56 protein-coding genes (2 of these 56 only partly in view) are annotated in these 56,060 nt (G+C 68.3%); 22 read left to right on the forward strand and 34 right to left on the reverse strand.

The features are described 5' to 3' along the window. Positions 1-71: the 5' end (the start) of a TetR/AcrR family transcriptional regulator gene (locus AC5Y6X_RS04105; RefSeq protein WP_499984737.1), read on the reverse strand. Its footprint begins 562 nt before the window's first position; 71 of the gene's 633 nt are visible here — the first part of the coding sequence; its start codon is at positions 69-71; its stop codon lies beyond the left edge, outside the window. A 140-nt stretch (positions 72-211) separates the two neighbouring features. On the opposite strand from AC5Y6X_RS04105, the gene AC5Y6X_RS04110 reads away from it, so the two are divergent. Then, positions 212-445, forward strand: a complete 234-nt coding sequence (locus AC5Y6X_RS04110; protein WP_499985228.1) for a hypothetical protein — start codon at positions 212-214, stop codon at positions 443-445. Positions 446-740: 295 nt separating this feature from the next. After that, positions 741-2,297: an LCP family protein gene (locus tag AC5Y6X_RS04115; RefSeq protein WP_499984738.1), complete on the forward strand. Its 1,557-nt coding sequence runs from the start codon at positions 741-743 to the stop codon at positions 2,295-2,297. A 113-nt stretch (positions 2,298-2,410) separates the two neighbouring features. On the opposite strand, the gene AC5Y6X_RS04120 is transcribed toward AC5Y6X_RS04115, so the two are convergent. Further along, positions 2,411-3,202: an SDR family NAD(P)-dependent oxidoreductase gene (locus AC5Y6X_RS04120; protein ID WP_499984740.1), complete on the reverse strand. Its 792-nt coding sequence runs from the start codon at positions 3,200-3,202 to the stop codon at positions 2,411-2,413. Between the two features lie 19 nt (positions 3,203-3,221). Between AC5Y6X_RS04120 and AC5Y6X_RS04125 the strand changes: the two genes are divergently transcribed. Continuing rightward, a complete protein-coding gene (locus tag AC5Y6X_RS04125) occupies positions 3,222-4,100 on the forward strand; it encodes an NAD(P)-dependent oxidoreductase (RefSeq protein ID WP_499984741.1) in 879 nt (292 codons plus the stop codon). Between the two features lie 30 nt (positions 4,101-4,130). Here the strand turns inward: AC5Y6X_RS04125 and AC5Y6X_RS04130 are convergent, their stop codons facing one another. The 6 genes from AC5Y6X_RS04130 to AC5Y6X_RS04155 are packed head-to-tail and all read right to left on the reverse strand — an operon-like array spanning position 4,131 to position 9,932. Continuing rightward, a complete protein-coding gene (locus AC5Y6X_RS04130) occupies positions 4,131-4,940 on the reverse strand; it encodes an SDR family NAD(P)-dependent oxidoreductase (protein WP_499985232.1) in 810 nt (269 codons plus the stop codon). 2 nt (positions 4,941-4,942) lie between these two features. Beyond that, entirely contained in the window at positions 4,943-5,722 is a 780-nt protein-coding gene (locus tag AC5Y6X_RS04135; RefSeq protein WP_499984743.1) for a glucose 1-dehydrogenase, read from the reverse strand. Positions 5,723-5,751: 29 nt separating this feature from the next. After that, positions 5,752-6,531 carry a glucose 1-dehydrogenase gene (locus AC5Y6X_RS04140; RefSeq protein WP_499984745.1) on the reverse strand — a complete coding sequence of 260 codons (780 nt, stop codon included), beginning with the start codon at positions 6,529-6,531 and terminating at the stop codon, positions 5,752-5,754. A 2-nt stretch (positions 6,532-6,533) separates the two neighbouring features. Then, positions 6,534-7,334, reverse strand: a complete 801-nt coding sequence (locus AC5Y6X_RS04145; RefSeq protein WP_499984746.1) for an SDR family NAD(P)-dependent oxidoreductase — start codon at positions 7,332-7,334, stop codon at positions 6,534-6,536. Next, the gene (lipP1, locus tag AC5Y6X_RS04150; RefSeq protein WP_499984748.1) at positions 7,331-8,311 is read right to left on the reverse strand and encodes a LipP1 family hormone-sensitive lipase; all 981 of its coding nucleotides are present in this window, start codon (positions 8,309-8,311) and stop codon (positions 7,331-7,333) included. The genes AC5Y6X_RS04145 and lipP1 overlap by 4 nt, the downstream gene beginning before the upstream one ends. After that, a complete protein-coding gene (locus tag AC5Y6X_RS04155) occupies positions 8,304-9,932 on the reverse strand; it encodes an acyl-CoA synthetase (RefSeq protein WP_499985234.1) in 1,629 nt (542 codons plus the stop codon). The genes lipP1 and AC5Y6X_RS04155 overlap by 8 nt, the downstream gene beginning before the upstream one ends. A gap of 145 nt (positions 9,933-10,077) precedes the next feature. Here AC5Y6X_RS04155 and AC5Y6X_RS04160 point away from each other — a divergent pair, with 145 nt between their 5' ends. Next, complete coding sequence (locus tag AC5Y6X_RS04160; RefSeq protein ID WP_499984750.1) at positions 10,078-11,541, forward strand: wax ester/triacylglycerol synthase family O-acyltransferase; 1,464 nt, start codon at positions 10,078-10,080, stop codon at positions 11,539-11,541. Here the strand turns inward: AC5Y6X_RS04160 and AC5Y6X_RS04165 are convergent. After that, on the reverse strand, positions 11,471-12,295 hold the full coding sequence (locus tag AC5Y6X_RS04165; RefSeq protein WP_499984751.1) for an LmeA family phospholipid-binding protein: 825 nt from the start codon (positions 12,293-12,295) through the stop codon (positions 11,471-11,473). The two genes, AC5Y6X_RS04160 and AC5Y6X_RS04165, sit on opposite strands and share 71 nt — an antisense overlap. A gap of 25 nt (positions 12,296-12,320) precedes the next feature. Next, positions 12,321-13,745 (reverse strand): WS/DGAT/MGAT family O-acyltransferase, encoded by a 1,425-nt coding sequence (locus AC5Y6X_RS04170; RefSeq protein ID WP_499984752.1) that lies wholly within the window; start codon positions 13,743-13,745, stop codon positions 12,321-12,323. Positions 13,746-13,897: 152 nt separating this feature from the next. Between AC5Y6X_RS04170 and AC5Y6X_RS04175 the strand changes: the two genes are divergently transcribed. The 3 genes from AC5Y6X_RS04175 to AC5Y6X_RS04185 all read left to right on the forward strand — a co-directional run bounded on the left by AC5Y6X_RS04175 (position 13,898) and on the right by AC5Y6X_RS04185 (position 18,311). Continuing rightward, a complete protein-coding gene (locus tag AC5Y6X_RS04175) occupies positions 13,898-14,962 on the forward strand; it encodes an alpha/beta hydrolase (RefSeq protein WP_499984754.1) in 1,065 nt (354 codons plus the stop codon). An 88-nt stretch (positions 14,963-15,050) separates the two neighbouring features. After that, positions 15,051-16,691, forward strand: coding sequence for a flavin-containing monooxygenase (locus tag AC5Y6X_RS04180; RefSeq protein WP_499984755.1), 1,641 nt, complete (start codon positions 15,051-15,053; stop codon positions 16,689-16,691). Between the two features lie 42 nt (positions 16,692-16,733). Then, positions 16,734-18,311, forward strand: coding sequence for an FAD-binding protein (locus AC5Y6X_RS04185; RefSeq protein WP_499984756.1), 1,578 nt, complete (start codon positions 16,734-16,736; stop codon positions 18,309-18,311). Here the strand turns inward: AC5Y6X_RS04185 and AC5Y6X_RS04190 are convergent. Both AC5Y6X_RS04190 and AC5Y6X_RS04195 read right to left on the reverse strand, forming a co-directional pair. Continuing rightward, a complete protein-coding gene (locus AC5Y6X_RS04190; protein ID WP_499984757.1) occupies positions 18,294-19,124 on the reverse strand; it encodes an SDR family oxidoreductase in 831 nt (276 codons plus the stop codon). The genes AC5Y6X_RS04185 and AC5Y6X_RS04190 overlap by 18 nt on opposite strands. 113 nt (positions 19,125-19,237) lie before the next feature. Continuing rightward, positions 19,238-20,158, reverse strand: coding sequence for an enoyl-CoA hydratase (locus AC5Y6X_RS04195; RefSeq protein WP_499984759.1), 921 nt, complete (start codon positions 20,156-20,158; stop codon positions 19,238-19,240). Positions 20,159-20,335: 177 nt separating this feature from the next. Here AC5Y6X_RS04195 and AC5Y6X_RS04200 point away from each other — a divergent pair, with 177 nt between their 5' ends. From AC5Y6X_RS04200 to AC5Y6X_RS04210, 3 genes are all read left to right on the forward strand, one after another. Beyond that, positions 20,336-20,500, forward strand: coding sequence for a hypothetical protein (locus AC5Y6X_RS04200; protein WP_324673525.1), 165 nt, complete (start codon positions 20,336-20,338; stop codon positions 20,498-20,500). After that, positions 20,501-21,994 carry an alpha,alpha-trehalose-phosphate synthase (UDP-forming) gene (locus AC5Y6X_RS04205; RefSeq protein ID WP_499984761.1) on the forward strand — a complete coding sequence of 498 codons (1,494 nt, stop codon included), beginning with the start codon at positions 20,501-20,503 and terminating at the stop codon, positions 21,992-21,994. An 81-nt stretch (positions 21,995-22,075) separates the two neighbouring features. Next, the gene (locus tag AC5Y6X_RS04210) at positions 22,076-22,654 is read left to right on the forward strand and encodes a hypothetical protein (protein WP_499984763.1); all 579 of its coding nucleotides are present in this window, start codon (positions 22,076-22,078) and stop codon (positions 22,652-22,654) included. Positions 22,655-22,667: 13 nt separating this feature from the next. Here AC5Y6X_RS04210 and AC5Y6X_RS04215 read toward each other — a convergent pair whose 3' ends face one another. The 12 genes from AC5Y6X_RS04215 to AC5Y6X_RS04270 all read right to left on the reverse strand — a co-directional run bounded on the left by AC5Y6X_RS04215 (position 22,668) and on the right by AC5Y6X_RS04270 (position 34,488). Further along, positions 22,668-23,177, reverse strand: coding sequence for an Rv1363c family protein (locus tag AC5Y6X_RS04215; protein WP_499984765.1), 510 nt, complete (start codon positions 23,175-23,177; stop codon positions 22,668-22,670). Then, positions 23,178-23,858 (reverse strand): Rv1363c family protein, encoded by a 681-nt coding sequence (locus AC5Y6X_RS04220; RefSeq protein WP_499984767.1) that lies wholly within the window; start codon positions 23,856-23,858, stop codon positions 23,178-23,180. Positions 23,859-23,870: 12 nt separating this feature from the next. After that, the gene (locus tag AC5Y6X_RS04225; RefSeq protein ID WP_499984769.1) at positions 23,871-25,595 is read right to left on the reverse strand and encodes a virulence factor Mce family protein; all 1,725 of its coding nucleotides are present in this window, start codon (positions 25,593-25,595) and stop codon (positions 23,871-23,873) included. A gap of 10 nt (positions 25,596-25,605) precedes the next feature. Further along, complete coding sequence (locus AC5Y6X_RS04230; protein ID WP_499984771.1) at positions 25,606-26,760, reverse strand: virulence factor Mce family protein; 1,155 nt, start codon at positions 26,758-26,760, stop codon at positions 25,606-25,608. Further along, positions 26,757-28,148: a virulence factor Mce family protein gene (locus AC5Y6X_RS04235; protein WP_499984772.1), complete on the reverse strand. Its 1,392-nt coding sequence runs from the start codon at positions 28,146-28,148 to the stop codon at positions 26,757-26,759. The genes AC5Y6X_RS04230 and AC5Y6X_RS04235 overlap by 4 nt, the downstream gene beginning before the upstream one ends. Continuing rightward, positions 28,145-29,209: a virulence factor Mce family protein gene (locus AC5Y6X_RS04240; RefSeq protein ID WP_499984774.1), complete on the reverse strand. Its 1,065-nt coding sequence runs from the start codon at positions 29,207-29,209 to the stop codon at positions 28,145-28,147. The genes AC5Y6X_RS04235 and AC5Y6X_RS04240 overlap by 4 nt, the downstream gene beginning before the upstream one ends. Then, positions 29,199-30,251 carry an MCE family protein gene (locus AC5Y6X_RS04245; protein WP_499984776.1) on the reverse strand — a complete coding sequence of 351 codons (1,053 nt, stop codon included), beginning with the start codon at positions 30,249-30,251 and terminating at the stop codon, positions 29,199-29,201. Before AC5Y6X_RS04245 ends, AC5Y6X_RS04240 begins: the two co-directional genes overlap by 11 nt. After that, entirely contained in the window at positions 30,251-31,453 is a 1,203-nt protein-coding gene (locus AC5Y6X_RS04250) for an MCE family protein (protein ID WP_499984778.1), read from the reverse strand. The genes AC5Y6X_RS04245 and AC5Y6X_RS04250 overlap by 1 nt, the downstream gene beginning before the upstream one ends. 17 nt (positions 31,454-31,470) lie before the next feature. Beyond that, positions 31,471-32,316 (reverse strand): MlaE family ABC transporter permease, encoded by an 846-nt coding sequence (locus AC5Y6X_RS04255; protein WP_324673504.1) that lies wholly within the window; start codon positions 32,314-32,316, stop codon positions 31,471-31,473. Positions 32,317-32,335: 19 nt separating this feature from the next. Beyond that, positions 32,336-33,100: an MlaE family ABC transporter permease gene (locus tag AC5Y6X_RS04260; RefSeq protein WP_324673502.1), complete on the reverse strand. Its 765-nt coding sequence runs from the start codon at positions 33,098-33,100 to the stop codon at positions 32,336-32,338. 236 nt (positions 33,101-33,336) lie between these two features. Then, entirely contained in the window at positions 33,337-34,263 is a 927-nt protein-coding gene (locus AC5Y6X_RS04265; protein WP_499984779.1) for a 3-oxoacyl-ACP reductase, read from the reverse strand. 33 nt (positions 34,264-34,296) lie between these two features. Further along, positions 34,297-34,488, reverse strand: a complete 192-nt coding sequence (locus AC5Y6X_RS04270; protein ID WP_083137824.1) for a ferredoxin — start codon at positions 34,486-34,488, stop codon at positions 34,297-34,299. A 180-nt stretch (positions 34,489-34,668) separates the two neighbouring features. Between AC5Y6X_RS04270 and AC5Y6X_RS04275 the strand changes: the two genes are divergently transcribed. The 4 genes from AC5Y6X_RS04275 to AC5Y6X_RS04290 are packed head-to-tail and all read left to right on the forward strand — an operon-like array spanning position 34,669 to position 39,189. Then, entirely contained in the window at positions 34,669-35,850 is a 1,182-nt protein-coding gene (locus AC5Y6X_RS04275; protein WP_324673497.1) for an acyl-CoA dehydrogenase, read from the forward strand. A gap of 16 nt (positions 35,851-35,866) precedes the next feature. Beyond that, positions 35,867-36,964, forward strand: coding sequence for an acyl-CoA dehydrogenase family protein (locus AC5Y6X_RS04280; protein WP_499984781.1), 1,098 nt, complete (start codon positions 35,867-35,869; stop codon positions 36,962-36,964). Beyond that, complete coding sequence (gene fadD17 / locus AC5Y6X_RS04285; RefSeq protein WP_499985237.1) at positions 36,957-38,471, forward strand: long-chain-fatty-acid--CoA ligase FadD17; 1,515 nt, start codon at positions 36,957-36,959, stop codon at positions 38,469-38,471. The genes AC5Y6X_RS04280 and fadD17 overlap by 8 nt, the downstream gene beginning before the upstream one ends. 4 nt (positions 38,472-38,475) lie before the next feature. Next, positions 38,476-39,189, forward strand: a complete 714-nt coding sequence (locus AC5Y6X_RS04290; protein WP_499984783.1) for a hypothetical protein — start codon at positions 38,476-38,478, stop codon at positions 39,187-39,189. Here the strand turns inward: AC5Y6X_RS04290 and AC5Y6X_RS04295 are convergent. From AC5Y6X_RS04295 to AC5Y6X_RS04310, 4 genes are read right to left on the reverse strand one after another with little or no spacing between them, the layout of a single operon-like run. After that, positions 39,175-40,725, reverse strand: a complete 1,551-nt coding sequence (locus AC5Y6X_RS04295) for an acetolactate synthase large subunit (RefSeq protein ID WP_499984786.1) — start codon at positions 40,723-40,725, stop codon at positions 39,175-39,177. The two genes, AC5Y6X_RS04290 and AC5Y6X_RS04295, sit on opposite strands and share 15 nt — an antisense overlap. Beyond that, the gene (locus AC5Y6X_RS04300; protein WP_499984788.1) at positions 40,722-41,549 is read right to left on the reverse strand and encodes an amidohydrolase family protein; all 828 of its coding nucleotides are present in this window, start codon (positions 41,547-41,549) and stop codon (positions 40,722-40,724) included. The genes AC5Y6X_RS04295 and AC5Y6X_RS04300 overlap by 4 nt, the downstream gene beginning before the upstream one ends. Before the next feature lie 23 nt (positions 41,550-41,572). After that, a complete protein-coding gene (locus tag AC5Y6X_RS04305; protein ID WP_499984790.1) occupies positions 41,573-42,340 on the reverse strand; it encodes a fructosamine kinase family protein in 768 nt (255 codons plus the stop codon). Between the two features lie 13 nt (positions 42,341-42,353). After that, a complete protein-coding gene (locus AC5Y6X_RS04310; protein ID WP_499984791.1) occupies positions 42,354-43,991 on the reverse strand; it encodes an acyl-CoA synthetase in 1,638 nt (545 codons plus the stop codon). A gap of 58 nt (positions 43,992-44,049) precedes the next feature. Between AC5Y6X_RS04310 and AC5Y6X_RS04315 the strand changes: the two genes are divergently transcribed. Next, on the forward strand, positions 44,050-44,850 hold the full coding sequence (locus AC5Y6X_RS04315) for a crotonase/enoyl-CoA hydratase family protein (RefSeq protein WP_499984793.1): 801 nt from the start codon (positions 44,050-44,052) through the stop codon (positions 44,848-44,850). A 132-nt stretch (positions 44,851-44,982) separates the two neighbouring features. Continuing rightward, positions 44,983-45,822, forward strand: a complete 840-nt coding sequence (locus tag AC5Y6X_RS04320; RefSeq protein WP_499984795.1) for a type IV toxin-antitoxin system AbiEi family antitoxin — start codon at positions 44,983-44,985, stop codon at positions 45,820-45,822. 62 nt (positions 45,823-45,884) lie between these two features. Here the strand turns inward: AC5Y6X_RS04320 and AC5Y6X_RS04325 are convergent, their stop codons facing one another. The 3 genes from AC5Y6X_RS04325 to AC5Y6X_RS04335 are packed head-to-tail and all read right to left on the reverse strand — an operon-like array spanning position 45,885 to position 48,869. Further along, a complete protein-coding gene (locus AC5Y6X_RS04325; protein ID WP_499985238.1) occupies positions 45,885-47,072 on the reverse strand; it encodes a cytochrome P450 in 1,188 nt (395 codons plus the stop codon). Positions 47,073-47,077: 5 nt separating this feature from the next. Beyond that, positions 47,078-47,794 carry an acetoacetate decarboxylase family protein gene (locus AC5Y6X_RS04330; protein ID WP_499984797.1) on the reverse strand — a complete coding sequence of 239 codons (717 nt, stop codon included), beginning with the start codon at positions 47,792-47,794 and terminating at the stop codon, positions 47,078-47,080. Positions 47,795-47,837: 43 nt separating this feature from the next. After that, the gene (locus AC5Y6X_RS04335) at positions 47,838-48,869 is read right to left on the reverse strand and encodes an LLM class F420-dependent oxidoreductase (RefSeq protein WP_499984799.1); all 1,032 of its coding nucleotides are present in this window, start codon (positions 48,867-48,869) and stop codon (positions 47,838-47,840) included. 65 nt (positions 48,870-48,934) lie between these two features. Here AC5Y6X_RS04335 and AC5Y6X_RS04340 point away from each other — a divergent pair, with 65 nt between their 5' ends. From AC5Y6X_RS04340 to AC5Y6X_RS04355, 4 genes are read left to right on the forward strand one after another with little or no spacing between them, the layout of a single operon-like run. After that, positions 48,935-49,930, forward strand: a complete 996-nt coding sequence (locus AC5Y6X_RS04340) for a Zn-ribbon domain-containing OB-fold protein (RefSeq protein WP_499984800.1) — start codon at positions 48,935-48,937, stop codon at positions 49,928-49,930. Between the two features lie 14 nt (positions 49,931-49,944). Next, complete coding sequence (locus AC5Y6X_RS04345) at positions 49,945-51,009, forward strand: thiolase family protein (RefSeq protein ID WP_499984801.1); 1,065 nt, start codon at positions 49,945-49,947, stop codon at positions 51,007-51,009. Continuing rightward, a complete protein-coding gene (locus tag AC5Y6X_RS04350; protein WP_499984802.1) occupies positions 51,009-52,214 on the forward strand; it encodes a thiolase family protein in 1,206 nt (401 codons plus the stop codon). Before AC5Y6X_RS04345 ends, AC5Y6X_RS04350 begins: the two co-directional genes overlap by 1 nt. Before the next feature lies 1 nt (position 52,215). After that, positions 52,216-52,623 (forward strand): nuclear transport factor 2 family protein, encoded by a 408-nt coding sequence (locus tag AC5Y6X_RS04355; protein WP_499984804.1) that lies wholly within the window; start codon positions 52,216-52,218, stop codon positions 52,621-52,623. A gap of 5 nt (positions 52,624-52,628) precedes the next feature. On the opposite strand, the gene AC5Y6X_RS04360 is transcribed toward AC5Y6X_RS04355, so the two are convergent. Beyond that, positions 52,629-53,153, reverse strand: coding sequence for a gamma carbonic anhydrase family protein (locus tag AC5Y6X_RS04360; protein WP_499984805.1), 525 nt, complete (start codon positions 53,151-53,153; stop codon positions 52,629-52,631). 115 nt (positions 53,154-53,268) lie between these two features. Here AC5Y6X_RS04360 and AC5Y6X_RS04365 point away from each other — a divergent pair, with 115 nt between their 5' ends. Continuing rightward, a complete protein-coding gene (locus AC5Y6X_RS04365) occupies positions 53,269-54,426 on the forward strand; it encodes a 3-ketosteroid-9-alpha-monooxygenase, oxygenase component (protein WP_324673465.1) in 1,158 nt (385 codons plus the stop codon). Positions 54,427-54,431: 5 nt separating this feature from the next. Further along, entirely contained in the window at positions 54,432-54,884 is a 453-nt protein-coding gene (locus AC5Y6X_RS04370; protein WP_499984806.1) for a hypothetical protein, read from the forward strand. A 10-nt stretch (positions 54,885-54,894) separates the two neighbouring features. On the opposite strand, the gene AC5Y6X_RS04375 is transcribed toward AC5Y6X_RS04370, so the two are convergent. Beyond that, entirely contained in the window at positions 54,895-56,040 is a 1,146-nt protein-coding gene (locus AC5Y6X_RS04375; protein ID WP_499984808.1) for a sulfotransferase family protein, read from the reverse strand. Then, positions 56,040-56,060, reverse strand: partial view of an SDR family oxidoreductase gene (locus AC5Y6X_RS04380; RefSeq protein ID WP_499985240.1) — the 3' end only. It continues 762 nt past the right edge of the window; the window shows 21 of its 783 coding nt (coding positions 763-783); its start codon lies beyond the right edge, outside the window; it ends in the stop codon at positions 56,040-56,042. The genes AC5Y6X_RS04375 and AC5Y6X_RS04380 overlap by 1 nt, the downstream gene beginning before the upstream one ends.

Genomic DNA, 56,060 nt, shown 5'->3' on the forward strand with positions numbered 1-56,060 from the left:
AGCCGCTGGGCCTCCCGCACCCCCACGGCCTGCGCACCATCCTGCGTGCTCGGGGTCGTCGTCAGGGGCATGCCCCGTACTCTACAAATTTCACTGGCACCCGTCAATGACGACCGTCAACGAGTTTGCTGAACCCCGGCGGGGAACCACTGAGCGGGGCGCTTGCACTCCCGTGGTGCATCCTGTGCGGGTGGCGCATGGACTCAACAAAATCCCGGTTGTGGTGGGGATTGTCGTCGCGCTGCTGATCGCCGTGCTGGCGTTTCCGGTCAAGCAACGATGCGGTGCGCCCGGCTACTCATGCGCCACGGCGTTGGATCCGCAGGGCTACGTTCACTACTACTACGAGGTCGAACCGCTCGGCGTATACCTCGCCGAGATCGTCACGGGCTCGGATATTCGGCTCTCCTACACGTCCGGCGAGGACCTGGTGAAGGTCCGATAGCGGGGCCGAGATATCGGCTCGGTGACGAGTTGGTGCCAATCCAGGCTCCTTGCCGAGACGCATCGCCGCCCAAGCCCGCCGCATCTTAGCCAAACGCGCTGGTAGCGGGAAGATCGCGGCCGCCGATTTCACCCGGCACGGCGCGTGAGCCTGCCCACAGTGGCCATTTCGGGGCCTTCTCGATTGGGGGCTACACAGCAAGCTAACGCATACTTGACCTCATGCTTTTGGCGACATCACGGCAAACCGCAGCAGCGGTGCCGCGTGGTGCGCCGGTAAAGGGTCGAGGTTTGTGATGGCACGCTCGGGCGGCGCCCATCACCGCCACCGAGCCGTCCGTCAGCCGTCACCGATTCGCAAGGGGCTGACGCGCAGCTTCATGGCGCTTGTCTCGGTGGCGGCCATCCTGATGACCGGGGCGGGTTACTACGTGGCTCACGGGGCGCTGGGCGGCATCACCGTCTCGGACGCCCTGAGCCCCGACGACCCGCGATCCAGCGGCGACAACATGAACATCCTGCTGATCGGCCTGGACTCCCGAAAGGACCAGGACGGCAACGACCTGCCGTCGTCGATCTTGAGGCAGCTGCACGCGGGCGATTCCGACGACGGCGGCTACAACACCAACACGCTGATACTCGTGCACGTCGGGGCCGACAACAAGGTGGTCGCCTTCTCGATCCCCCGCGACGACTGGGTGCCCTTCAACGGTGTTCCCGGCTACAACCACATCAAGATCAAAGAGGCTTACGGGCTGACCAAGCAGTACGTGGCGCAGAAGCTCGCGAATCAGGGTGCGAGCAGCCAGCGTGAGCTCGAGACCAAGGGCCGCGAGGCAGGGCGGGCGGCGACCTTGCGCGCGGTGCGCAACCTGACCGGGGTTCCGATCGACTATTTCGCCGAGGTCAACCTGGCCGGTTTCTACGACCTGGCGCAGACCCTCGGCGGCGTCGACGTGTGCCTCAACCACGCCGTGTACGACTCGTATTCCGGCGCCGACTTCCCGGCCGGGCCCCAGCGGCTGGATGCCTCACAGGCGCTGGCCTTCGTCCGGCAGCGGCACGGCCTGGAGAACGGAGACCTGGACCGCACCCACCGCCAGCAGGCGTTCATCTCGTCGGTCATGCGGGAGCTGCAGGATTCGGGCACCTTCACCAACCTCGACAAGCTCAAGGGCCTGATGGCGGTGGCGCGCAAGGACGTCGTGCTGTCGACGGGTTGGGACGAGGATCTGTTCCGCCGCATGGGTGAGCTCGCGGGCGGCGGAAACGTCGAGTTCCGGACGCTGCCCGTGGTGCGCTACGACAACATCGACGGCCAGGACGTCAACATCATCGACCCGGCCGCGATCAAGGCCGAGATTGCGGCGGCCATCGGCGCCGCTCCCGAGACGACGACGCCCGCCACGACGGCCTCCAAGCCCAGTCCGTCCACGGTCGTCGACGTCGTCAACGCCGGCAGCATGAGCGGTCTCGCCAGCGAGGTGTCGCACGCGCTGAAGAAGCGCGGCTACACCGCGGGCCAGGTCCGCGACCGCCAATCCGGCGACCCGACGGCCAGCGCGATCCAGTACGGCGCGGGCGCAGAAACCGACGCGCACAACCTGGCCACGCTGCTGGGCCTCGACGCACCCAAGCAACCGGATCCCAGCGTGCAGCCCGGGCACATCCAGGTGACCGTGGACACCAGTTTCTCGGTGCCGTCGGCCGACGACACCAGCACCACCGACGAGACCACCACCACGACGACGACCACGAAGACCAGTCGCTACGGCTACGGCACCACCAGCACCTACCCCACGCCCGATCAGGGCAAGCCCATCGGCGGCGGCGGGGTGCCCTGCGTCAATTAGCGGTCAGGCGTGGGTGCCGCATTTGCCGAGCGTCCTCAAAATGCCGGCTTGCACGGTGTGTCGGCGTACATATGAGCGCGCTCGCGCGTCTGGAAAGCGGCCGTTCAGGCCAGCTAGGCGTGGGTGCCGCCGTCGATGCGGATCTCGGTGCCGGTGATCCAGGCGCCGTCCTCGGACACCAGCATGGCGATGACGCCGGCGATCGCGCTGGGCTCGGCCATCCCGGCGCCGCTGGATTCGACGGTCGTGGGCAGGATCGGCATCAGCCGGGGGAACAGCGACCAGTCGGCGTCTTGGGGAATGTAGCCCCCGGTCGCGTCGGTGATTCCGGACTTGATGCTGCCGGGCGCCACGCACGCCGCGCGCAGGCCCTGCTTGGCGTATTCGAGCGCCAGCGAATGGGTGAAGGCCTGGATTCCGCCCTTGCTGGCCGCGTAGGCCGCCATGTAGGGATGCGCGAAGGAGGCCGACGTGGAGCTGAAGTTCACGATCGCGCTGCGCGAGTTCGCCAGCAGCGCCGGAAGCGCCTCGCGGACCACCAGGAATGTTCCGGTCAGGTTGACGCCGACGATCCGATTCCACAGCTCGAGGCTGGTCTCGTGCGTGTGCGCCGCGCGCAGGATGCCGGCCGCGTTGACGAGCGAATCCAGCCCGCCGAGGGTCTCGACGGCCCGGCGCACCCCGTCGATCACCGAGTCCTCGCTGCCGACGTCCATCGGCATCGTGGTGAGGCGCTCGGCGGTCGCGGCCTCGTCGGCCCGCGCCCGGGTCTGGCCCAGGCCGTCGGCCGCGATATCGGCGGCCACCACGGCGGCACCCTCGTCCAGCAACCGCAGCGTGGCGGCCTGGCCGATCCCCGACGCCGCGCCCGTCACCAGAATCCGCTTGCCCTCGAGTCGCTTCATAGAAGGCAGAGTGTATGGGATGGACATCGGATTCATCGGCCTGGGAAACATGGGCCGCGGCATGGCCGCCAACCTGCTCGGAGCGGGCCACCCGATCACCGTCTACAACCGTTCGCCCGGCAAGGCGGACGCGCTGGTCCGCCAGGGCGCGACCGCGGCGCGCGACGTGGCCGAAGCCTGCACCGGCGAGGTGGTATTCACCATGCTGTCCGACGACGATGCCGTCGAGCAGGTCGCGTTCGGTGCGCATGGCGTGCTGGCCTCGCTGCCCCGCGGAGCCACCCACGTCTCGTCGAGCACCATCAGCGTCGCGCTGTCGGAGCGGCTGGCGGCCGCGCACGCCGAAGCCGGTCAACGATTCGCCGCGGCGCCGGTGTTCGGTAGGCCCGAAGCCGCCTCTGCCGCAAAGCTTTTCGTGATCGCCGCGGGCGCCCCGCAGGTCCTCGAGCCGTTGGTTCCGCTGTTCGACGCGATCGGGCAACGGACCTTCGTGGTGTCCGACCAGCCGCACGCCGCCAACCTGGTCAAGCTGAGCGGCAACTTCCTGCTCGCGTCGGCCATCGAGACCGTCAGCGAGGCCGTCGCGCTGGTAGCCAAGTCCGGCGTGGACCGGCAGCAGTACGTCGACATCCTCACCTCGACGCTGTTCACCGCGCCGGCCTATCAGACGTACGGCGGGCTGATCGCGCGTAGGGAATTCGAGCCGGCCGGGTTCGCGGCGACCCTCGGCCTCAAGGACGTGCGGCTGGTGCTCGCAGCCGCCGAGCGGCTGCGGGTGCCGCTGCCGGTGGCCAGCGTGCTGCGCGACCGGTTGCTCACGCTGGTGGCAACCGGCGGCGGGCAGTTGGACTGGTCGGCGCTGGCCACGCTCGCCGACCGGGATGCCGGATTGACCTGAGCCGCACCGTAATCCAGGTCATGTTGCCCGTTACGCGTGGGCGCCTCCGTCGATGCGAATCTCGGTTCCGGTGACGAATGCCCCATCCTCGGAGACCAGCATGGCGACCACGCCCGCCACTGCGGACACGTCTCCCAGCGGCGATCCGGTGGTGGACTCGTGGACCGTCGGAAGCACCGGCGAAAGCTTTGCGAACAGCGACCAATCGGCATCGGCGGGAACGTATCCCGCTGTGGCGTCGGTGATGCCGGTCTTGATGCCGCCGGGCGCCACACAGACCGCGCGCAGGCCCTGGCGGCCGTACTCGAGGGCCAGCGCGTGCGTGAACGATTGGATCGCACCCTTACTCGCCGCGTAGGCGGACATGTATGGGTGCGCGAACGCGGCCGAGGTGGAACTGAAGTTCACGATCGCGCTCCCCGAGTTCGTCAGGAGGGCCGGCAGCGCCTCACGCACCACCAGGAAAGTGCCGGTGAGGTTGACCTGCACGACCTGATTCCACAACTCGAGGCTGGTCTGATGGGTGTGCGACGCGCGCAGGATGCCGGCCGCGTTGACGACGGAGTCGAGCCCGCCCAGGGCGGCAACGGCGGATCGAACGCCGTCGACCACCGACCGCTCCTCGCCGATGTCCATCTCGACCGTGGTCAGCCGCGTACCCGCCCCGGCCTCCTCGGCCTGGGCACGCGTCTTCTCCAACCCCTCCGCGGAAACGTCGGCGGCCACCACCGACGCACCCTCCCGCAGCAGCCTCAGCGCGCTGGCCTGTCCGATCCCCGATCCGGCGCCGGTCACCAGGATCTTGCGACCGTCGAACCGCGCGTGGTCTATGTTGCCCATTGTCATTGGCCCGTCACGTATTTCACGGTGGGGCCGGTGGTCCAGCCGCCGTCGACGGCCAGCTCGGCGCCGGTGACGTAGGCGGCCTCGTCGGACAACAGGAAGCCGACCGCGCCGGCGATCTCCTCGGGGACGCCGACGCGTCCCATCGGTGTGTTGGGATAGTTACCCTCGCCGGTCTGGATGCCCACCTGCGCCGTCATGGGCGTGTAGACCATGCCCGGGTGCACCGAATTGACCCGGATGCGATCGGTTCCGAGTTCCACCGCCGCAACCTTGGACAGGCCGCGCACCCCCCACTTGGAGGCCCCGTAGCTGCCGGTCAGCGCCAGCCCCATCAGCCCGGCCGCCGACGAGATGTTGACGATCGAGCCGCCGCCCGCCGCCCGCATGGCGGGGATGACGGCCTGCATGCCGTTGAACACCCCGACCAGATTCACCTCGAGGACGGCCCGGAAATGATCGACGGGCTCGTGCTCGACAAACGTTGCGCCCGCGGATATTCCGGCGTTGTTGACCAGGCCGGTCAGCGTCCCGAATTCGGCCAGGGCGAATTCCACCGCCGACGCCCATTGCGCAGGATCCGTGACGTCGAGGTGCGTGTACCTCGCGGCGTCGCCGAGTTCGGCGGCCAACTGCTTGCCTTCGTCGTCGAGCAGATCGGCGACGACGACCTTGCCGCCGCGCTCGACGATGAGGCGTGCCATGGCCGCCCCGAGCCCCCGGGAGCCGCCCGTGACGATGGCGACCTTTCCCGCCAGCTGGTCCGAGTTCGCTGTCATGCCAACAACCTTCCTTGAGTACGTGCCCCTCAGTTCCGTGGGGGCACAATCGGGATGCGCCCTGCACTCGCGCCGCCATCGACGGCGATGTCAGCGCCGGTGACGTACGAGGACGCATCGGATGCGAGGAAGGCGGCGACGGAGGCGACCTCCTCGGGTATGCCGACGCGGTTGAGCGGCGCCCCGGGATGTCCACCCGGTCCGCGTCGGACGTCGAGGTGCCCGATCATCGGGGTGTCGATCATCCCGGGATACACCGTGTTCACCCGAATCCCGAACGGGCCGAGCTCGATTGAGGCCACCTTGGTCAGGCCGCGCAGCCCCCACTTGGACGACCCGTAGGCCGCGTAGCCGGCCAGTCCCTGCAGCCCCGACTGCGACGAGACGTTGACGATCGAACCGCCGCCGGCCGCCTTCATCGGCTCGACGACGGCCTTGATCCCCAGGAAGGGGCCGACCAGGTTGACCCGCAGCTGGCGCTCGAAATCGTCGAGGTGCTGATCCATGATCGGTTTCGGGATGCAGATGGCGGCGTTGTTCACCAGCGCGTCGAGGCGCCCGAATTCGTTGCAGGCCAACGCAACCACGTCCGCCCAGCCGTCGGGGCTGGCCACGTCGTGGCGGACGAACCGGGCCGCGGCGCCGATGGACGCCGCGACCTCGCTCCCCTCGCGCTCGAGGACGTCGGTGACGACGACCCGAGCGCCCAGCGACGCGAACAACCGGGCCTCGGCCGCTCCTTGGCCGCGGGCGCCCCCGGTGATGATCGCGACCTTGCCGGACAGATCCGCCAGTCGGTTTTCGGTCATGCTCAGTCAACCGTCTTCACGTCGAGACCGGCGATCAGGATCTCGCTCAATCGCCGCGGCAGCTCGGTCATCGCCGCCGTCGCCGCCAGCTGCCGGGGCAGGGTGACGTATTTGCGTTCGTGCTCGACCGCGTCGGCGATCGCGTCGGCGACCACGCCGCGGTCCAGCGCTTCGCGTGGCGCCATGTGCCAGCGTTCGAAACGTTCGATGACGCGCCGGGTCGGCCCGAAACCGCGAATGTTGTCGATCATGTCGGTCTTCACCGCCCCGATCTGAACCAGGGTCGTCCCGACCGGCGTGCCGCGCAACTCCTGGCGCAGTCCATGGGTGAACTGGCTCAAGCCGGCCTTCGAGGTGCCGTACAGGGTGACGCCGGGGGTGACGCTCAGCGCCCCTTGCGACGACACGTTGACGATGTGCCCGCGACCCCGCGCCACCATCCGCGGCATCAACTGACGGCAGAGCTCCATCGGCGCGGCGAGGTTGACCTGCAACAGGTCCCGCACCTGCTGTGCGGTGGCGTCCGGGAACAGGCCGACGTGGTCCAGCCCGGCGTTGTTGACCAGGCCGTCGACCGGGCCGTCGGCCTCGACCCGATCGATCAGCGCCTCGACGGCGGCGGGATCGGTGAGGTCGGTCGGGTAGGCCTTGCCGTCGAGCTCCTTGGCGAGCAGCTCGAGTGCCTCCCCGTTGCGCGCGACCAGCGCGACCTCGGCTCCGCGTGCGGTCAGCACCTCGGCGATGCTGCGGCCCAGCCCGCGGCTGGCGCCGGTGACCAGCACCCGAGTGTTGTTCAGCTTCACGGTAATTCCCTCTCTTTGTCGGTGTTCAACGCCTCGCGCAACACCGCGCACACGTCGGCGTTGGCCTGTTCGGCCAGGGGGATGTCGTCGGGCAGGTTGAAGAACCCGTGAAACATGCCGGGGTAGCGCCGCACCGTGGCCGGAACCCCGGCCGCGCGCAGCCGCTCGGCGAACTCCTCGCCGTCGTCGCACAGCGGGTCGAATTCGCCCGTGACCACATGTGCCGGCGGCAATCCGGTGAGGTCTCCGAGAATCGGCGATGCGTACGGGTTGTGCGGATCGCCGTCGGGGCCGAGATATTGCTGGGTGAACCACCGCTGGTGGTCCAGGGTCAGCACCCCGCGCGACGCCGGATCGCGCACCGGCTTGGGTTTGCGGCGCTGATCGACCACGGGATAGATGAGCAATTGGAACGCGATCGAGGGGTCGCCGCGATCGCGGGCGATCATGCAGACCACGGTCGCGAGGTTGCCGCCGGCGCTGTCCCCGGCGAGCACGAGTCGACCGGTGTCGCCGCCGAGTTCACCGCCGTGCTTTGCGACCCACCGCGTCGCGGCCCAGGCGTCCTCCACCGCCGCCGGGAAACGGTGCTCCGGAGCCAGGCGGTAGTCCACCGAGACGACTATCGCGCCGGCGCCGTTGGCCAGCCGCCGGCAGCAGGCATCGTGAGAGTCGAGGTCGCACAATACGAATCCGCCGCCGTGCAGGTACACGAGGAGCGGCGCCCCGGCGCAAGAGACGTCCGGCGCGTTCGGATGATAGATGCGGACCGGAATGTCGCCGGCGTCGCCCACCCCGGGTATGGCGCGGTCCTCCACCCGCGCGACGGGGACGTGCCGCCGCGGTTTGCGGCTGGCCTTCAGGCTGGCGCGCACCTCGGCCGCATCGGCGGTGCCGTCGCGCATCGATGCGAACGCCGCCGACATGCGCTCTGCGACTTCACGTTTCGCAACGTCCGTCTCGTCGAGCTCAGCCATCGGAACTCACCTGTTGGAGCCGGCTGCGCACCACCTTGCCGGTGGCGTTGCGCGGCAGGGCGTCGATGAACTCGACCTCGCGCGGCACCTTGTACCGGGCCAGGTTGGCGCGCACGTAGTTCTTGACCGCCTCGGCATCCGGCACGGCGCCATCGGCGAGCACCACGAACGCCTTGAGGCGCTGCCCGAACTCGGCATCGGCCACCCCGATCACCGCGACCTCGTCCACGTCGGGATGTCCACAGATCAGGTTCTCGACCTCGAGCGGGTAGACGTTCTCGCCGCCGCTGATGATCATGTCGTCGTCCCTGCCGTCGACATACAGCCGGCCCGTCTCGTCCAGGTGGCCGACGTCGCCGCTGCTGAGCAACCCGTCGATCACTTCCTTCTTCCGGCCGTCGGTGTAACCGCCGAAGCTCACCGTGCTGCCGGCGAAGATCCGGCCGATCGTTCCGGGCGTCGTGATCGGCGTGCCGTTGTCGTCATAAAGCGCGATCCGGCACCCGATCGGGGCCTTGCCCACCGTGGCGGGGTTGTGCGCGAGGTCGTCGGGCATCGCGACGCTGATGACGGCCAATTCGGTTGAGCCGTATTGGTTGTAGAGCACGGGACCGAACCGCTCCAGGGTGCGGGTCACCAGGTCCGGTGCCATCGCCGAGCCGGAGACGTAGACGATGCGCAGCGATGAGGTGTCGTAGGCGTCCAGCACCTCGGCCGGCAGCGCGAGGATCCGTTGCAGCATCGTCGGAACCAGCACGACAACGTCGCACCGGTACTCGGCGATCGCTTTCAGGGTCGCCTCCGGATCGAAGCGCCGTCGCAGCACCAGCCGGTTGCCCAGAGCCAGCGACAGCACCGCCTGCCCCAGGCCGGTGCCGTGGAAGACCGGCGCCCCCAGAAGGCACACCTGGCCGCGCCGGCGCGGCACTCGGTCCAGCAGTTGCGCGGAGAACAACGGGGATGTCTTCCCGCGCGGTGCGCCCTTCGGGGTGCCGGAGGTTCCGCTGGTGAGCAGGGTCAGGCCGCCCGGCTTCGCCGGCGCCCGCACCGGCGCGCCCGACGTCGTCCGGATCAGTTGCTCGATCGCGTCCGTCGCGGGGGTCGGTCCCGGATCGGAGACAAACCTGCGCACGGACGGATCCACCGCGTCGAGCAACTCGCTGAACTCGTGATCGTGCACGAGGACCGAAACGCCTTCGCGGCGGGCGACATCGGCCAGCTGCGGCTTGGCGAACCCGGTGTTCAGCAGCAACAGCTGGGCCCCCACCTTGTTGGCCGCGGCGAGCACCGTGATGATGCCGCGGTGGTCGCGGCACAGCGCGGCGACCACCGTCCCCGGGCCGATACCGAGCTCCGACCAGGCTCGCGACAACGCGTTCACCCGTTGGTTCAGCTCGTCGAAAGTCACGTCGCCCGCGTCGTCCGTGATGGCCACGGCCGTGCCGCACCGCCGCGCGGCGCTCTCGACCAGGCCGGCAAACGGACCGTACTTCTTGGCGGCACGAAATGCTCGCGCGCCCTCCACGGGGCCACCGGACAGGCCGGCCTCGCGCAGCACCCGAAGGCTGTGCATGGTTTCGGCCATGCCGTCGATCTTGTGGCGCAGTTTCGCGCGGCGCATGGCCAGATTCGTCACGAGCGGTACGGTATTCGGCCGCCCGTGTCCCGCCGACGCCAAATCCCATTGATCGGGAGACGGCGCCGTTTACCTGCGCGGCGAGGCGTTCAATATCTCCGACAGCACATGGATTTGGTGAGGTGGCCCGATGCGACGTCTCAACAGTGTCGACAACATGTTTCTCAAGCAGGAGAACGACACTCAACCGCAGCACACGATCAAGGCCGTGGTGCTCGATCCCGCCGCGGCGCCCCAGCCGCTCACCTTCGACGCCGTCCGCGCGGTGGTGCCCGCCCTGGTGGCCAAGGTCGAGCCGTTGCGCTGGCAACTGCTGCGGCCGCGGCTGGGCGGTCGGCCGTGGTGGATCGAGCGTCCCCGCGTCGACCTCGACTACCACGTTAGGTACGCCAAAGCCGAGGCGCCCGGCGGTGACCGTGAGCTGGCCGCGCGGATCAGCGAGATCGTCTCGGTCGGGCTCGACCGCGGCCGCCCCGCCTGGCAGTTGTGGTATGTCGACGGGCTGGCGGACGGCCGCATCGCCCTGGTCTTGAAGCTTCACCACGCGCTGGCCGACGGCCTCGCGTCGGTGCGGCTGCTCGAGACCATCTTCAGTGCCGACCCCGGCGAACCGCTGCCCACGGCCGAACGGGCATTGGTCGACGAGCAACCGCCCGGCACCGCAACCTGGCTCCGGCTGGTCGCCGTCAACGAGGGCGCGGCGCTGCTTCGATTTCCCCGGGTGTTGATGCGCTCGGCCCGCACGATCGAAACCGGCCGCCGGCGCCGCAAGGCCGGCCGGCCCGGATTCGCCGAGGCGTTCGCAGCGCCCGGCACCCGCTTCAACGAGCCCTTCACCGCCCAGCGTCAATTCACCTATGTCTCATGCGATTTGGACACGATCAAGGAGATCAAGACCGCATTCGACGTGACCCTCAACGACGTCTTCCTCGCTGCGTGCAGCGGCGCTATCCGCTCCTATCTGGACCGCCACGGCGAGCTGCCCGCCGAATCGCTGACGACCGTTGTCCCGGTGGCGATTCGCCCGCCCGGCGAGGAGGTGGACTGGGGCAATCAGGTAACGATCTGGAGCGTCTCGCTGGCCACCGACGTTGCCGATCCCGTCGAACGGCTCGAGCGCATGGCCGCCAACACCCGCGCGGCCCGGGACGTGCACGCCGAGCGCGATCTCTGGCTGTTCGCGGACTGGATGGACTACTGGCCGTTGTTCTGGTTCTACGGCCGCGGGCTGCCGCTGCTGGGTGCCCGGACGCGCCGACGACCCACCTACAGCATGACGGTCTCGAACGTCCCGGGGCCGAAGCAGCAGCTGTACTTCGGCGGCGCGCCGATCGAGAAGATCATCTCCGTTGGTCCGATCATCTACCCGTACGGACTGAACGTGACGGGCTGGAGCTATCGCGACGCGATGGTCATCGGGATGCAGGCCTCGAAGGATCGGGTGCCCGATATCGGTGAGCTCGCCGAGGCCATCCCCGAGGCCCTCGCCGAGCTCGCCGCCCTGGCTGCCGATAGGCGCGCGCTCACTCGGAGCTCCTCCGCAACGACGGCCACGCCAGATCCAGCGCTCCCGTCCGCTGGCTCAAGTAGCTGATGATTTCCTCTAAATTCCTCAGCGGCAACTCAATTCGCCACTCCGGCAGCAGCCCGGACAGCCGCACCGAATCGGCGTCGAAGTCGACGCCGGTGACCAGGAGCCCGCGCGGCAGGTCGGGCAGCCGAACCGGGTAGCCGGGAACGCGTCGCGACAACGCCCAGCGCTTGCGCCGGGCGACCAGCGCGCGCGGCCTCAACCACAACGTCGATCCGACGGGTTGAACGTCGACCTCGAGGCTGCCCAGGGTGGGGCGGCGCGCCCAGTGCAGGGCGGCCGTGCCGTCGGCGCGCAGCTCACCGCGCAGCTGCGGCGCGACGCTGCGCAGGACGGCGTCGACGGCGTCCGGCGGCAGCGCCAACGACAACTCGACCGGCGCGGCCACCAGCCGGGGCGGCACGCCCGGACGGATGTGCACGTTGCGCAGGACGGCGGTGGCGCGCTCGAACCGGTGGTCGCCAAACCGCATGTCGCGCGCCGCCAACCGGATCTCGCCGAGCTGACCGACGGCCAACCCGCGCGGGTCCAGCGGCGAGTCGAAGTCGGTGATGACCAGTGTGACGTCTTGGTCGCCGACCCGGGCCCGGATCTCCCTGCCGACCAGGAGCCGCTGCAGCGTCGTGAACACCGAACGGTAGGGCACCACGGCGCCGACACCGACCGAGGGCAACCCGGTCGACGACCACATGGACGTCAGCATGTCGAGCGCGCGGAAGGGATCCTCCCAGCCCAATCGGGGCACCCTGGGCGACATCGGAGCCCGCCGACCCCCTTCCCTGCTACTCACCGGTGGAGCGCGCGCGTGCCCGCCTTCGGGTGGGGCGCGCGGCGGCCACCATTTCATCCAACTCCGCCGCGGCCCCGGACATCAATTCCCACGCGTCGTCGACCAGTGCCGGATCCACCTGGACGCCGACGTCGACGAACTCCCCGTAGCTGAAGACGGTGACGTTCATCCCCATGCCCATGGTCAACGGGCCGACCGTGAAGATGTGCTCGATCCGCGCGCCGGCCAGATAGAGGTGCGACGGCGGGCCCGGCACATTGGACACAATCAGGTTGGTGCTCAACGGCAAACGCTGCTCGAGCTTCCCGGCCCGATACGAGTGGAACAGCAGGCTCAACAGGAACGGCGGGGCAATGTCGGTGATGCCGACCGTTTGCTTCTTCACCATCGCCTCGGCCAGCTCCTTCGCGCTGTTCATGCTCGCGTGAATAGCGGCCAACCGGGCGACCGGATCCTCGATGTCGGTGGCCAGCGACGCAACCATCGGATGAACCAGGTTGCCGAGTTCGATGTCTTCCGGCATGCGCGTCGACATCGGGACGCTGGCGAGGATGGGCTGCTCGGGTAGCTCGCCCCGCTTGATCAGGTAGCGGCGCAGCGCCCCGGCGACGACATCGAGGATCACGTCGTTGACCTTGACGCCGAAATGATTCTTGACCCGCTTGACATCCGCTAATGGCAGTGAGCGGTAAGCGAATTCGCGGTGCGTGCCGATGACTCCGTTGAGAATCGTTCGGGGCGCGCTCATCGGCCGCGGCGGGGGGTCGCTGCGTCGCTGGTGGCCGATCGTCGTCACCGCTCCGCTCACCGTCTGGCCCGCGAACTGCGCCAGCCTGGGTCCGGTCGTCAGGGTCGACACCGCGCCGCGGGCGAGCAGTTCGATGCCCCGCCGCGCGCGCTGAGGCTGCTCTTCGGGCGCCTCGGCCCGCGGCCCGGCCGGCACGGCTTGCGTGTCACACAGAACGTCGGACAGGCCGGCGCCCGAAACCCCGTCGACCATTGCGTGATGAGTCTTGGCGACGAACGCGACGTGACCGGACTCGAGGCCCTCGATGTACCAGCTCTCCCACAGTGGCTGATGCCGGTTGAGCGGACGCGCCAGTATCTCGCCGACGACGGCTGCCAGCTCTCGTTCGCCGCCGGGCGCCGGAAGCGCGATGTGATGGACGTGTGCGTCCAGGCTGAACCGGGGGTCGTCCACCCACACCGGCCGGTCCAGCCGCAACGGCACCTCCTGGATCCGGCGCCGGAACTGCGGCAGGTACGGCAACCGGCTTTTCAGGTGGTTTCGCACGGTGTGGTAGTCGAAACCCGTTGCGTCACTGGGGTCCAGGATCATCAGGCCAAGGGTGTGCTGGGGCCACGCCGTGCCTTCCATCGACAGGAAGAAGGCGTCCATGCCCGACAGTCGCTTCACGAACCTGCGCTCCGTTCACTTGGTGTCGCGCAAACATACAGCCGTTCCCGGGCGGGTTGCCGGCGCTATCCCGATCAATGAGACGGTGCTTCGCCGGTGCCGGCACGACGCTTTAACGTGCGTCGGGAATCGGGCAAGCGAAGGAGGCTCGCGTGCAGACGGTGTCGAGCTACGCCAGAAGGGTGGCGGTGCGGGCCAGGGGGCTGCCCGATCGGGCGATCCTGGCCGTCGTCCGCACTCGTCGGCCGAAGGCGTCGCTGCCGCCCGCCGAACGCACGGCTTCCGAAATCGCAAGGGCATCAGCACTGTTCGACGAACGTGCATGGTCGTCGGATCCCGCGTCCTACCATCGCACACCGCCGCCGCTGAGCGACGGCGAGCTGACCGTGCGGGGCGGGTATTTGTGGCCCCGGCATCAGGCGGTGACTTTCACGTCCGGATTCCGGCCGCGCAGCGACGAACCGGGGGCGGACCGATGGCCCGCCGACACGCCCAACGACACCGTCGTGGTGCGGCTGCTTCGCCACCCGGCGCCGGGCCGCCCGTGGGTGGTGTGCCTGCACGGCTTCGGCCAGGGCGCGTCGCGCTTCGACCTGACGACGTTGTGGGACAACCACTTTCACGCAGTGCTCGGTTTCAACGTGGCTGTCCCGGTGTTGCCGTTTCATGGACCGCGAAAGTCCCCCGGCTGCGACCAGTTGCTGTCGATGGATCTGCCGATGACGCTGCACGGCATCAGCCAGGCGATCTGGGATGTCCGACGGCTGCTCGGCTGGATCAGGCACCGCACCGGGGCGCCGGTCGGCGTGTATGGCCTGTCGTTCGGCGGCTATCTGGCGACCCTGCTGGCCGGGCTGGAGCCTGTCGACACTGTGGTGGCCGGCATCCCGTTCACCGACGTGCTCGGGTTGATGGCACACCACCGCGCACCGCCGGACTACCTGCCGATCCTGCGCGGTGGCGCCGCCGAGAACGCGTTCCGCGTGGTGTCCCCGCTCGCGCTCACGCCTCTGGTGGTGCCGAATCGCCGGGCCCTGTTCGCCGCCCGCAGCGACCGGTTCATCCCGGCGGGCCAATCCCTCGCGCTGGCGCAGGCGTGGGACGGATCGCCGGTGCGCTGGTACAGCGGCGGACACACCGGCTACCTGTTGTCACGAGAAACCAAGGCCTTTGTCACCGGCCTCCTGCACGGCGCGCTGTGTTCGCGCGAGCGATGATCCGCTCAGCGGGAGGACGGCTGTCGTTGCTGCCGGCCGGGTCGTAGCGTCCCTGGCGGGATCGTTGCCGACCAGAAAGGCCACCGACGTGAACGCCACGGCACCACCGACCGCGACGAGCGCGCCGTCGACCGCAGACGTTGTCGTCGTCGGCGCCGGTTTCGCCGGGCTCTACGCGCTGCACCGGTTCCGCGGCGACGGCCTGACCGTGCGGGTGTTCGAGTCGGCCGACGACGTGGGCGGCGTCTGGTATTGGAATCGCTACCCGGGCGCGCGTTGCGACGTCGAAAGCGTGGACTACTCCTACTCTTTCGACGACGATCTGCAGCAGGAATGGGAATGGAGCGAGAAGTACGCGACCCAGCCCGAAATCCTGCGGTACCTGTGCCACGTCGCGGATCGTTTCGACCTGCGCCGCGACATCACGTTCGGCACCCGGGTGACCGACATCGTGCTGGACGAGGGCAGCTTGCGGTGGGAGGTCCGCACCGACGCGGGCGACCGCGTGTCGGCACGGTTCGTTGTGCTCGGTGTGGGCCCGCTTTCCAACGCCAACATCCCGGCGATCGAGGGCCTGGACTCCTTCGCGGGCGCCGTCTACCACACCGGCCGCTGGCCGCACGACGACGTCGACTTCACCGGTAAGCGTGTCGGCGTGATCGGAACCGGATCCTCTGGGATTCAAGCGATTCCGTGCATCGCGCAGCAGGCCGCGCAGCTGCACGTCTTCCAGCGCACGGCCAACTACAGCGTGCCCGCGGGCAACGTCCCGCTCGAGGACGAGACCGTGCGCGAGCAAAAGGCGACCTATGCCGAACGGCGCCGGCTGTCGATGCTCAGCGGCGGCGGTTCACCGCACACGCCGCACCCGAAGTCGGCGCTCGAGGTGTCCGACGACGAGCGGCGAGCCGCCTACGAGAAGCGTTGGCAGCTGGGCGGTGTGCTGTACTCCAAGACGTTTCCGGACCAGATGTCGACCATCGAGGCCAACGACACCGCGCGCCTGTTCTGGGAGGAGAAGGTTCGCGCGGTGATCGACGACCCGGCCGTCGCCGAGCTGTTGATTCCGAAGGACCACCCGATCGGCACGAAACGGATCTGCACCGACGACAACTACTACCAGACCTTCAACCTTCCGCATGTGAACCTGGTCGACATCAGGTCCACCCCGATCCAGCGGATCGACGCCGGGGGCATCCACACGTCGGACGCCTACTACCGGCTGGACGCGCTGGTGCTCGCCACCGGATTCAACGCGATGACCGGATCGGTGCAGAAGATGAACATCGTAGGCCGCGACGGCCGGACGCTGAACGAGGCCTGGGCGGCGGGTCCGGTGACCTATCTCGGCCTGGGCGTCCCCGGCTTCCCGAACCTGTTCAACATCGCCGGGGCCGGCAGCCCGTCGGTGCTGGCGAACATGGTGTTGCACGCCGAGCTGCACGTCGATTGGATCGCCGACGCCGTCGGGTATCTGGACACCCACGGCGCCGTTGCGATCGAGGCTCGTCCCGACGCGGCGGCCGACTGGGTCAGGGAATGTTCCGACCGGGCGGCCGAAACGCTTATGCCGCGGGCGAACTCGTGGTACCTGGGCGCCAACATTCCCGGCAAGCCGCGGGTGTTCATGCCGTTCGTCGGCGGCTTTGGGGTCTACGGGCAGATCATCGCCGATGTCGCGGCGGCCGGCTACAAGGGATTCGACGTCCTCGAACCCACCGCGGAATGAGCAGTCCCACCGGCGCCGGCGCTACGGGTGGAGGATGGACCCATGGTGAGCTGGATCGACGAATGTGACGTGCTGGTGGCCGGGTCGGGCGCCGGCGGCGTCACGGGCGCGTACACCGCGGCGCGCGAGGGGCTCGACGTGATCCTGGTCGAGGCGACCGACAAGTTCGGCGGCACGACCGCCTACTCCGGCGGCGGCGGCATGTGGTTCCCGTGCAACCCGGTGCTGGTGCGCGCCGGCACGGACGACACGATCGAGGACGCGCTCGAGTACTACCACGCGGTGGTCGGCGATCGCACGCCACGCGAGCTACAGGACACCTATGTGCGCGGCGGCGCGCCGCTGATCGAGTACCTCGAGCGCGACGAGGTCCTGACATTCGACGTGTTCCCCTGGCCCGACTATTTCGGGACGGCGCCGAAGGCGCGATCGGATGGTCGGCGACACATCATCGCCAAGCCGTTGCCGGTGTCCGAGGCTCCGCAGCTGCGGGACCTGGTGCGCGGGCCGCTCGACGCGGACCGGCTCGGCGCGGCGCAGCCGGACGACTACTTCATCGGTGGCCGCGCGCTGATCGCCAGGTTTCTCAAGGCGATTCGGCGCTACCCCTCGGCTTCGCTGCGGCTGAACACCGCCCTGGTCGAGCTGGTGATCCACGACCATGCGGTGATCGGTGCGATCGTCGAGAACGACGGGAAGCGCCGCGCGATCCGTGCCCGCCGCGGTGTGCTGCTGGCCGCCGGCGGCTTCGAGGGCAACGACGAGCTGCGCCGCAAATACCGTGTGCCCGGCGAGGCCCGCGACACGATGGGGTCGTGGGGCAACCTCGGCCGGGCCCACGAGGCCGGCATCGCGGTGGGCGCCGACACCGATCTGATGGACCAGGCGTGGTGGTCACCAGGGCTGACCCACCCGGACGGGCGCTCGGCATTCGCGCTCTGGTTCACCGGCGGCATCTTCGTCGACCAGGACGGCCGGCGGTTCGTCAACGAGTCCGCCCCGTACGACCGGGTGGGCCGCGAGATCGTCGCACGGCTGGAAGCCGGCTCGATCACGTTGCCGTATTGGATGATCTACGACGACAAGGAGGGCCCGCTGCCGCCCGTCAAGGCCACCAACGTGGCGATGGTCGAGCCGCAACGCTACGTCGAGGCCGGACTGTGGCACACCGCCGACACGCTCACGGAGCTGGCCGCGAAAATCGGTGTGCCGGAACGGAATCTGGAAGCCACCGTGCGGCGATTCAACCAGTTCGTCGCCGACGGTGTCGACGCGGATTTCGGGCGCGGCGACGAGCCGTACGACCGGGCCTTCTCCAACGGCCAACCGCCGCTGGTCTCGATCGACCGGGGTCCGTTCCACGCGGCCGCGTTCGGCATCTCCGACCTCGGCACCAAGGGCGGGCTGCGCACCGACCCCTCGGCGCGGGTGCTCGACACGTCCGGCAGGCCCATCCCCGGCCTGTACGCGGCGGGCAACACGATGGCCGCGCCGAGCGGCACCGCCTACCCCGGCGGCGGCAACCCGATCGGCACCAGCATGCTGTTCAGCCACCTGGCCGTGCGGGACATGGCCCGGAACCGTGTCGATGCGAAAGGCGCCTCAGACCACTCCGCGTAGCGCGTCGGCGCCGAACGCGGGTTCCAGCATCGCGGAGAAGTCGGGTCCGCGGCGCAGGATGTGGCCGCCGTCGACGTTGATGCACTGCCCGGTGATCCAGCTGGCCGCGTCGCTGAGCAGGAACATCGCCAGGTTCGCGACGTCCTCGACCTCGCCGGGCCGGGGCAGCGGCGTGCAGCTCGCATAGTCGGAGCTCAGCTGCGGCGACTCCATGATGGGTGCGACGAGCTCGGTGCGGATCAGTCCCGGCCGGATGCTGTTGACCCGCACCCAGGACGCGCCGAGCTCGTCGGCGGCCAGCATCATCATGTGGTCGACGGCCGACTTGGTGACCCCGTACGCGCCGAACCAGCGGTGGGTGTTGCTGGCCGCGATCGACGAGATCCCGACGAACGACCCGCCGCCGCCGCGCACCAGCTCACGCGCGGCGTGCTTGAGCACGTACATGGTGCCGTTGACGTTGAGGTCGACGGTGCGCCGCCACGCCTCCGAGTCGATCTGGGTGATCGGCCCGATGGTCTCCGACCCGCCCGCGCAGTGCACGACGCCGTGCAGTCGGCCGTGCCACGCCGCGGCGGCATCGACCGCGCGGGCGGCCTCGTCCTCGTCGGTGATGTCGGCGGGCTCGTACCGGACGGCGCCGCCGGCCCGCAGCGCTTCGATGTCCTTGACGGCGGCCGCCAGCCGATCGGGGTTGCGGCCGACGATCATGACGGACGCCCCCGACGACACCAGGCCCGCGGCGACGCCCTTGCCGATTCCGCTGCCACCGCCGGTGACCAGATACGTCCGGTCTTCGAAAGAAAGCTGCACGAGAGCATCGAACCATGCGCGAGCCGAGCGCCGAATGTGGGGCCTACGTACAAAAACTGCCTCGAATTTGTCCGTAAGCCACACGCTCGCTAACTCAGACGGAGGAGGCCCCGCTACGGCGTATCGCGGCGGGCCACCTGCGTCGGCTTCGCGCTGCGCCAGTCCTCGACGTCGGGCGGCTGGCCGACCGCATACCGGTTCTCGTTGTGGGCGGCCCAGTGCGCATGCCCCAATTCGTGGATGTGGAACGCGTGCCGTAGTGCCTCGGTGAACCCCATCGCGTCGGAGGCGGCGTTGACCGAGTCCTTGACGAGCAGCGCCGCCATCGTGGGCCGGTCGGCGATGCGCCGGGCGAATTCCAGAGTCTTGTCGGCCAGCTCGTCGACCGGGAATACCTTCGACACCATGCCGAGCCGATAGGCCTCGTCGGCGTCCAGCGCATCACCGGTCAGCAGCAGTTCCTTGGCCTTGCGCGGGCCGAATTCCCAAGGGTGACCGAAGTATTCGACGCCCGGCATGCCCAGGCGCACCGCGACCACATCGCTGAACTTGGCGTTGTCGGCGGCCACGATCAGGTCGCAGGCCCAGATCAGCATCAGGCCGGCCGAGATGGCGTTGCCCTGTACCTGGGCGATGGTGATCTTGCGCAGGTCGCGCCAGCGGCAGGTGTTTTGGAAGAAGTAGTGCCACTCCTGCAGGTAGATCTTCTCCGCGATGGGGTCACGGGTCCCGCCGTTGATGCGGAAGCTCGGCAGCCGCTTGCGCTCGGCGATGGCCAGCTCCGAGCCCAGGTCGTGGCCGGCGGAGAAGTTCTTGCCGCGCGCCGCCAGGATCACCACCCGAACGGCGTCGTCGGCCTCGGCGCGCAGGAACGCCTCGTCGAGCTGGATCAGCAGGCCGCGGCTCTGCGCGTTGTGCGCTTCGGGCCGGTTGAGCCAGATCCGGGCGATGCGGCCCTCGTCGAGGGTTTCATAGGAAACCAGCTCATCGGCGCCGGCGCTGGCCGCGGCGTCGGCTTGCTCGGAGAGTGTCATTGCGCCCACCTCATGTGCATTGGTTGTACGTTCCGCATTGTTTACACATTACGGCCAGTGTGTAAGCGGCGCGGCGGCGGCTCGAAAAGTCCTGGCAAACGACTCGTGACCGCACCCGAGCCAAGTGACCTGGCGAGACGCCTGCGGGCAAAGATTCGCATCGCATAGAGTTATGTCATGCCTACGAAATCTGACCCTGGCGAAATCGGCGATGTGGAGCCGCTGGCCGACAGCACCGCGCGCCAGGCCAGGCGAGTCGTCGCAGCGTATGCCAACGACGCCGACGAATGCCGCATTTTCTTGTCCATGCTCGGTATTGGACCGGCGAAACTCGACACGTAAATGGCTTCCCGGGGAGGCCAGAACTCGAAAAGTAGGCACTACGGGGATTCGGACTTCGTGGTGGTCGCCAATCGGCTGCCCGTCGATCTCGAGCGGCTCCCCGACGGCAGCACCACGTGGAAACGCAGCCCCGGCGGACTGGTCACGGCGCTGGAGCCGCTGCTGCGCCGGCGGCGCGGGGCCTGGGTGGGCTGGCCGGGCCTGGTAGCCGAGCAAGCCGACGACGCCGTGGACGTGGCCGACGAGCCCATCACCCTGGACGAGCTGCAACTTCATCCGGTACGCCTGTCCGCCGACGACGTCGCCAAGTACTACGAGGGCTTTTCCAACGCCACGCTGTGGCCGCTGTATCACGACGTCATCGTCAAGCCGATCTACCACCGCGAGTGGTGGGAGCGCTACGTCGACGTCAACCGCCGCTTCGCCGAGGCCGCATCACGCGCCGCCGCCGAGGGCGGCACGGTGTGGGTCCAGGACTACCAACTGCAACTGGTGCCTAAAATGCTGCGCACCTTGCGGCCCGACCTGACCATCGGTTTCTTTCTGCACATCCCGTTCCCGCCCGTGGAGCTGTTCATGCAGTTGCCGTGGCGCACCGAGATCATCGAGGGCCTGCTCGGCGCCGACCTGGTGGGCTTCCACCTGGCCGGCGGCGCCCAGAACTTCCTGTTCCTGTCGCGGCGGCTGGTCGGGGCCAGCACGTCGCGGGGAGCGGTCGGCGTGCGGTCGCGGTTCGGTGAGGTGGCGCTGGACTCCCGCACCATTCGGGTGGGCGCCTTTCCCATCTCCATCGACTCCGGGGCGCTCGACCACGCGGCGCGCGACCGCAACATCAGGCGCCGCGCCCGCGAGATCCGCGCCGAACTCGGCAACCCCCGCAAGATCCTGCTCGGCGTCGACCGGCTGGACTACACCAAGGGTATCGACGTCCGGCTGAAAGCCTTTTCCGAGCTGCTCGCCGAGGGCCGCGCCAAACGCGACGACACCGTGCTGGTGCAGCTGGCGACGCCGAGCCGCGAACGCGTGGAGAGCTACCAGATCCTGCGCAGCGACATCGAACGCCAGGTCGGCCACATCAACGGCGAATACGCCGAGGTCGGTCATCCGGTGGTGCATTACCTGCACCGCCCGGTCCCGCGCGACGAACTGGTGGCCTTCTTCGTGGCCAGCGACGTCATGCTGGTCACGCCGCTGCGCGACGGGATGAACCTGGTGGCCAAGGAGTACGTGGCCTGCCGCAGCGACCTCGGCGGCGCGCTGGTGCTGTCCGAATTCACCGGTGCCGCGTCCGAACTCCGGCAGGCCTACCTGGTCAACCCGCACGACCTCGAAGGCGTCAAGGACGCGATCGAGGCGGCCATGAACCAGCCGGTCGAAGAGGGCCGGCGCCGGATGCGCGCGCTGCGCCGCCAGGTGCTCGCCCATGACGTGGACCGCTGGGCACGGTCGTTCCTGGATGCGCTCGCCGAGGCCAACCCGCCGGCCGCCAAGTAGCGCGGGAGAACCCATGGTGTTGCCACCCGAACGCTGTGATACTCGATGCAGCAGTGAGGCAAGGCCCGAAGGGAGGGCACTGTGAAGCTCCGTCGCGGACTGGCCGCCGGCGCCGGCATCTTCTCGGCGGTCGCAATCGGGATCGCGCTGGAGTCGGGTGACCCGGCGCACGCCGTGGGGCCGCCCGCGGACGGCAACTACACCTACAACGAGGCCGGGGTGTCGGGGGTTACCTGGACGATCACGGCGCTGTGCGATCAGCCGTCGGGAACCCGCAACATGAACGACTACTCCGACCCGATCGTGTTCGCGATGAACTGCGCCCTCAACGTCGTGAGCTCGACGCCCGAACAGATCAGCCGCGCGGACAAGTTGCAGAACTTCAGCGGCCGGGCGCGCTACTCGAGCATGCTGTGGACCTTCAAGGTGGACAAGCCCGACGGCGTGTCATGCCCGGGCGGCGGCACCGCGCCGTCCACCGAGACCTATTCGTTCAGCGACGAGAACATGAGCGGCACCCACACCAGCCTGCACGGCCCCGTCTGCGGGATGCAGCCGGAGATGAAAAAGCAGCCGTTCTCGTTGCAGATGAGCGGGCCGCCACCCAGCCCGATCGAGCGTTACCCGTTGTACTGCAACGGGATTGCGATGTGCTACTGAACGTCGGCCGGTGCTAGATCGGCGTGATGTAGGCGATCAGCCACTGCTTGCCGACCTTCTTGAAGTCCACGCGCAGCCGGCTGCCGTCGTAGAGCGGTTGGCGTGACTTGTCGGTCACGGTGCGGTTCATGTAGACCATCACCGACGCCGAATCCCGCTTGGCGCTCATGACTCCCACGCCGACGACGTTGGCCTGGACCACCACCTCGCGCTTCTTGGCCTCGGGAATGATCTGGGTGTTGGCGCTCTTCTGAAACTCCTGGCGATATTCGGGGGTCAGCAGCGGGTAGGCGGCGGAGAGGCTGCGCTCGACGGTCTGGTAGTCGTAGGCGAACACCTCCGGGATCTCCTTGGAGGCCAACTTGGGCAACACCGCCCGCGCCGCCTCCTCGCCGCGGGTCTGCACCCGCTCCCAGTAGAACCAGCCGCCCGCCGCCGACAACCCGACGACGGCCACCACCGCCAGGTAGCCCGCGGCGAGCAGCAGCCACCGCAGGACGCGGGCCCGGCGCGACCGAGCCATCTAGTTGCCCCCGTCGGGATACTTCAGGTCGTAGCCGGTCATGTGGCCCCGCTCGTCCTCGTGCACGATCACCCGCAGCCGATACGGCATGGACGGCTTATTGACGCCGTCGATGTCGGCCACCGTGACCCGCACCGACACCAGCACCGAGGCGTTGTCGGTGACCGAGTCGATGCCCTCCAGGGCGGCGCCGTTGATGACGGCCTCCGACGTGGCATTGGTCGAGCGGAAGATGCCCTTGAGGTTCTCGATGTTGTTGTTGGCGCCGAGCATGCCGCGCAGCGGGCCGCTGGTGCCGTTGTAGAACCGGTTCACGCTCTCGTCGATGTTGTCCTGCTTGTAGCTGAACATGTTGACCACCGTCTGCGTGGCGGTGTCCACGAAGCGCTGATCGCGGGCTTGTGCGGCCTCGGCGTGGCGCTGCTGGACGAGCATGATCGCCAGCCCGCCCGCCAGCGCCGCGATCGCCACCAGCGCGGCGGCGGCCGCGATCCATCCGACCAGGACGCGGTTGGGCTGCCGTCGCGGCGGCGGCTTGACCGGCTTGAGGGTCGTGACAGGTTTGGCGGCCGGCTTCGGCTCGGCCGGAAGGTCGACCGTGGCGGCCTCGCCCGACGTGCCCCTCGCCGGGCCCGCCGCCCGCGATGCACGCCGGCGAACGCGTTGCGTCGTCTCAGTCACTACCCGTTCCCACTAAAGAGGCCTTGGATCAAGCATGAGGTCCACCCAATTCTCAGCGCTGGATGCGCCGCTGGCGCCGGGCGCGAAAATACCAGTGCCGCCCGCCGGGTCCACAAAGGCTCCCGTGCGCTGGTCGTAGGTGGCGTAGGCCGGGCCGCTGGCCTGCGGTTGACCGGGCGGCGGCGGCCCCCACGGCTTCTCCGGCCCCGGGCCCGCCGGCGGAGGATTGATCCCCTCCGGCGGTGCCGGGGGCGGCAGCCACTTCGGATACGGCAGCTGGGGCGGCACCGGCGGCACCCCGGGCGGCTGCCACGACGTGAACGGCGGCGGCGGCCCGTTGTCGTTGGGCGGCGGCGGGGCGTAGGCCGGCTGGTGGTTCGGCAGCGGCCCCGGCCCGGGGACCACACCGGGTGGGGGCGGCCCGACGATCGGAGTGCCCGGATCGGGTTCGGCGCCCGGCGGGATGTACGGGAACTTGTTGGGCGGCAACGTGTTCAGCCCGTTCGTCACCGGCGTGTCGTAGGGCACCGGCGGACCGCGCCACGGGTTGCGGCCCACCGGCACGTAGCCCTTCGGGTCGCGGCACAACTGGATCGTCGGTGCCCGTTTGCCGGGGAACTCCTGGCAGGGATAGTTACGGGCGCCGCGCACGGTGCTGGGGTCGTTCTGGGCGACCTTGCAGTACATGTCCTTCGGGAGCTCGCGCACCGTCTCGTCGGCCGGTGTCCGCATCAACGGCGGGGGCAGGAAGCCGACGGCGCACGGTGGCGGGTCGTTCAGGTCGAGCTTGAAGTCCAGCTTGGCGCCCTCGTCCTGCGGGGTGCCGCCGGCGGCGGTGGTGATCGCGGCGAACAACGCGGGCAACACCACCAGCAGCTGTTCGATCGACTTGTGGTAGATCACGCCGACCCGGCCGAGGTTGGCCAGGCTGGCCGCCAGCGCCGGGAACGACGGGCGGATGCCGGAGAACGCGGTGCTGGCCTCGTCGGTCGCGCCCGGGGCGGTGGCCAACGTGGAGCGCAGCTGGGGGTCGGCCTGGCGCACCTCGGAGGTGAACCGCGCCAACCCGTCCGACAGCGACTTGATGTCGGCGCCGGCGCGAATCTGGGCCTGCAGGAACGGGCCCGCCTGATCGATCAACTCCGAGACTTGCGGATAGTTGACGTTGGCCTCGTCCACCAGCAGCCGGGCGGACTCGATCAGCCGGGCCAGTTCGGGCCCTGAGCCGTTGGCCGCGACGAACGTCTCGTGCAGCAGCTCGCGCAACCGGGTGTCGCCGAGGCTGTTGACCAATGTCTCCGCCCGCTTCAACAGGTCGGCCACGTCCTGGCCGATCCGGGTGTTCTGCCGCTCGATGCGAGATCCGTTGCGCAACTTGACCGATGACGGGCTGCTCGGTGGCACCAGGTCGATGTACTGCTCGCCGACGGCCGACACGCTCTTGACGGTGGCGGTGACGTTCGACGGGATGGGTGTGCCGCTGTTGAGCCGCATCTCGGCCGTGACGCCGTTGGGGTTGAGCCCCACCGATTCCACCCGGCCGACCGCGACGCCCCGGTAGGTGACGTTGGCGTTCTTGTACAGCCCGCCGCCCGCGACGAAGTCGGCGCTCACGCCGTAGGTCCCGATGCCGAACGTGGCCGGCAGCCGCAGGTAGAAGACCGCCATGACGGTCAGCGTGATCGCGGTGATCACCGCGAATATGGCGAGCTGGACCCTGGTCAGTCTGTCGATCATCTGCGCCGCCCTACTGCCCTGACGCCGTGCCGGGCGGAATCTTGAACGGGTCGGCCGCCTGCCCGGACAGGTTGGCCATCTCGCCGGTCAAGAAATCGGGCGGGTTGAGGATCTCGTTCATGTGGGCCATGTTCGGGTCGAAATACGCTGTGGTGAAGAACGTTTCACCGATCCGGCGCAGGGTGAGGTCGAAGGTGGTGAAGACGTTGAGGTAGTCGCCGCGCACGGCCTGCTTGATGCCGAAGTTGGGGAACGGGAACGTCAGCAGCAGCTGCAGCGAGGTGACGAAGTTCTTCCGGTTGTCGTTGAGGGTCTTGGCGACCGAATACAGGCCCTTGAGGTCCTCGGCGAAGTCCACCTTGGTTTTCGCCAGCACGTTGGAGGTCACCAGCGCCAGCTTCTTCAGCGCGGCGAACGCTTCGACGATATGCGGGCGATTCTTGTTGAGCACGCGAAGCGCCTCGGGCAGGGTGTCCAGCGCCCGGCCCAGGTTGTCCTTGTCGCGCGCCAGGGTCGCGGAGAAGCGGTTCAACCCGTCGACCGCATCGATGATGTCGTTGACCTGCCGGTTGAGTCCGGCGGTCAGCTCCGCCAGCCTGGGGACCAGGTCGACGAACTGGTCCTGTCGGCCGGCGAAGGCCTGGTAGGTCTCGTCGGTGATCTCTTCCAGCGCACCGAGATTGCCCTTGTTCACCACCACACCGAGGGCCGACAGCACCTCTTCGGTGGTGGGATAGCGGCCCGTGTTGGCCTCCGCGATCGTGGACCCGCCCTTCAGCCTGCCGGTGGCCGGCTTGCCCTTCGGGGGAGCCAGGTCGATGTGCATCGAACCCAGCAGCGACGTCTGGGCGACCGTCGCGGTGGCGTTGGCCGGCAGTACGACGTCCTTGTTCAACGCCAACTTCACTGCGGCATAGAAGGATCCGTCGGCCCGCTGCTCGGCCGAAATGCCGGAGACGCTGCCGACGGTGACGTCGTCGACCATCACCGGCGAGTTCTGCGGCAGCGTCGCTACGTCGGGCATCTCGACGGTGACGGTGTACGCGCCGCTGCCGTGACCGGCCGTCCCGGGCATCACCAACGAGTTCAGCCCGCCGAATTGGCAACCGGCCAGCAGCACGCTGCCCGCCGCTAAAGCGCTGCCGCGCAACCAGATCCGATTCATCCGCCACCGGCCTGATCGGTCGGCGCCGGCGGGCCGGGCGCGTTCGGCGGGGGGCCGGGCAGCGGACCGAACGCCGAGCCCGGCGGGGGACCCGCTTGCGGCGCGGTCGGAAGAAGCAGGCTCTGCAGATCCGCAGGGTTCGCCGCCGGCGGCGCCGGGTGCGCACCCTGCGCCGGTATCCAGGTCAGCTGCGGAATCGGGGTCGCCGCCTTGGCCTGGGTCTCCGGGGTGTCATAGATGATCTGGCCCTTGTAGGCGGTGATCGTGTTGAGCGGGTGGAACATCACCGGCGGATAGTTCACGGCGAGGCGGCGCAGCACCGGGCCCAGCCTCTCGCGACAGAGCTCGGCGCGCCTGAAGTAGTCGGGCGCCTCCGGGCCGCCGGCGGTCTCGAAGGAGCCGCCGCAGATGAATTGCACCGGGTTGGCGAACTCCGGTATCGACAATAGGCCGTTCAGCGTGCCCTGGGCGGGGTCATAGATGTTGTAGAAGTTGGCGATACCGGGGCCGGCGACGTGCAGCACCTGCTCGATGTTGTCGCTCTGGTCGCTCAGCGTCTGCGCCAGGTCGTTGAGGTTGTTGACCGTATCGATGATCGTCGAGTTGTTCTCGTGCAGGAATCCCCGGATGTCCGAGAGCGCCTGGTTCAGCGTGCCCAGGGTGTTGTCCAGGTGGCGCGAGCTGTCGGCGAGCACCTGCGACACCGACGCGACGTGCCCGGCGAACTGCACGATCTGCTCGTTGCTGTTCGACAGCGCGTTGACCAGCACCTGCAGGTTCTTGACGGTGCCGAAAATGTCGCTGCGCGAATCCCCCAGGCGCCCAGCGGCTTGCGACAGTTCACGCAACGCGTTGTGGAACGACTCGCCCTTGCCGTCCAGCGTGTCCGCGGCCTGGTTGATCGCCCTGCCCAACGGCCCCTGCGCCGACGCCGTCGTCGGACCCAGCTGCACGGCCAACTGCGTCAGCGCCTGCTTCACCTCGTCCCACTCCACCGGGACCGCGGTGTGATTCAGGTCGATGCTTGCGCCGTCGGGCAGCGCCGCGCCGCCGGTGTATGACGGGGTGAGCTGAATGAACCGCGCCGACACCAGGTTCGGCGAGATGATCACGGCCTTGGCGTCCTTGGGGATCTTCACGTCCCTGGACACCGACATGGTGATCTTCACGTCGGAGGGCCGCGGTTCGATCGTGTCGATCGAGCCGACCGGAACGCCGAGGACGCGCACCTGATCCCCGGGATAGAGCCCCACGGCGGAGGTGAAGTAGCCGACGACGGTTCGGTTGTTGGCTTGCGAGGAAAGCACATACACGCCCCCCACCGACACCGCGACCAGCGCGATGACGGTGGCGTAACGCAGCCCCCTGCTGCCGGCGATCCTTCTCATGGCGATTTCGGCCTGATGATCCAGCGTTCCTGAATCAACCCGCGCAGGTAGTCCGACAGGCTGGCCGGCAGCTTGCCGGGCTGGTAGAAAAAGTCGAAGACCATCGCCATCATCGGCGCGGGAAGCACGCTGAACACGTTGACGTTGAATCCCGGTCCGGACCCGACCACCTCGCCGAGTTCGGTGGCGTAGGTGGGCAGGCGTTTGAGCGCCTCGGTGATGTAGTCGCGGCGTTCGTTGAGGTTGCTCAGCACCGAGTTGAGCTTGTTCAGGGCCGGGCCGAACTCCTTGCGGTTGTCGGCCACGAAACCCGAGATCTGTTCGGACAGACCGCTGATGCCCGAGATCAACTGCCCCAGCGCGGCGCGGCGCTCGTCGAGCGCGGCGAACAACTCGTTGCCGTCGTTGACCAGCTTGTTGACCTGATCGGCGCGCTGCGACAGCACCGCCGTCACCGACTTCGCGTGCGCCAGCAGCCCCTGCAGCGCCTCGTCGCGGCGGTTCAGGGTGCGCGACAGCGATGCCACGCCGTCGAGCGCTCCGCGCAGCTCCGGGGTGGCGTCGCGCAGCGTATCGGTGAGCACGTTCAGCGACTGCTCGAACCGCGGCTTGTCCAGATCGTTCGCGTTGTGACCCAGATCCTCGAGCGCGCCGGCCAACGTGTACGGGGTGGTCGTCCGGCTCAGCGGAATGGTGGTCGCCTTGCCGGAGCCCGCCGGGGTCACCGAGATCGAACGCTCGCCGAGGATGGTGTCGGTGCGGATCGCGGCCAGTGACTGGTCACCGACCGCGACGTGCCGGTCCACGCTGAACGTCACCTTGGCGCTGTCGCCGGCCAGGCCGACGGAGGACACCTTGCCGACCTTCATACCCGAGACGTAGACGGAGTTGCCCGGCGAGATGCCGCCGGCGTCGGTGAAATAGGCGTCGTACGTCTTGCCCTGCGGCCAGAACGGCAAGCCGGCGTAGCCGAATGCGAGCAATACGACGCACACCACCAGCACCACGCCGAAGATGCCGGTGCGCAGGGGGTCACGTTCACGCCTTGCGTTACTTGGCAAAAGCGCACCTCCCCTTGCTCGGATCCACCTGGCCGCCCATGGGTATCAGGATGTCGCTGCCGGCCGGTCCGTTGATCTTGATCGACACGGAGCAGAAGTAGATGTTGAAGAACGACCCGTACGCGCCCAGCGCCGCAAGCCGCAGGTAGTCCTCGCCCAGTTGCTCGACGTCGTTGTTCACCTCGGCCTTTCGGTCGTCCAGCTCGGTCGCCAGCGGCCGGGTGTTTTCCAGGATGCCCTGCAGGGGCCGGCGCGAATTCTTCAGCAGCTCAGTCAAATCCGTCGTCGTCGACGCCAGCGGCGGAATCGCTCCGGCGATCGCGTCGGTGTTCTTGGCCAGCCCGGTGATCAACTGCTGCAGCTGGTCGACGCTGGCGGAGAACTGCGCGCTTTTTTGGTCGACGGTTCCCAGCACCGTGTTGAGGTTGGTGATCGTGTCACCGATCAGCTGGTCGCGCTGGCCCAGCGCCGTCGAGAAGGCGCTGGTGTCGGCCAGCACGTTCGACAACGCTCCGCCCTGGCCCTGCAACAGCTGGATGACCGCGCTGCTGATGGTGTTGACCTTGTCGGCGTCCAAACCCTTGACCAGTGGCCGCAGCCCGCCCAACAGCGCATCGAGATCCAGGGCGGGCTGGGTGTGTTGGGAGTTGATGGTGCCGCCGGGCGCCAGCTTTCGCAGTTCCCCCGGGCCCGAGGTGATCTCCAGGAACCGGTCGCCGACCAGGTTCTCGTACCGGATCACCGCGCGCGTCGACGAATACAGCGTGTAGCGCCGGGCGACCCCGAACGCCACGTCGACGGTGTTGTCCGGGTTGAGCTTTATGCCGGTCACCGAACCGACCGGCACCCCGGCGATGCGCACCTTCTGGCCGGCCTTCAACTTCGTCACGTCGGTAAAGGTTGCGTGGTAAGTGTTTTCGTCGCCGAAGCGGAAGTCGCCGAAGATCACCACCAGGCCCGACGCGACGATCAGCATGGCCACCGCGAAGATGCTGACCTTGATCACCATCGACCGGTGCGACGGCATGCCCGACGCCGCCATCAGAAGTCGTCCCGTTCCGCGAAGGAGCCGTGGAACAAGAACTGCAGCGTCGAGGGCGCGTCGAACTGCAGCTCGGTGAACGGCTCGTACGGGATGTTGGCGTTGTCGGTGACCAGGAACGGCGCGCGATAGAACGACCCGCCGGTCTGCTTGGTCGGAATGTCCGGCAGGCCGCGGCAATTCGGGCCTCCGGAGGCGTTGACGATCGGCAGCGACTCCGGATAGGTATACGACGGCGCACCCAGCACGAAGCTCGACGACGTGAACAGGCCCGCCTTGCGGACACCGAGCAGGGGGGCGAATTCCTTGATGCCGCGCTCGATTCCGGCGAACAGACAGCCGAATTCCGGCGAGTAGTCGTGGGCGACCTTGATCGGCGCCCGCAGTCGGTTGATGGCGTCGATGAAGTTCTGCTCGGCCGGCTCCAACGTCTCATAGGCATTGTTGGCCAGGCCGATCGTCGCCAGCAGCGTGTCGTCGAGGTTGTGCTGCTGGTCCACGACCGTCCGGTTGATCGTCGGCAGGTTGTCGATGATCGTGTTCAGGTCGGGCGCGGCGTCGGCGTAGTTGTTGGTGACGATGCCGGTCTTGCGGAAGTCCTCCTGCAGGGCGGGCAGCTTCGGGTTCGCTTGCCGCGTCAGCGTATTCAGCCCCGACAGCAGGGAACCGAAGTCGTCGCCGTGCCCGCGCAGGCCCTCGGCCAGCGCGCTCAGCGTGCCGTTCAGCTCGACCGGGTCGACCTTGTGCAGGAGGTTGATCAGCGACTGGAACAAGGTGTTGACTTCCAGCGCCACCGCCGACGCCTCGACCTGCGCGTCCGGGCGCAGCGATGTCGGCGAGGGCGTCGGGGGCGGAATGAATTCCACCGACTTGGCCCCGAAGATGGTGTTGCCCGCGATGTGCACCGTCGCGTTGGAAGGAATGAAATGCATCTGGTCGCTGTTGATGGCCAGCGTCAGCCGGGCCTGGTCGTCCTTGTAGGCGATGTCGGACACCTTGCCGATCTGGATGCCGCGGTATTTGACCTTGGCGCCCTTGTCCATTACCAGCCCGGCCCGTTTCGACCACACGGTGACGGTGTCCGTCGAGGCGAAAGCCGCCGTGTAGGACAGATATGTCAGAGCGGTGAATGCCACGATCAATCCGGCCAGCAGCGCTGCTGCCAGCCGGACTGTGCTGCGTCGCGATTCGCCTTCTGCCATGTCTTGTGAGCGGCCCCTTATCCGGAGAGGTTGAAGTTACCCGACGCGCCGTAGACGGCGAGCGAGATGAACAAAGTGATGACCACCACGACGATCAGCGAGGTCCGCACCGCCTGGCCGACCGCGATGCCGACGCCGACGGGCCCGCCGTGCGCGTTGTAGCCGTAATAGGTATGGACGAGCATCACCGCGATGGACATCACGATCGCCTGCAGGAACGACCACAGTAGGTCGGACGGTATGAGGAACGTATTGAAGTAGTGGTCGTAAAGTCCCTTCGACTGCCCGTTGATGTACACCGTGGTGAAGCGGGCGGCGAAGAACGCGGCGAGCACCGACAGCGAGTACAGCGGGACGATCGCGATGAGGCCGGCGATCAGCCGGGTGGACACCAGGTAGGAAACCGAGTGCACCGCCATGCATTCGACGGCGTCGATCTCCTCGGACACCCGCATGGCACCCAATTGGGCGGTGGCGCCGGCGCCGATCGTGGCCGCCAACGCGATGCCCGCGATCACCGGGGCGACGACGCGCACGTTGAGGAATGCCGACAGGAACCCGGTCAGCGCCTCGATGCCGATGTTGCCCAGCGACGAGTAGCCCTGCACGGCGATGACGCCGCCGGAGGCCAGCGTCAGGAAGGCCGCGACCCCGACCGTGCCGCCGATCATGACGAGAGCGCCTGCGCCCAGCGTCATCTCGGCGATGTTGCGGATCGTCTCCCTGCGGTACCGGGTGAGCGCGTTGGGGACGTAGCGCAGGGTTTGGCCGTAGAACAACGCCTGCTCACCGAAGTCGTCGACCGGGCCCTGCAGCACCCTCGACACCGCGTTGCGCAACCGGTAAGTCACGTCGTAGCTCATCGGTTGCTCACTCGTCCCATCACTTCGCCGTGATCCGCACGCCGATGGCGGTCATCACCACGTTGATGACGAACAGGCAGATGAACGCGTACACGACGGTTTCGTTGACGGCGTTGCCGACGCCCTTGGGCCCACCCTTGACCGTCAGGCCTCGGTAACACCCGACGAGCCCGGCCATCACGCCGAACAGCAGCGCCTTGACCTCGGCGAGCACCAGCTCGCGCAGCCCGGTGAGCACGGTCAGCCCGTTGATGAACGCGCCCGGGTTGACGCCCTGAAGAAAGACGGAGAACACGTAACCGCCGGACAAACCGATGGCGCACACCAGCCCGTTGAGCAGCAGCGCGACCACGGTGGACGCCAAAACCCTTGGCACGACGAGCCGTTGGATCGGGTCGATGCCCAGCACCCGCATCGCGTCGATCTCCTCGCGGATGGTGCGGGCACCCAGGTCGGCGCAGATCGCGGTCGCACCGGCGCCGGCCACGACGAGCACGGTGACGACCGGGCCCAGCTGGGTGATGGTGCCGAACGCCGTTCCGGCGCCGGACAAGTCGGCCGCACCGATCTCGCGCAGCAGGATGTTCAGGGTGAACGCCACCAGGACGGTGAAGGGGATGGACACCAGCAGCGTGGGGACCAGTGACACGCGGGCGATCATCCACGTCTGGTCCAGGAACTCGCCGAATTGGAAGGGCCGCCGGAAAGCCGCGCGGCCCGTGTCGATCATCATTTCGAAGAAGCCGCCGACGGCGCGAGCCGGGACCGCAAGTTGTTGCCTCAACTTACGCACCCCCCTCTGCTGCTCGCGGCGAAGCCTACGTTTCGCCTTAGCGCGGCCTTCGGACACAAGCGGCTCGGTGTGAGCCGGATCATATTAACTCAGAAGAAGTTCACCGTGTCAATGAACGGCATTTCTCTATCCAAAGCGTTAATTTGTCCAGGTCAGGCCGTTGCGCCGTAATCAATCTGACACATGTTCTACTCGCCGATTTCCCCCCGTGAACTCCCCCGGCATCGTTATTGCTCCATCAGCCCGACCGCGGAAAAATTCTTTTCCGGATCACGGCCAGCAAAGTAATTCCGCAGTGTGGCGCTGAGTTGGGCGGGGTCCCATTCCGCGCCCTCGGCGATGAACCTGTGCTCCGCGGTCGGCGCCGCGACCAGCGCCACCTGCGGGCCGTAAACGATGAACACCTGGCCGTTGACTTCCGCGGCGGCGGGCGACGACAGGAACTGGACCAGGCGCACCACGTGCTCCGGCGACAACGGGTCGATGGCGCCTTCCTCTATGTCTGGTGCTGCGCCGAACACGTCGGCCGTCATCGCGGTGCGGGCCCGCGGGCAGATCGCGTTGGCGCACACCCCGTAGCGGCCCAGCGCCCGGGCCGCCGTCAGGGTGAGCGAGATGATGCCCGCCTTGGCGGCCCCGTAGTTGGCCTGCCCCACCGGGCCCACCAGGCCGGCCTCGGACGCGGTGTTGACGATCCGGCCGAAGACCGAACCGCCCGCGTCCTTGGCCTTGGTGCGCCAGTAGGCGGCGGCGTTGCGGGTCAACAGGAAGTGGCCGCGCAGGTGCACCGCGATGACCAGGTCCCATTCCTCGTCGGACATGTTGAACAGCATCCGGTCGCGGGTGATCCCGGCGTTGTTGACCACGATGTCCAGCCCGCCCAGCCCGTCGGCGCAGCCGATCAGCTCGTCGGCGGTGGCGCGCTGGCTGATGTCCCCGGCAACGGCGACGGCCTTGGCACCGGTCTCAGCGCCGGCGGAGTTGATCTCGTCGATGACGTCGGAGGCGTCCAGCGCCGAGGCGATGTCGTTGACGACGACGGTGGCGCCGAGCCGGGCCAGGCCGAGCGCCTCGGCGCGCCCCAGCCCCGCGGCCGCACCGGTGACCACCGCGACCTTTCCGGACAGATCGGTCGCGTTCGTGCTGCTAGTCAATTTATGAATACCTCTAGTTTCGGTGGCCGGCCGCTAGTCCTCGCGCAGCAGCGCCGCGCGCGGGCATTCGGCGATCGCCTGCTCGGCCAGCTGCTCTCGGTCGGGCGGAATCGGATCGGTCTTCACGACGGCGTAGTCCTCATCGTCCAGCTCGAAGATGTCCGGCGCGATTCCCATGCACACCGCGTTACCTTCACACCGGTCACGATCCACGATCACCCGCACGGCACCCTCCTTGAACCTGGCCTTCGACCTGAGCACGCGCCCTATCGGTATGTAGCTCCACCATAGGGCCCCGGTACGTCTGGCGAAACGGTCGCTGGATTCCAAGACTAGAACGTGTTACAACCGGGGAGACGAACGGGTGGCCGTTGGTCGACGACGCTTAACCGGAGGACGGCTGGAATGCGCATCAGTTACACCCCTGAACAGGAGGAGCTGCGTCGCGAGCTGCGGTCGTACTTCAGCACGCTGATGACCCCGGAGCGCCGCGAGGCGCTGAGCTCGACGCAGGGCGAAATCGGCGTCGGCAACGTCTACCGGGAGACCGTCGCGCAGATGGGCAAGGACGGCTGGCTCACCCTGAACTGGCCCAAGGAGTACGGCGGCCAGGATCGGTCCCCGATGGACTCGCTGATCTTCACCGACGAGGCCGCCATCGCCGGCGCCCCGGTGCCGTTTTTGACCATCAACAGCGTGGCGCCGACGATCATGGCGTTCGGCACCGACGAGCAGAAGAAGTTCTTCCTGCCCAAGATCGCCGCGGGCGACCTGCACTTCTCGATCGGCTACTCCGAGCCCGGCGCCGGCACCGACCTGGCCAACCTGCGCACCACCGCGGTGCGCGACGGCGACGATTATGTGGTCAACGGCCAGAAGATGTGGACCAGCCTGATCCAGTACGCCGACTACGTCTGGTTGGCGGTGCGCACCAACACCGAGGCGAAAAAGCACCGCGGCATCTCGGTGCTGATCGTCCCGACGACCGCCGACGGCTTCTCCTGGACGCCGGTGCACACCATGGCCGGCCCCGACACCAGCGCCACCTATTACTCCGACGTGCGCGTACCGGTGACCAATCTGGTCGGCGAGGAGAACGGCGGCTGGAAGCTGGTGACCAACCAGCTCAACCACGAACGCGTCGCCCTGGTGTCGGCACAACCGATCATCGTGGCCCTGCGCGAGGTCCGCGAGTGGGCGCAGCACACCAAGGACGACGGCGGGGCCCGGCTCATCGACTCGGAGTGGGTGCAGCTGAACCTGGCCCGGGTGCACGCCAAGGCCGAGGTGCTCAAGCTGATCAACTGGGAACTCGCGTCGTCGGACAGCGACTCGCTGGGGCCGGCCGACGCGTCGGCGGCCAAGGTGTTCGGCACCGAGCTGGCCACCGAGGCCTACCGGCTGCTGATGGAGGTCTTGGGCACCGCGGCGACGCTGCGTCCGGACTCGCCGGGCGCGCTGTTGCGCGGCCGAGTCGAACGGATGCACCGGGCGTGCCTGATCCTGACCTTCGGGGGCGGCACCAACGAAGTGCAGCGCGACATCATCGGGATGGTCGCGCTGGGATTGCCCCGGGCCAGCCGCTGAGTTAAGGACGACATTCATGGATTTCAGGACGACCGAAGCGGCCAACGACCTCGCGGGGCTGGTCGACACCATCGTGGACGCGGTGTGCACACCGGAGCACCAGCGCGAGCTGGACGGTCTGGACCAGCGGTTCGACCGCGAGCTGTGGCGCAAGCTCATCGAGGCCGACATCCTGACCAGCGCGGCGCCGGCGTCGCTGGGCGGCGACGGTTTCGGGGTGCTCGAGCAAACGGCCGTGCTGGTCGCGCTGGGCCACCAGCTGGCCGCGGTGCCCTACCTGGACTCGGTCGTCCTGGGCGCCGGGGCGCTGGCCCGGTTCGGCTCCGAGGAATTGCAGCAGGGCTGGGGCGCGCCGGCGGTCGCCGGCGAGAAGATCCTCACCGTCGCCCTCGCCGGCGAGATGGGTGAGGGGCCAGTGCAGGCCGCCCCCGCGGGGGACGGCTACCGCCTCACCGGCACCCGCACCCAGGTTGGCTTCGGCCCGGTCGCGGACGCCTTCCTGGTTCCCGCCCAAACCGATTCCGGCGCGGCCGTTTTCCTGGTCGCCGCCGACGACCCGGGCGTGACGGTGACCGCGCTGCAGACCACGGGCCTGGGCAGCGCGGGCCACCTGGCGCTGGACGGGACCGAGGTCGCCGGCGGCCGGAAGGTCGGCGGCGCCGAGACCGTGGCCTGGCTCGAGATGCTCGCCACCCTGGGCCGCACCGCGTTTCAGCTCGGCGTGCTCGAGCGGGGATTGCAGATGACCGCCGAATACGCGCGCACCCGCGAGCAGTTCGACCGCCCGATCGGCAGCTTCCAGGCGGTCGGGCAGCGGCTGGCCGACGGCTACATCGACGTCAAGGGGCTGCGGCTGACGCTCACCCAGGCGGCGTGGCGGGTCTCGGAGGATCTGCCCGCCGACATCGACGTGGCCAGCGCCGCGTTCTGGGCCGCCGACGCCGGCCATCGGGTGGCGCACACCATCGTGCACGTGCACGGCGGCGTCGGCGTGGACACCGATCACCCGGTGCATCGTTACTTCCTGGCCGCCAAGGAGACCGAGTTCGCGCTCGGCGGCGCGACCGGGCAGCTGCGTCGCATCGGCCGCGAACTGGCGGAAACCCCTGCTTAGCGGCGCAACCGACCGCACGGTCACCGAACTGCTGGTGCCGCTGGCCGAGATCGACGACCGCGGCGTCTACTTCGAGGATTCGTTCACCAGCTGGCGCGACCACATCCGCCACGGCGCCACGATCGCGGCGGCCCTGCGCGAACGCCTCGACCCGGCACGGCCACCGCACGTCGGCGTGTTGCTGGAGAACACGCCGTTCTTCTCGGCGATGCTGGTGGCGGCCGGCATGTCGGGGATCGTCCCGGTGGGCCTCAACCCGGTGCGCCGCGGCGAGGCCCTGGCCCGCGACATCGCCCGGGCCGACTGCCAGCTGGTGCTGGCCGACACGAAATCGGCGGTCACGCTGGGCGATATCGAGCACCTGAACGTCGATTCCGCCGACTGGGCCGACGAGGTGTCCGCGCATCGGGACGCCGAGGTGCGTTTTCGCTCCGCGTCGGCCGCCGACCTGTTCATGCTGATCTTCACGTCGGGCACCAGCGGTGACCCGAAGGCGGTGAAGTGCAGCCACGGCAAGGTCGCGATCGCCGGCGTGACGATGACGCAGCGATTCGGCCTGGGTCGCGACGACGTCTGCTACGTGTCGATGCCGCTGTTCCATTCCAACGCGGTGCTGGTGGGCTGGGCGGTGGCGGCCGCGTGCCAGGGGTCAATGGCGTTGCGGCGCAAGTTCTCTGCGTCGAACTTTCTGGCCGATGTGCGTCGCTACGGCGCCACCTACGCCAACTACGTGGGCAAGCCGCTGTCGTATGTGCTGGCCACCCCCGAGCGGCCCGACGATGCGGACAACCCGCTGCGGGCGGTGTACGGCAACGAGGGCGTGCCCGCCGACGTCGAGCGCTTCGGCCGCCGGTTCGGGTGTGTGGTGCAGGACGGGTTCGGTTCCACCGAGGGCGGTGTGGCGATCGCCCGCACCCCCGACACCCCGCCCGGCGCGCTGGGCCCGCTCACCGAGGGCCTGGACATCGTGGACCCCGACACCGGCGAGCCGTGCCCGGTCGGGGTGGTCGGCGAGCTGGTGAACACCGCGGGGTCGGGCCGTTTCGAGGGCTACTACAACGACGAGGCCGCCGAGGCCGAGCGGATGGCGGGCGGGATCTATCACAGCGGCGACCTCGCCTACCGCGACGACGCCGGCTACGCCTACTTTGCTGGGAGACTTGGCGATTGGATGCGGGTCGACGGCGAGAACCTCGGCGCGGCTCCGATCGAGCGGGTGTTGCTGCGCTATCCTGATGCGGCCGAGGTGGCGGTCTATGCGGTGCCCGATCCGGTCGTCGGTGACCAGGTGATGGCGGCGTTGGTGCTGGCGCCCGGCGCCGAGTTCGACCCGGAGAAATTCCGGGCCTTCCTGGCCGAACAACCGGACTTAGGACCCAAGCAGTGGCCGTCGTACGTGAGGGTCTGCGCACAGCTGCCGCGCACGGTGACCTTCAAGGTGCTCAAGCGGCAGTTGTCGTCGGAGGGCGTCGAGTGCGGCGACCCGGTGTGGCCGATCCGCCGGTAGGCACATGACGTCCCGTCCGCTTGAGCTCGCGCTCGAAGCGAGTTTCGACCAGCTTGCCGCCGCGGTGCCGGCCAGCGTCGGCATCGCGATCGCCCGCCCGGACCGGACGTATTCGCTGGGCCGGTGGTGGTCCGGTGTTGCCTGGTCGACGATCAAGGTGCCGTTGGCGATCGCGGCGCTGCGCAGCGATTGGTTGCGCGCCAAGGACCTGGCCGTGAAGGCCATCACCGAATCCGACAACCGCGCGTCCGAGCAATTGTGGTCCGGTCTGGGTGATCCGGCGGACGCGGCGCGGCAGGTGCAGGGCGTCATCGCCGAGGGCGGTGACACCGCCACCGTGGTGGAATCGCGCCGGCTTCGCCGCGGTTACACCGCATTTGGGCAGACCGAGTGGACCCTGCAGCGCCAGGCGCGGTTCGCCGCCGAGCTGGCGTCCATCCCCGATTCGGCCGACGTCGTCGACATGATGCGGCGCCTCACCGCCGGCCAGCAGTGGGGGCTGGCCGCCAAAGGCCTTGCCGCAAAGGGTGGTTGGGGGCCGGGGGTAAACGGTGACTACCTGGTGCGGCAGTTCGGGATCGTGCCCACCCCGTCCGGGGAGTGGGGCGTGGCGCTGGCCGCCGAGGTCTCCGACGGGGTGTTCGAGACGGGCGTGGAGGTTCTCAACGCCCTGGCCGACTGGCTGCTGAGCCGGCTTCCCGGGCTAGCGCGTTATTGACGGGACGACCGCGTCGATCAGGTGCGGCCCGGGTTCGGCGAAGGCCGCCCGCAGCGCGTCGGCGAGCTCTTCCGCGGTGGTGGCGTGGCGGGCGGGAACTCCCATGCCCTCGCTGATCTTGACGAAATCCATTGTCGGCCTTGACAAGTCGAGTAGGTCGAGCGCCCGGGGGCCGGGGGCCGACCCGGCGCCCACCCGCGCCAGCTCGATCCGCAGGATGTCGTAGGCGCTGTTGTCGTAGAGGACGGTGGTCACGTCGAGGTTTTCCCGCGCCTGGGTCCACAGGCCCGAGATCGTGTACATGGCCGACCCGTCGGACTCCAGGCACAGCACCGGCCGGTCGGGCGCGGCGACCGCGGCACCGACCGCGGTTGGGATGCCGTAGCCGATCGCCCCGCCGGTCAGCGTCAACCAGTCGTGGGCCGGCGCGCCCGCGGTGGCCTGCGGCAGCAGCACACCGGACGTGTTCGCCTCGTCGACGACGATGGCCCGCTCGGGCAGCAGCGCACCGATCACGTCGGCCACCGACGCGGCGGTCAGCGCCCCGGTCGGCAGCTGCGGGCGCGACGCGGCCGCCACCGCGGCGACCGTCCCGGGCGCGATCTCGTCGGCCAACGCGGCCAGCGCGGCGGCCGCGCCGGTGTGCCCGGCCAGCGTGTGCACCTCGCAACCGGCCGGCACCAGGTCGCTGGGCATCCCGGGGTAGGCGAAGAAGGACACCGGCGACCGGGCGCCGGCCAGCACCAGATGCTTGGCGCCGTCCAGCTGCGCGGTAGCGGCCTCGGCGAAGTACGCGAGCCGGTCCACGGCCGGCACGCCCGCGCCGCGCTCGAGCCGCGTCGGGAACGTCTCGCACAGCAGGCGCGCCCCCGTCGCATCGGCGATCCGCGCGGCCGCGGACAGCCCGGCGCCGCGGGTGGCGTCCCCGCCCACCATGATCACCGTGGGCTCCCCCGACCGCAGCACCTGCAGCACCTCGGGCGCCGGAGTAGGGTCGACGCCCGCGGCCGGCGCGGGGGCCACCTCGGCGACCTCGGCCCCGTCCGACCACGACGCGTCCGCGGGCAGGATCAGGGTCGCGACGCAGGGGCCGGACCGGCTGGCGGCGATCGCGGCGGCGGCGTCGGCCGCGACATCGCCGGCCGCCTCCGTGCGGCGCACCCATCCCGAGACGGTGCCGGCGAGCGCGTCGATGTCGGATTCCAGTGGCGCGTCGTACTTCTTGTGGTAGGTGGCGTGGTCGCCGACGACGACCACGATCGGCACCCCGGCCCGGCGGGCGTTGTGCAGGTTGGCCAGGCCGTTGCCCAGCCCGGGGCCCAGGTGCAGCAGCACCGCCGCCGGCCGGCCTGCCATGCGGGCGTACCCGTCGGCCGCGCCGGTGGCGACACCCTCGAAGAGGGCCAGCACACCGCGCATCCCGGGCACCGCGTCCAGCGCGGCGACGAAGTGCATCTCCGAGGTGCCCGGGTTGGCGAAACACACGTCCACGCCGCCGTCGACCAGGGTGTTGATCAGGCCCTGAGCACCGTTCACGAGTGTGCCTCCAGTCTGAACACGCGCTCGGCGTTGCCGTGCAGGAAATCGTGGCGGGCCTCGTCGGTCAGCCCCAGTTCGTCCAGGCCGGCCAGGGCGTGCGCGGGGGCGATCATCGGGTAGTTGGTGCCGAATAGGACTTTCCGTTGTCCCGTACCGGTTTTCATGAACCTGATGAGCTCCTGCGGCAGCCGTTTGATCGTGTAGGCGGACGTGTCGATGTACACGTTCTCGTGTTTGCGGGCGACCGCGACCATCTCCTCGGTCCACGGGTAGCCGACGTGACCGCACACGATGACCAGCTCCGGAAAGTCGAGGGCGACCTGGTCGATGTAGGGGATGGGGCGCCCGGTCTCCGACGGCCGCAGCGGGCCGGTGTGGCCGACCTGGGTGCAGAACGGCACGCCGCGCTCCACGCACTCGGCGAACAGGGGGTAGTAGCGGCGATCGGTGGGTGGCGCGTTCCACAGCCAGGGCACCACCCGCAGGCCCACGAATCCGCCGTCGCGCACGCGGCCCCGCAACTCGCGGATCGCTTCCATCGGGCGGTCGAGATCGACGGTGGCCAGCCCCGCAAACCGGTTCGGGTGCAACCGAATCCACTCGGCCACCTCGTCGTTGGAAACCAGGTCCTGACCGTTCGGCCCGCGCCACGCGCTGAGCAGGCCCAGGTCGACGCCGGCGGCGTCCATCGCCGCGATGGTCGCCTCGATCGGGATGTCGGCGTCCGGAATGGAGCCGCCCGTCCAGCGCCGCAGCGAGGCCAGCATGTCGCTGCGCAGGAACCGCACGGTCGGATGCTGCATCCACACGTCGATCGTCATCGAGGTCTGACTCTAGCCCGGTGTCAAGCGGCCAGCGCGGCCCGGGCGGCGGCCTCCGTCTGCCGTGCGTAGCCGCCCCCGAACAGCACCACGTGCGCCAGCAGCGGAAAGAGCTGGTGCAGCCCAATCCGGTTGCGCCAGCCGGGTTTCAGCGATCGCACCTCCTGGTAGCCGGCGAGGATGGTGTCGAGGTGCGGGCAGCCGAACAGCGCGAGCATCGCCAGATCGGTCTCGCGGTGACCGGCATGCGCGGCCGGGTCGATCAGCACCACCCCGTCGGGCGTCCACATCACGTTGCCGCTCCACAGATCGCCGTGCAGGCGCGCCGGTTGGTCGTCGTCGTCGAAATCGCCCGCCCGGCAACGCGCAGCGACGGAGTCGATCGCGGCGCGCGTGGAAGCCTCTAGCCGCGGCGCCGCGCGCTCGGCCATGGGCGCCAGCCGCTCCGCGGCGTAGAACTCGCCCCAGCTGTTGTGCCGCCGCAGCGACATCGGCAACGGCTGCGACAACGGCCCGAAGAACCCCGGCCCGTCCCAGCCGTCGGGGCCCGCGCCGAACGCCGCGGCACCCGCGTCGTGCGTGACGGCCAGCCGGTTGCCGAGCACGCGCGCCGCCGCCGGGCTCGGGGCCGCCGAATCGAGCCGCCGCAGGGTCAGGCTCGTCGCATCGAAGGAAACCACCCGGGCGCAGGGCACGCCGCCGTCGACGCTGGAAAGCCAGCGCAACCCCGCGGCTTCCCAGCCGAAGAAGCCGGCAGGCGCCCCGGGCTGGTGCTTGACGAAGTCGGTCACACCGTCCGGCGGCTCAGGCGGTCGCGTGGGCGGCATGCACGTCGTCGGCGGGCCGCGCCTCGGTCTGTTCCTTGGCCCAGCGGTAGTCGGGCTTGCCGGCCGGCGAACGCTTGACCTCGTCGACGAGCCAAAGGCTGCGCGGCACTTTGTATCCGGCGATCTCGGAGCGCACGAAGCTGTCCAGCTCCGCCAGCGTCGGCCGCGCCCCCGGCCGGGCCTGCACGACGGCGGCCACGTGCTGGCCGTAACGCGGATCGGGCACCCCGACCACCAGCGCGTCGAAGACGTCGGGATGCGCCTTGAGCGCGGCCTCGACCTCCTCGGGGTAGATCTTCTCGCCGCCGCTGTTGATGGACACCGAGCCGCGGCCCAGCATGGTGACCGTGCCGTCCTCCTCGACCTGGGCGTAGTCGCCCGGGATGGCGTAGCGGACGCCGTTGATGGTCCGGAACGTCTCCGCGGTCTTCTTCTCGTCCTTGTAGTAGCCGACCGGGATGTTGCCCTTCTTGGCGATGAAGCCGCGCACCCCCGAGCCGGGCTTGACCTCGTTGCCGTCCTCGTCGAGGACGACGGTGCGGTGATCGATCGTCACCCGCGGGCCGCTGCTGTGCGGCGCGTCCTTGGTGACGATGCTGGTGCCCCCGAAGCCGGTCTCCGACGAGCCGATGGAATCGGTGATGACCCGGTTGGGCAGCAGCTCCAGCAGCTTCTCCTTGATGCTCGGCGAGAACAGCGCCGCGGTGCTGGCCAGCAGGAACAGCGACGACAGGTCGTACTCGTCCGGGTGGGCCAGCAGCGCGTCGAGCAGCGGCCGGGCCATGGCGTCACCGGTGAAGAACAGCAGGTTCACCTTGTGTTCGTGGATCGTGCGCCACACCTCTTCGGCGTTGAATTCCGGTGCGAGAACGGTGGTTTGGCCGGCGAAGAGCGACATCCAGGTGGAGGATTGGGTGGCGCCGTGGATCATCGGCGGAATCGGGTACCGGATCATCGGCGGGTTCTCGGTGGCGGCCTTGGCCAGGTCGTACTCGTCCTTGACGAATTCGCCTGTGGCGAAGTCGGTTCCACCGAACAGCACCCGGTAGATGTCCTCGTGGCGCCACATCACGCCCTTCGGGAACCCGGTGGTGCCGCCGGTGTAGAGCAGGTAGATGTCGTCGGGGCTGCGCTCGCCGAAGTCGCGTTCGGGCGAGCCCTGCGCGATCGCGGAGTAGAACTCGACGCCGCCGTAGCGCTGGTAGTCGTTGTCGGAGCCGTCCTCGACGACGAGGATCGTCTTGACGTTGGGGGTGTCCGGCAGCACGTTGGCGACGCGGTCGGAGTATTGGCGCTCGTGGACGAGCGCGACCATGTCGGAGTTGTCGAACAGGTAGCGCAGCTCGCCCTCGACGTAGCGGTAGTTGACGTTGACCAGGATGGCGCCCGCCTTCACGATGCCGAGCATCGCGATGACGATCTCGTTGCGGTTGCGGCAGTACAGCCCGACCTTGTCGTCCTTCTTGACGCCCCGATCCAGCAGGTAATGCGCGAGGCGGTTGGCCTTCTCCTCCAACTGGGCGTAGGTCAGCTTCTCGTCGCCGCAGATGAGGGCGACACGGTCGGGCACAGCGTCGATGGCGTGCTCGGCGAGGTCGGCAATATTCAGGGCCACGGACCCAAACTAGAACGTGTTACATTTCTTGACAAGCTCAGCAAGGAAGGCGGGGACTGTGAGCGAACCCGAAAACCAACCCGACGCGCTGGTCGAGCAGCGCGGTCACACCCTGATCGTCACGCTGAACAGGCCGCACGCCCGCAACGCGCTGAGCACCGAAATGATGGAAATCATGGTGCAGGCCTGGGATCGCGTCGACAACGACGACGACATCCGGTGCTGCATCCTGGCCGGGGCCGGGGGCTACTTCTGCGCGGGCATGGACCTCAAGACAGCAACGAAACGGCCCCCTGGTGAATCTTTTAGGGACGGTAGCTACGACCCTTCGCGCATCGACGCCCTGCTGAAGGGGCGCCGGCTGACCAAACCGCTGATCGCCGCCGTCGAGGGCCCCGCGATCGCCGGGGGCACCGAGATCCTGCAGGGGACCGACATCCGGGTCGCCGGCGAGAGCGCCAAGTTCGGCATCTCGGAGGCCAGGTGGAGCCTGTACCCGATGGGCGGCTCGGCCGTGCGCCTGGTGCGGCAGATCCCCTACACGGTCGCGTGCGACCTGCTGCTGACCGGCCGCCACATCACCGCCGCCGAGGCCAAGGAGATGGGCCTGATCGGGTACGTCGTCCCCGACGGCCAGGCGATGACGAAGGCCCTGGAGATCGCGGACGTCATCGCGGCGAACGGGCCGTTGGCCGTGCAGGCGATCCTGCGGGCGATCCGCGAGACCGAGGGACTGAACGAGAACGACGCGTTCAAGATCGACACCCAGATCGGCATCAAGGTGTTCCTGTCCGACGACGCCAAGGAGGGCCCCCGCGCGTTCGCCGAGAAGCGCAAGCCCCAATTCAAGAACCGCTGACGCGCCCGGTCCCTCTCGCGCCGGACCCTTCCCCCCTGCGCCGAGCGTGAAACTGTTGCGGTTTTCGGGCGCCTTTTTCGCAACAGCTTCACTTTCGCCGATGTGTCAGTCGCGTCGGGCACACTCCCGCGCATGGGCGCGCCATTTGTCGGTAGCGAGGCCGTCGCATCCGGTCGTGTGACGCCATATGCATTGCGCAGCCGATACGTTGCCATCCATCGCGATGTCTTCATTCCGCGTGACGCCGACGTCACCGCGGTGGTCCGGGCGAAGGCGGCATGGTTGTGGTCTCAGCGACGAGGCGTGCTGGCCGGCCGCTCCGCTTCGGCATTGCACGGCGCCAAATGGGTCGACGCCCATCGCCCTGCGGAGATCATCTACGACAATCGCCACGCTCCGCCGACAATCCGAATCTGGTCCGACCGCATAGAAGGCGACGAGATCGCGTTGCTCCACGGCATGCCGGTGACAACGCCGGCGCGGACCGCCCTCGACCTGGCCTGCCGCCACCCGACCGGTGAGGCGGTTGCCGCCATCGATTCGCTTGCCCGCGCAACACACCTCAAGATGGCCGACGTCGAGCTGCTCGCCGAGCGGTACAAGGGTCGCCGCGGCATTCGGCGTGCCCGCGTCGCGCTGCCGCTCGTCGACCCGGGCGCCGAATCACCACGCGAGACATGGCTGCGGCTGTTGCTGATCCGCGCGGGCTTCCCGCCGCCGCAGACCCAGATCCCGGTCTACGACGGATACGGCCAGCTGGTCGCCGTCGTCGACATGGGTTGGGAGCAGATCAAGTTGGGCGTCGACTACGAAGGCGACCACCATTGGATGGATCGAAGGCGGTTCAACCACGACATCTGGCGTGCGGAAGCACTGACCGACCTCGGCTGGATCGACATTCGGGTGACGGCCGAGGACACCGAGGGCGGCATCATCGCTCGGGTATCAGCGGCCTGGAACCGTCGAATGTGAAACTGTTGCGAATCCGCAGCGGATTTTTCGCAACAGTTTCACTCTCGGCGCAGTAGGGACGGCTAGCCCAGCGGCGCGCTCGGGGTGAACGCCACCGGCATCTTCTCCAGGCCCGACACGAAGTTCGCCGGGCGCAGCGGCAGCTCGGCATCCGACGCCAGGCGCATATCCGGAAGGCGCTGCAGCAGGCGTGTCTGCATGATCGACAGCTCCAAACGGGCGAGTTGGTTGCCCAGGCAGAAGTGTGTCCCGAAGCCGAAGGCGAGGTGGTTGTTCGGGTACCGCTCGATGTCGAAGCTCTCGGGATCCTTGAACACCTTCTCGTCGAAGTTCGCCGACTCGAACAGCAGGATCATCTTCTCGCCCTGGTGCAGCGCGGTGCCGTGGAACTCGGTGTCGGCGGTGATGGTGCGGGCCATGTTCTTCACCGGCGTGGTCCAGCGCAGCATCTCCTCGATGGCGTTGGGCAGCAGGCCGAGGTCGGCGACCAGCCGCCGGTGCTGATCGGGGTGCAGCAGCAGCTGCCTGGTCCCGCCGGACAGCGTGTGCCGCGTGGTCTCGTCCCCGCCGATCAGCAGCAGCAGCACCTCGGTGACGATCTGGTGATCCTCCAGCCGCGATCCTTCGACCTCCGCGTGCACCAGGACGCTGACCAGATCGTCGGTCGGCTGCTCCTTGCGGGCCGCGATCATCCCCATCATGTATTCGCTGTAGGCGGCGAAGGCATCCATGGTGACCTGCATGTCCTCTTGCGCCGCCGTGCTGCTCAAGAAGCTGACCAGATCGTCGGACCACTTGAGGAACATCTTGCGTTCCTCCGGGCGCACACCGAGCATGTCGCCGATGACGGCCATCGGCAGGGGCGCGGCGAGGTCCCACACGAAGTCGCACTCGCCGCGTTCGCACACCGCGTCGATCAGCGTGTCGCACAGCGAAACGATCTTGGCCTCTTGGTCTTTCACGCGCTTGCGGGTGAAGCCGGAGTTGACGAGCTTGCGGCGCAACAGGTGCTGCGGATCGTCCATCTCGATCATCATCTCGACGCCGTCCTGGTCGGGACGGATGCCGCCGGCATTCGAGAACAACTCGGGGTTGCGCTCCGCCTCGATCACGGCCTGATACGTCGACGCGGCGGCCAGCCCGTTGCGGTCCCGGAAGACCGGCTCGTTCTCCCGCATCCAGCGGTAGACGGCATGGGAGTCACCCGCGTAGAACGCGCCGTCGGTCAGGTCGACGTCCGGCCTTGTCATTGTCGTCATGAGATCTCCTGAGCGTCACCGAATGTCATCTGTACGTTGGCAGCCGAGCTGGACAGCATCGCGCGCTTCGGAAGGCCCAGCGACGCCAGCTCTTTCGCATACGGGTGATCGCCCAGCCGGACGCGCACTCCCCCAAGCCGGTTGCGCACCCCGTCCAGCGTGTGTTCGAAGGAGGTCTCGCGGGTGATGCCGTCGCGGTGCGAGTAGGTGCGCTGCGCCTGGTGGCGCGGGGTCAGCCGGAACGGCAGGCCGCGGCGGAATTCCATGTCGATCACCAGTTGGCCGTCGACGGTGCAATCGAACCCGAACCGACCGCCGTCGCGAACGGTGAAGTCCGCCATGACTTTCGGGTAGCCCCAGATCTTGGTCCCTGCCTCCAGCGTGAACGGCTGGTCGACGGGCAGATGGTGGATGAAGGCGCCGGCCGACTGCAGGGCGCGTGGACCGCTCGCCGTCGACCCGGGCGGGTTGACCATCACGCTGGTCCCGAATTCGTGATACTGGCCCAGGTCGCCGTCGATGTAGTGCATCAACATCAGGACGACGATCGCGCGCCCGGGCAGGTACCGGCAGACCTGCAGGCCGCTGTAGTCGATCAGGTGCTGCGCGGCGTCGGCGTCCACCGAGAACATCGCCATGTGCTGGGTGGCCTTGCGGATCCGCACCGGCATGGTCAGTACCGTGCCGGCGATGGTGTGCTGCGAGGCTGTCATCCGGTAAATCTAGAACGTGTTCTAACTCCCTGGCAATACCCGGCTAGACCAAGGCGGCCAGCTCGCGTACCTGCTCCGGGGTGCGACCGGAGACCACCATCATGGTGACACCGGCGGCCTCCCAGGCCGCGATCTGCTTACGCACGTAGTCGATGTCACCCACGATCATGGCGTCGTCGACGAGTTCGTCCGGGATGATCTCGGCGGCCTTGTCCTTCTGGTTGCTGCGGAACAGCTTGGTGACCTCCGCGACCACGTCCGCGTAGCCCATCCGGCGGTAGACGTCGGCATGGAAGTTGGTGTCCTCCGCGCCCATGCCGCCCATGTAGAGGGCCAGGTGGGGCTTGATCGCGGCGTGCGCCGCCGCCCGGTCGTCGGTGATGACCACCTGCGCGGTCGCGCAGACCTCGAAGTCCTCCCGGCTGCGGCGGGCGCCGGGCCGCGCGAACCCCTCGTCGAGCCATTCGTTGTACATGTCGGCCATGCGCGGCGTGTAGAAGATGGGCAGCCAGCCGTCGCAGATCTCGGCGGCCAGCGCGACGTTCTTCGGCCCCTCGGCGCCCAGCATGATCGGGATGTCGGCGCGCAGCGGGTGGGTGATGGGCTTGAGCGGCTTGCCGAGTCCGGTTGTCGCGGAGCCCGTCAGCGGCAGCGGGTAATGGGGGCCGTCGCTGGTCACCGGCTTCTCCCTGGCCCAGACCTGCCGCAGGATGTCGATGTACTCCCGGGTGCGCGCCAGCGGCTTGGGAAACGGCTGGCCGTACCAGCCCTCCACCACCTGCGGGCCGGACACGCCCAGCCCCAGGATGTGCCGGCCGCCGGACAGGTGGTCGAGCGTCAGGGCGGCCATCGCGCAGGCCGTCGGGGTGCGCGCGGACAGCTGGACCACCGACGTGCCCAGACGCACCCGGCTGGTCGACGAGCCCCACCAGGCCAGCGGCGTGTAGGCGTCGGATCCCCACGCCTCGGCGGTGAACACGGCGTCGAACCCGGCGGCCTCCGCCGCGGCGACGAGCTCTCCGGCGTTGTCCGGCGGCTGAGCGCCCCAGTACCCCAGCTGCAACCCCAGCTTCATGATGTTCGCCTTTCAGCCGATACCCGGTGTTGAAACGATTCTTAGAACCTGTTCTACTCGAAGGCGTGACAGCGAGTTCGAGCAGCCCGACCCTGATCGATCACCCTGAGCCGCCCCTCTCCGCGCCACTGACGTTGTCCTTCGACTACACCCGTTCGGTGGGCCCCACGCTCAGCAAGTTCTTCACCGCACTGCGTGAGCGCCGCATCCTCGGGGCGCGCGGATCGGATGGCCGGGTGCATGTGCCGCCGCCGGAATATGACCCGGTTACCTATGAGCCGCTGGGCGAGATGGTACCGGTGTCGGCCGTCGGCACCGTGGTGTCGTGGACCTGGCAGCCCGAGCCGCTGGAGGGCCAGCCGCTGGACCGGCCGTTCGCGTGGGCGCTGATCAGGCTCGACGGCGCCGACACCCCGCTGATCCACGCGGTGGACGCCGGGGAGGCCGACGCCATCCGCACCGGGGCCAGGGTGCACGCGCATTGGGTCGACGAGCCGGTCGGCGCGATCACCGACATCGCGTACTTCGCCCTGGGCGACCAAGCCGAGCCCGTGCCGGAGCCGCCCGCGGGCGACCGGGAACCGGTCACCGTGATCGTCACGCCCATCGAGATGACCATCCAGCACACCGCCTCGCACGAGGAGAGCGCCTACCTGCGGGCCATCGCCGAGGGCAAGCTGCTGGGGGCGCGCACGGGCAAGGACGGCAAGGTGTACTTCCCGCCGCACGGCGCCGACCCCGCCACCGGCCAGCCGACCACCGAGTTCGTCGAGCTGCCGGACAAGGGCACGGTGACGACGTTCGCGATCATCAACATCCCGTTCAAGGGTCAGCGCATCAAGCCGCCCTACGTGGCGGCCTACGTGCTGCTCGACGGTGCCGACATCCCGTTCTTGCATCTGGTCGCCGACGTCGACGCGAACGAGGTGCGGATGGGCATGCGCGTCGAGGCGGTGTGGAAACCCCGCGAGGAGTGGGGTTTTGGCATCGACAACATCGAGTACTTCCGGCCGACCGGGGAACCCGACGCCGACTACGACACCTACAAGCACCACCTGTAAAGGGCCTACTTGCAATGAGCGCTCGCAACGTCGCGGTCGTCGGCTTTGCCCACGCCCCGCATGTCCGCAACACCGACGGCACCACCAACGGCGTCGAGATGTTGATGCCGTGCTTCGCCCAGCTCTACGAGGACCTCGGCATCACCAAGGCCGACATCGGCTTCTGGTGTTCGGGATCTTCGGATTACCTTGCCGGACGGGCGTTTTCGTTCATCTCGGCGATCGACTCGATCGGCGCCGTCCCGCCGATCAACGAATCACACGTCGAGATGGACGCGGCCTGGGCCCTGTACGAGGCCTACATCAAGATCCTGACCGGTGAGGTCGACACCGCGCTGGTGTACGGCTTCGGCAAGTCCTCGGCCGGAAACCTGCGCCGTATCCTGTCGCGGCAGACCGATCCCTACACCGTCGCGCCGCTGTGGCCGGATTCGGTGTCGATCGCGGGGCTGCAGGCCCGCATCGGGCTCGACACCGGAAAGTGGAACTTCGAGCAGATGGCCCGGGTTGCCTTCGATTCCTTCGCGCAAGCCAAAAGGGTGGACTCCGTGGAACCGCCGATCAACTTCGACGACCTGCTCGAGCGGCCGTTCTTCGCGGACCCGTTGCGGCGCCACGACATCGCGCCGATCACCGACGGGGCCGCCGCGATCGTGCTCGCGGCCGACGACCGCGCCCGCGAGCTGCGCGAGAACCCGGCGTGGATCACCGGAATCGAGCATCGCATCGAGTCTCCCGTGCTGGGTGCGCGCGACCTCACCGAGTCGCCGTCGACCACGGCGGCGGCCAGGGCGGCCACCGGCGGGCACATCCGCAACCTCGACGTCGCCGAGATCCATGCGCCCTTCACCCACCAGCACCTGATCATTGCGGAAGCGATCCGGATTCCGGGGGCGACGAAGGTCAACCCGTCCGGCGGCGCGCTGTCGGCCAACCCGATGTTCGTCGCCGGCCTCGAGCGCATCGGGTTTGCGGCCCAACATATCTGGAACGGGTCGGCGGAGCGGGTGCTGGCGCACGCCACCAGCGGGCCGGCGCTGCAGCAGAACCTGGTCGCGGTCATGGAAGGGAAGAACTGATGGCCGGTGCGGGAGCGGTCCTCGCCGCGGTGCTGGGGACCGGGCAGACGAAGTATGTCGCCAAGCGGCAAGACGTTTCGATGAACGGCCTGGTGCGCGAGGCCATCGACCGGGCGCTGGCCGACTCGGGTTCGACGTTCGACGACATCGACGCCGTCGTGGTCGGCAAGGCCCCGGACTTCTTCGAGGGCGTCATGATGCCGGAGCTGTTCATGGCCGACGCCATGGGGGCCACCGGCAAGCCGCTGATCCGGGTGCACACCGCGGGTTCGGTGGGTGGGTCCACCGGCGTGGTGGCCGCCAGCCTGGTCCAGTCCGGCAAGTTCCGGCGGGTGCTGGCGATGGCGTGGGAGAAGCAGTCGGAGTCGAATGCCATGTGGGCGTTGTCGATTCCGATCCCGTTCATCAAGCCGGTGGGCGCCGGCGCGGGCGGCTACTTCGCGCCGCACGTGCGGTCGTACATCCGCCGCTCGGGCGCCCCGACGAACATCGGCGCCATGGTCGCGGTCAAGGACCGGCTCAACGGGGCCCGCAACCCGCTGGCGCACCTGCACCAGCCCGACATCACCCTGGAGAAGGTGATGGAGTCGCCCATGCTGTGGGACCCGATCCGCTACGACGAGACCTGCCCATCCTCCGACGGCGCCTGCGCAGTGGTGATCGGCGACGAGGAGATCGCCGAATCCCGGCTGGCGCAAGGACATCCCGTGGCGTGGATCCACGCCACCGCGCTGCGCACCGAGCCGCTTCAGTTCGCCGGGCGCGACCAGGTCAGCCCGCAGGCCGGGCGTGACGCGGCCGCGGCGCTGTGGGAGGCGGCCGGCATCAGCAGCCCCATCGACGAGATCGACGCGGCCGAGATCTACGTGCCGTTCTCGTGGTTCGAGCCGATGTGGTTGGAGAATCTCGGGTTTGCCCCCGAGGGCGAGGGCTGGAAGCTCACCGAGGCCGGCGAGACGAAGATCGGCGGGCGGCTGCCGGTGAACCCGTCGGGCGGGGTGTTGTCGTCGAACCCGATCGGCGCGTCGGGTCTGATCCGCTTCGCCGAGGCGGCGATCCAGGTGATGGGCAAGGGCGGCGATCACCAGGTCCCCGGCGCCCGAAAAGCCTTGGGGCACGCCTACGGTGGCGGCTCGCAGTACTACTCGATGTGGGTGGTCGGTGCCGACAAGCCCGACAAGCCCGGCAAGCATGGGAAGGCCTGAGATGAACCCCGCGCACGAGGCGGGCCGCCGCTCCCGCGAGGCCGTCATCGCCAGGGACAAGGAGGCCTGGCTGGCGGTGTTCGCCGACGACGCGATCGTGGAGGACCCCATCGGGCCATCGGTTTTCGACCCCGACGGCAAGGGGCACCGGGGCCGCGACGCGATCTCGGCGTTCTGGGACAAGGCCATCGCCCCGACCACCAAGATCGAGTTCGTTTTTCGCGACACGTATCAGTGCGGCAACGAGGAGGCCAACGTCGGGCACATCCTCATCACGACGGGCGACTACCAGACGACGGCGGAGGGCGTGTTCACCTATAGGGCCGACGACGAGGGCAAGCTGCTCGCCCTGCGCGCGTATTGGGAGATGGACCGCGCGGCGGCGAACACCAAGAAGGTGTCGGGCTAACCGACCTAGATCGGCTCCAGCCCCTTCAGGTGCCGCTGCGCCAGATCGCGATACGCCTGCGGGTTGAGGTTGACCCACATTTCCGCGCCGGTTCCGGCGATCGGCCCCTTCACCTGGGCCGGCGATCCGACGGCGAGCATCCCGGCCGGGATCTGGGAGCCGGCGAGCACCAGCGACCCCGCGGCGATCAGACTGCGCGCGCCGATCACCGCGCCGTCGAGAACCGTGGCGTGGTTGGCGATCAGCGCCTCGGACCCGACGTGAACGCCGTGAATGACGCACATGTGCGCGACGGTCGCTCCGGGGCCGATGTCGACCGGGATGCCCGGCGGCGCGTGCAGCACCGACCCGTCCTGCACGTTGGCGCCCTCCCGCACGACGATGGGCCCGTAGTCGCCGCGCAGCACGGCGTTGAACCAGACCGACGCCCCCGCCTCGACCGTGACGTCGCCGATCAGGGTGGCCGTCGGGGCCACGAACGCGGTGGGATCGATCCGGGGTGAGCGGCCCTCGAAGGAAAACAGCGGCATCGTTTACATATACCCCAGCGTGAATATCACATGGCCAGGACCGGCGTCGTTGCGCATGCCAACCGGAAAACTGTAACGTGTTCTAGTTAGAGGGCTCGCAAGTTGGAGGTGACAGGTGAGTACCGACACCAAACCGGTCGGCATCCGGGAAATCGATCCCGGCGCCTTGCCGACCAGGTACGCACGTGGCTGGCACTGCCTGGGCGTCGCCAAGGACTTCAGGGACGGGAAACCGCACGCGGTGCAGGCGTTCGGCACCAAGCTGGTGGTCTTCGCCGACTCCCACGGCGACCTCAAGGTCCTGGACGGCTACTGCCGGCACATGGGCGGCGACCTGTCCGAGGGCACCATCAAGGGCGACGAGGTCGCCTGCCCGTTCCACGATTGGCGCTGGGGCGGCGACGGGCGCTGCAAGCTGGTGCCGTACGCGAAGCGCACACCCAAGACGGCGCGCACCCGGTCGTGGACGACCGACGTGCGCGGCGGCCTGCTGTTCGTCTGGCACGACCACGAGGGCAACCCGCCGGACCCCGCGGTCCGGATCCCCGAGATCCCCGAGGCCCACAGCGACGAGTGGACCGACTGGCGGTGGAACCGCATCCTCATCGAGGGCTCCAACTGCCGCGACATCATCGACAACGTCACCGACATGGCGCATTTCTTCTACATCCATTTCGGGTTGCCGACGTACTTCAAGAACGTCTTCGAGGGTCACATCGCGTCGCAGTATCTGCACAACGTGGGCCGGCCGGATGTGGACGACCTCGGCACGTCTTACGGTGAGGCGCATCTGGATTCCGAGGCGTCCTACTTCGGGCCTTCGTTCATGATCAACTGGCTGCACAACAGCTACGGCGGCTACAAGGCCGAGTCGATCCTGATCAACTGCCACTACCCGGTGACCCAGAATTCGTTCGTGCTGCAGTGGGGCGTCATCGTCGAAAAGCCCAAGGGCATGGACGAAGAGATGACCGAGAAGCTGTCGCGGGTGTTCACCGAGGGCGTCAGCAAGGGCTTCCTGCAGGACGTCGAGATCTGGAAGCACAAGACCCGCATCGACAACCCGCTGCTGGTCGAGGAGGACGGCGCCGTCTACCAGCTGCGCCGCTGGTATGAGCAGTTCTACGTCGATGTCGCCGACATCAAACCGGAAATGGTGGAGCGCTTCGAGATCGAGGTGGACACCACGCGCGCCAACGAATATTGGAACGCCGAGGTCCAGGAGAACCTGAAGGCCAGGGAGTCCGAAGACGTTCCCGCCGAACAACACTGACCGACATGACCGACGATCAGCCGGCAGTTCCTGACGTCGATCGACTCGCCCGGTCGATGCTGTTGCTGCACGGCGATCATCACGACCACGAAGAGCGGTCCGCCGATGACGGTGGTCGCGGCGACTCCTGGTCGAAGTCAAGGGATTTCGCCGACGACCCGCCGCGCGCCGCCGCGGTCGCCGAGGCCAGCCGCGCCGACCGGGAGCGCTACCTGACGTCGGGGCTGTTGCCGGTGGATTGCCGGTTCTGTCACGTCACGGTGACCGTCAGGCGGCTGGGCCCGGGGCACACCGCGGTGCAATGGAACACCGAGGCGTCCCGGCGGTGCGCGCACTTCGCCGAGGTGCGTGCGTCCGGCGGGGATCCGGCGCGCACCCGGTCCTGCCCGAAGTTGAGCGACAGCATCGAGCACGCGGTCGCGGAGGGCTATCTGGATCCGCCGCCAGACGACGACTGAGTCAATCGCCCTACAGCCCCGCGAACCGCTCCTTGACCGTTTCCACCGTCAGCCCGTAATCGGCAAGTGAATACGTGTGTTTGGGCGCGCGCTCGCCGGACCGGCTTTCGGCATGGCTCTTTTCCATCGCCGCCCGCGCCTCGTCGGTCAGCGTCAGGCCGAAGTGCCGGTAGATGTCGGCCACGGTGCCCAGCGGATCGCCGATCAGGTCGCGGTAGTCGACGTCGTAGAACTGGGCCGGATCGTACTTGGCGCGCGCGGTGTTGAACCGCTCCAGGCCGCGGGACCAGGTTTCCATTGCGTCGGCGCCGATCTGGGCGCCGACGAACGTCGTCGACCAGCCCTCGGCGGTGTGCTGGGCGAGCGAGCACATCGACGCCATGATCGTCTCGACCGGCCGGTGGGTCTGGATCACCAGCGCGTCGGGATAGGTCTTCATCAACGCGTCCAGCGCGAAGAGATGGCTGGGATTCTTCAGCACCCAACGCTTGTCGGCGTCGTTGAGCCCGATCAGCTGCAGGTTGCGGCGGTGCCGCTGATACGACGGCGTCCAGTCCTGCCGCGACAGCCACTGCGCGTAACTCGGTAGGTGCGCGAGGGTTTCGTAGGACACCGAATGCAGCGATTGCCGCAACAGCTGCCAGCACTCCTCCAGCTCGTACGCGGCCATGAAGTGCAGGCCGGTGTAGCCGGGGTTCTCCTCGTGATGCCGGGTGAACTGCTCATCGAGCCGGCGGTACAACGGATTTGACTCCCACGTTTCGCGCGGCGGGCGCGGCTGCGGGAACTCGGCCAGCCACATGTGCAGGCCCTGATGCGCGGGGTCGGCGCCGAGCAGCCGGTGCAGCGCTGTGGTGCCGGTGCGGACCAGCCCGGTGACGAAGATCGGCCGTTCGATGGCGACGTCGGCGTGCTGCGGGTATTGCTGCCACGCGGATTCGGACAGCAGCCTGGCCACCAGCGCGCCGCGCAGGAAGAACCGGTTCATCTTGCTGCCCAACACCGTCAGGCCCGCCTCACGGCGATACGAGTCCAGCAACACCTCGAGCGCCTCGAGGTAGTTGTCGTCGTTGGCGCCGAAGTCGTCCAGGCCGGTCAGCTTGGTGGCCGATGCGTGCAGCTCGTCGACGGTGCCGATGTCGGTCCGGTCTGACATCAGTTGTGGTACTCCCCGCA

This window comes from Mycobacterium sp. NGS26 (assembly GCF_059813025.1).

What these genes read in the sequence shown, in the direction of transcription:
- AC5Y6X_RS04115 (WP_499984738.1), top strand. Translation starts at nt 741, where the DNA reads ATGGCACGCTCGGGCGGCGCCCATCACCGCCACCGAGCCGTCCGTCAG.
- AC5Y6X_RS04120 (WP_499984740.1), bottom strand. Translation starts at nt 3,202, where the DNA reads ATGAAGCGACTCGAGGGCAAGCGGATTCTGGTGACGGGCGCGGCGTCG.
- AC5Y6X_RS04125 (WP_499984741.1), top strand. Translation starts at nt 3,222, where the DNA reads ATGGACATCGGATTCATCGGCCTGGGAAACATGGGCCGCGGCATGGCC.
- AC5Y6X_RS04130 (WP_499985232.1), bottom strand. Translation starts at nt 4,940, where the DNA reads ATGGGCAACATAGACCACGCGCGGTTCGACGGTCGCAAGATCCTGGTG.
- AC5Y6X_RS04135 (WP_499984743.1), bottom strand. Translation starts at nt 5,722, where the DNA reads ATGACAGCGAACTCGGACCAGCTGGCGGGAAAGGTCGCCATCGTCACG.
- AC5Y6X_RS04140 (WP_499984745.1), bottom strand. Translation starts at nt 6,531, where the DNA reads ATGACCGAAAACCGACTGGCGGATCTGTCCGGCAAGGTCGCGATCATC.
- lipP1 (WP_499984748.1), bottom strand. Translation starts at nt 8,311, where the DNA reads ATGGCTGAGCTCGACGAGACGGACGTTGCGAAACGTGAAGTCGCAGAG.
- AC5Y6X_RS04155 (WP_499985234.1), bottom strand. Translation starts at nt 9,932, where the DNA reads ATGCGCCGCGCGAAACTGCGCCACAAGATCGACGGCATGGCCGAAACC.
- AC5Y6X_RS04160 (WP_499984750.1), top strand. Translation starts at nt 10,078, where the DNA reads ATGCGACGTCTCAACAGTGTCGACAACATGTTTCTCAAGCAGGAGAAC.
- AC5Y6X_RS04165 (WP_499984751.1), bottom strand. Translation starts at nt 12,295, where the DNA reads ATGTCGCCCAGGGTGCCCCGATTGGGCTGGGAGGATCCCTTCCGCGCG.
- AC5Y6X_RS04185 (WP_499984756.1), top strand. Translation starts at nt 16,734, where the DNA reads ATGGTGAGCTGGATCGACGAATGTGACGTGCTGGTGGCCGGGTCGGGC.
- AC5Y6X_RS04195 (WP_499984759.1), bottom strand. Translation starts at nt 20,158, where the DNA reads ATGACACTCTCCGAGCAAGCCGACGCCGCGGCCAGCGCCGGCGCCGAT.
- AC5Y6X_RS04200 (WP_324673525.1), top strand. Translation starts at nt 20,336, where the DNA reads ATGCCTACGAAATCTGACCCTGGCGAAATCGGCGATGTGGAGCCGCTG.
- AC5Y6X_RS04205 (WP_499984761.1), top strand. Translation starts at nt 20,501, where the DNA reads ATGGCTTCCCGGGGAGGCCAGAACTCGAAAAGTAGGCACTACGGGGAT.
- AC5Y6X_RS04215 (WP_499984765.1), bottom strand. Translation starts at nt 23,177, where the DNA reads ATGGCTCGGTCGCGCCGGGCCCGCGTCCTGCGGTGGCTGCTGCTCGCC.
- AC5Y6X_RS04225 (WP_499984769.1), bottom strand. Translation starts at nt 25,595, where the DNA reads ATGATCGACAGACTGACCAGGGTCCAGCTCGCCATATTCGCGGTGATC.
- AC5Y6X_RS04230 (WP_499984771.1), bottom strand. Translation starts at nt 26,760, where the DNA reads ATGAATCGGATCTGGTTGCGCGGCAGCGCTTTAGCGGCGGGCAGCGTG.
- AC5Y6X_RS04235 (WP_499984772.1), bottom strand. Translation starts at nt 28,148, where the DNA reads ATGAGAAGGATCGCCGGCAGCAGGGGGCTGCGTTACGCCACCGTCATC.
- AC5Y6X_RS04245 (WP_499984776.1), bottom strand. Translation starts at nt 30,251, where the DNA reads ATGGCGGCGTCGGGCATGCCGTCGCACCGGTCGATGGTGATCAAGGTC.
- AC5Y6X_RS04250 (WP_499984778.1), bottom strand. Translation starts at nt 31,453, where the DNA reads ATGGCAGAAGGCGAATCGCGACGCAGCACAGTCCGGCTGGCAGCAGCG.
- AC5Y6X_RS04255 (WP_324673504.1), bottom strand. Translation starts at nt 32,316, where the DNA reads ATGAGCTACGACGTGACTTACCGGTTGCGCAACGCGGTGTCGAGGGTG.
- AC5Y6X_RS04275 (WP_324673497.1), top strand. Translation starts at nt 34,669, where the DNA reads ATGCGCATCAGTTACACCCCTGAACAGGAGGAGCTGCGTCGCGAGCTG.
- AC5Y6X_RS04280 (WP_499984781.1), top strand. Translation starts at nt 35,867, where the DNA reads ATGGATTTCAGGACGACCGAAGCGGCCAACGACCTCGCGGGGCTGGTC.
- AC5Y6X_RS04290 (WP_499984783.1), top strand. Translation starts at nt 38,476, where the DNA reads ATGACGTCCCGTCCGCTTGAGCTCGCGCTCGAAGCGAGTTTCGACCAG.
- AC5Y6X_RS04300 (WP_499984788.1), bottom strand. Translation starts at nt 41,549, where the DNA reads ATGACGATCGACGTGTGGATGCAGCATCCGACCGTGCGGTTCCTGCGC.
- AC5Y6X_RS04320 (WP_499984795.1), top strand. Translation starts at nt 44,983, where the DNA reads ATGGGCGCGCCATTTGTCGGTAGCGAGGCCGTCGCATCCGGTCGTGTG.
- AC5Y6X_RS04325 (WP_499985238.1), bottom strand. Translation starts at nt 47,072, where the DNA reads ATGACAAGGCCGGACGTCGACCTGACCGACGGCGCGTTCTACGCGGGT.
- AC5Y6X_RS04330 (WP_499984797.1), bottom strand. Translation starts at nt 47,794, where the DNA reads ATGACAGCCTCGCAGCACACCATCGCCGGCACGGTACTGACCATGCCG.
- AC5Y6X_RS04335 (WP_499984799.1), bottom strand. Translation starts at nt 48,869, where the DNA reads ATGAAGCTGGGGTTGCAGCTGGGGTACTGGGGCGCTCAGCCGCCGGAC.
- AC5Y6X_RS04345 (WP_499984801.1), top strand. Translation starts at nt 49,945, where the DNA reads ATGAGCGCTCGCAACGTCGCGGTCGTCGGCTTTGCCCACGCCCCGCAT.
- AC5Y6X_RS04350 (WP_499984802.1), top strand. Translation starts at nt 51,009, where the DNA reads ATGGCCGGTGCGGGAGCGGTCCTCGCCGCGGTGCTGGGGACCGGGCAG.
- AC5Y6X_RS04355 (WP_499984804.1), top strand. Translation starts at nt 52,216, where the DNA reads ATGAACCCCGCGCACGAGGCGGGCCGCCGCTCCCGCGAGGCCGTCATC.
- AC5Y6X_RS04360 (WP_499984805.1), bottom strand. Translation starts at nt 53,153, where the DNA reads ATGCCGCTGTTTTCCTTCGAGGGCCGCTCACCCCGGATCGATCCCACC.
- AC5Y6X_RS04370 (WP_499984806.1), top strand. Translation starts at nt 54,432, where the DNA reads ATGACCGACGATCAGCCGGCAGTTCCTGACGTCGATCGACTCGCCCGG.
- AC5Y6X_RS04375 (WP_499984808.1), bottom strand. Translation starts at nt 56,040, where the DNA reads ATGTCAGACCGGACCGACATCGGCACCGTCGACGAGCTGCACGCATCG.